At 61.6% G+C, this 46,267-nt stretch carries 41 protein-coding genes; 12 read left to right on the top strand and 29 right to left on the bottom strand.

Features of this window, described 5'->3' with window-relative positions:
- Positions 1–173 precede the first annotated feature (173 nt).
- Positions 174–446: a hypothetical protein gene (locus tag AA309_RS29960; protein ID WP_047192674.1), complete on the top strand. Its 273-nt coding sequence runs from the start codon at positions 174–176 to the stop codon at positions 444–446.
- 137 nt (positions 447–583) lie between these two features.
- Positions 584–1,468 carry an alpha/beta hydrolase gene (locus AA309_RS29955; protein WP_047192673.1) on the top strand — a complete coding sequence of 295 codons (885 nt, stop codon included), beginning with the start codon at positions 584–586 and terminating at the stop codon, positions 1,466–1,468.
- Positions 1,469–1,754: 286 nt separating this feature from the next.
- On the opposite strand, the gene AA309_RS29950 is transcribed toward AA309_RS29955, so the two are convergent.
- The 4 genes from AA309_RS29950 to AA309_RS29935 form a co-directional block, all read right to left on the bottom strand.
- Positions 1,755–2,162, bottom strand: a complete 408-nt coding sequence (locus tag AA309_RS29950) for a hypothetical protein (RefSeq protein WP_047192672.1) — start codon at positions 2,160–2,162, stop codon at positions 1,755–1,757.
- A 490-nt stretch (positions 2,163–2,652) separates the two neighbouring features.
- The gene (locus tag AA309_RS29945) at positions 2,653–3,087 is read right to left on the bottom strand and encodes a hypothetical protein (protein WP_047192671.1); all 435 of its coding nucleotides are present in this window, start codon (positions 3,085–3,087) and stop codon (positions 2,653–2,655) included.
- Between the two features lie 67 nt (positions 3,088–3,154).
- The gene (locus AA309_RS29940) at positions 3,155–6,913 is read right to left on the bottom strand and encodes a hypothetical protein (RefSeq protein ID WP_052955098.1); all 3,759 of its coding nucleotides are present in this window, start codon (positions 6,911–6,913) and stop codon (positions 3,155–3,157) included.
- A gap of 849 nt (positions 6,914–7,762) precedes the next feature.
- On the bottom strand, positions 7,763–7,990 hold the full coding sequence (locus AA309_RS29935) for a hypothetical protein (RefSeq protein WP_047192670.1): 228 nt from the start codon (positions 7,988–7,990) through the stop codon (positions 7,763–7,765).
- 580 nt (positions 7,991–8,570) lie between these two features.
- Here AA309_RS29935 and AA309_RS29925 point away from each other — a divergent pair.
- The 3 genes from AA309_RS29925 to hmpA all read left to right on the top strand — a co-directional run bounded on the left by AA309_RS29925 (position 8,571) and on the right by hmpA (position 11,852).
- Positions 8,571–8,828 (top strand): hypothetical protein, encoded by a 258-nt coding sequence (locus tag AA309_RS29925; protein WP_047192668.1) that lies wholly within the window; start codon positions 8,571–8,573, stop codon positions 8,826–8,828.
- A 24-nt stretch (positions 8,829–8,852) separates the two neighbouring features.
- The gene (locus AA309_RS29920; protein ID WP_052955097.1) at positions 8,853–9,692 is read left to right on the top strand and encodes an AAA family ATPase; all 840 of its coding nucleotides are present in this window, start codon (positions 8,853–8,855) and stop codon (positions 9,690–9,692) included.
- Between the two features lie 942 nt (positions 9,693–10,634).
- Positions 10,635–11,852 carry an NO-inducible flavohemoprotein gene (gene hmpA, locus AA309_RS29910; RefSeq protein ID WP_047192666.1) on the top strand — a complete coding sequence of 406 codons (1,218 nt, stop codon included), beginning with the start codon at positions 10,635–10,637 and terminating at the stop codon, positions 11,850–11,852.
- Positions 11,853–12,221: 369 nt separating this feature from the next.
- Here the strand turns inward: hmpA and AA309_RS29905 are convergent, their stop codons facing one another.
- The 3 genes from AA309_RS29905 to AA309_RS29895 all read right to left on the bottom strand — a co-directional run bounded on the left by AA309_RS29905 (position 12,222) and on the right by AA309_RS29895 (position 15,709).
- Positions 12,222–13,178 carry an ornithine cyclodeaminase family protein gene (locus tag AA309_RS29905; RefSeq protein ID WP_047192665.1) on the bottom strand — a complete coding sequence of 319 codons (957 nt, stop codon included), beginning with the start codon at positions 13,176–13,178 and terminating at the stop codon, positions 12,222–12,224.
- Positions 13,175–14,719, bottom strand: coding sequence for a M81 family metallopeptidase (locus tag AA309_RS29900; protein WP_047192664.1), 1,545 nt, complete (start codon positions 14,717–14,719; stop codon positions 13,175–13,177). Before AA309_RS29900 ends, AA309_RS29905 begins: the two co-directional genes overlap by 4 nt.
- Positions 14,720–14,863: 144 nt before the next feature.
- The gene (locus tag AA309_RS29895) at positions 14,864–15,709 is read right to left on the bottom strand and encodes a transporter substrate-binding domain-containing protein (RefSeq protein WP_047192663.1); all 846 of its coding nucleotides are present in this window, start codon (positions 15,707–15,709) and stop codon (positions 14,864–14,866) included.
- A 139-nt stretch (positions 15,710–15,848) separates the two neighbouring features.
- Between AA309_RS29895 and AA309_RS29890 the strand changes: the two genes are divergently transcribed.
- The gene (locus tag AA309_RS29890; protein ID WP_084731822.1) at positions 15,849–16,742 is read left to right on the top strand and encodes a LysR substrate-binding domain-containing protein; all 894 of its coding nucleotides are present in this window, start codon (positions 15,849–15,851) and stop codon (positions 16,740–16,742) included.
- A 235-nt stretch (positions 16,743–16,977) separates the two neighbouring features.
- Here the strand turns inward: AA309_RS29890 and AA309_RS29880 are convergent, their stop codons facing one another.
- The 8 genes from AA309_RS29880 to hutI all read right to left on the bottom strand — a co-directional run bounded on the left by AA309_RS29880 (position 16,978) and on the right by hutI (position 25,622).
- The gene (locus AA309_RS29880; protein WP_047192661.1) at positions 16,978–17,769 is read right to left on the bottom strand and encodes an ABC transporter ATP-binding protein; all 792 of its coding nucleotides are present in this window, start codon (positions 17,767–17,769) and stop codon (positions 16,978–16,980) included.
- Positions 17,766–18,542, bottom strand: a complete 777-nt coding sequence (locus tag AA309_RS29875; RefSeq protein ID WP_047192660.1) for an ABC transporter permease — start codon at positions 18,540–18,542, stop codon at positions 17,766–17,768. The genes AA309_RS29880 and AA309_RS29875 overlap by 4 nt, the downstream gene beginning before the upstream one ends.
- 112 nt (positions 18,543–18,654) lie before the next feature.
- Positions 18,655–19,596, bottom strand: a complete 942-nt coding sequence (locus AA309_RS29870) for an ABC transporter substrate-binding protein (RefSeq protein WP_047192659.1) — start codon at positions 19,594–19,596, stop codon at positions 18,655–18,657.
- Positions 19,597–19,781: 185 nt separating this feature from the next.
- Positions 19,782–20,363, bottom strand: a complete 582-nt coding sequence (locus tag AA309_RS29865; protein WP_047192658.1) for a HutD/Ves family protein — start codon at positions 20,361–20,363, stop codon at positions 19,782–19,784.
- A complete protein-coding gene (gene hutU / locus AA309_RS29860; protein ID WP_047192657.1) occupies positions 20,363–22,027 on the bottom strand; it encodes a urocanate hydratase in 1,665 nt (554 codons plus the stop codon). Before hutU ends, AA309_RS29865 begins: the two co-directional genes overlap by 1 nt.
- Before the next feature lie 15 nt (positions 22,028–22,042).
- The gene (gene hutG / locus AA309_RS29855) at positions 22,043–22,876 is read right to left on the bottom strand and encodes an N-formylglutamate deformylase (RefSeq protein ID WP_047192656.1); all 834 of its coding nucleotides are present in this window, start codon (positions 22,874–22,876) and stop codon (positions 22,043–22,045) included.
- On the bottom strand, positions 22,873–24,408 hold the full coding sequence (gene hutH, locus AA309_RS29850; RefSeq protein ID WP_047192655.1) for a histidine ammonia-lyase: 1,536 nt from the start codon (positions 24,406–24,408) through the stop codon (positions 22,873–22,875). The genes hutG and hutH overlap by 4 nt, the downstream gene beginning before the upstream one ends.
- An 11-nt stretch (positions 24,409–24,419) precedes the next feature.
- The gene (hutI, locus tag AA309_RS29845; RefSeq protein ID WP_047192654.1) at positions 24,420–25,622 is read right to left on the bottom strand and encodes an imidazolonepropionase; all 1,203 of its coding nucleotides are present in this window, start codon (positions 25,620–25,622) and stop codon (positions 24,420–24,422) included.
- A gap of 163 nt (positions 25,623–25,785) precedes the next feature.
- On the opposite strand from hutI, the gene AA309_RS29840 reads away from it, so the two are divergent.
- Both AA309_RS29840 and hutC read left to right on the top strand, forming a co-directional pair.
- Positions 25,786–27,144, top strand: coding sequence for a formimidoylglutamate deiminase (locus AA309_RS29840; RefSeq protein ID WP_047192653.1), 1,359 nt, complete (start codon positions 25,786–25,788; stop codon positions 27,142–27,144).
- A gap of 17 nt (positions 27,145–27,161) precedes the next feature.
- The gene (hutC, locus tag AA309_RS29835; protein ID WP_047192652.1) at positions 27,162–27,896 is read left to right on the top strand and encodes a histidine utilization repressor; all 735 of its coding nucleotides are present in this window, start codon (positions 27,162–27,164) and stop codon (positions 27,894–27,896) included.
- A gap of 114 nt (positions 27,897–28,010) precedes the next feature.
- On the opposite strand, the gene AA309_RS29830 is transcribed toward hutC, so the two are convergent.
- The 8 genes from AA309_RS29830 to aldA all read right to left on the bottom strand — a co-directional run bounded on the left by AA309_RS29830 (position 28,011) and on the right by aldA (position 37,693).
- Entirely contained in the window at positions 28,011–28,274 is a 264-nt protein-coding gene (locus tag AA309_RS29830; protein WP_047192651.1) for a hypothetical protein, read from the bottom strand.
- Between the two features lie 432 nt (positions 28,275–28,706).
- Positions 28,707–30,395 (bottom strand): GMC family oxidoreductase, encoded by a 1,689-nt coding sequence (locus tag AA309_RS29820; RefSeq protein WP_047192649.1) that lies wholly within the window; start codon positions 30,393–30,395, stop codon positions 28,707–28,709.
- 57 nt (positions 30,396–30,452) lie between these two features.
- Entirely contained in the window at positions 30,453–31,541 is a 1,089-nt protein-coding gene (locus AA309_RS29815) for a mandelate racemase/muconate lactonizing enzyme family protein (RefSeq protein ID WP_047192648.1), read from the bottom strand.
- A 35-nt stretch (positions 31,542–31,576) separates the two neighbouring features.
- A complete protein-coding gene (locus AA309_RS29810) occupies positions 31,577–32,554 on the bottom strand; it encodes an ABC transporter permease (RefSeq protein WP_047192647.1) in 978 nt (325 codons plus the stop codon).
- A gap of 8 nt (positions 32,555–32,562) precedes the next feature.
- Positions 32,563–33,570, bottom strand: a complete 1,008-nt coding sequence (locus tag AA309_RS29805) for an ABC transporter permease (RefSeq protein WP_047192646.1) — start codon at positions 33,568–33,570, stop codon at positions 32,563–32,565.
- The gene (locus tag AA309_RS29800) at positions 33,563–35,089 is read right to left on the bottom strand and encodes a sugar ABC transporter ATP-binding protein (protein WP_047192679.1); all 1,527 of its coding nucleotides are present in this window, start codon (positions 35,087–35,089) and stop codon (positions 33,563–33,565) included. The genes AA309_RS29805 and AA309_RS29800 overlap by 8 nt, the downstream gene beginning before the upstream one ends.
- A gap of 71 nt (positions 35,090–35,160) precedes the next feature.
- Positions 35,161–36,141, bottom strand: coding sequence for an ABC transporter substrate-binding protein (locus AA309_RS29795; protein ID WP_047192645.1), 981 nt, complete (start codon positions 36,139–36,141; stop codon positions 35,161–35,163).
- A 79-nt stretch (positions 36,142–36,220) separates the two neighbouring features.
- A complete protein-coding gene (gene aldA, locus AA309_RS29790) occupies positions 36,221–37,693 on the bottom strand; it encodes an aldehyde dehydrogenase (RefSeq protein WP_047192644.1) in 1,473 nt (490 codons plus the stop codon).
- A gap of 118 nt (positions 37,694–37,811) precedes the next feature.
- On the opposite strand from aldA, the gene AA309_RS29785 reads away from it, so the two are divergent.
- A complete protein-coding gene (locus AA309_RS29785) occupies positions 37,812–38,807 on the top strand; it encodes an FCD domain-containing protein (protein WP_244470540.1) in 996 nt (331 codons plus the stop codon).
- A gap of 315 nt (positions 38,808–39,122) precedes the next feature.
- Positions 39,123–39,803: a transglutaminase-like cysteine peptidase gene (locus tag AA309_RS29780; protein ID WP_244470539.1), complete on the top strand. Its 681-nt coding sequence runs from the start codon at positions 39,123–39,125 to the stop codon at positions 39,801–39,803.
- A 458-nt stretch (positions 39,804–40,261) separates the two neighbouring features.
- Here AA309_RS29780 and AA309_RS35570 read toward each other — a convergent pair whose 3' ends face one another.
- On the bottom strand, positions 40,262–40,498 hold the full coding sequence (locus tag AA309_RS35570; RefSeq protein ID WP_047192642.1) for a hypothetical protein: 237 nt from the start codon (positions 40,496–40,498) through the stop codon (positions 40,262–40,264).
- A gap of 72 nt (positions 40,499–40,570) precedes the next feature.
- Between AA309_RS35570 and AA309_RS37975 the strand changes: the two genes are divergently transcribed.
- The gene (locus tag AA309_RS37975) at positions 40,571–40,909 is read left to right on the top strand and encodes a response regulator transcription factor (protein ID WP_425286916.1); all 339 of its coding nucleotides are present in this window, start codon (positions 40,571–40,573) and stop codon (positions 40,907–40,909) included.
- Positions 40,902–41,336, top strand: a complete 435-nt coding sequence (locus AA309_RS29765) for a hypothetical protein (protein WP_160310578.1) — start codon at positions 40,902–40,904, stop codon at positions 41,334–41,336. The genes AA309_RS37975 and AA309_RS29765 overlap by 8 nt, the downstream gene beginning before the upstream one ends.
- 244 nt (positions 41,337–41,580) lie before the next feature.
- Here the strand turns inward: AA309_RS29765 and AA309_RS29760 are convergent, their stop codons facing one another.
- The 5 genes from AA309_RS29760 to AA309_RS36160 form a co-directional block, all read right to left on the bottom strand.
- On the bottom strand, positions 41,581–42,972 hold the full coding sequence (locus AA309_RS29760; RefSeq protein ID WP_047192640.1) for a fused MFS/spermidine synthase: 1,392 nt from the start codon (positions 42,970–42,972) through the stop codon (positions 41,581–41,583).
- Between the two features lie 243 nt (positions 42,973–43,215).
- Positions 43,216–43,806 carry a hypothetical protein gene (locus tag AA309_RS29755; RefSeq protein ID WP_047192676.1) on the bottom strand — a complete coding sequence of 197 codons (591 nt, stop codon included), beginning with the start codon at positions 43,804–43,806 and terminating at the stop codon, positions 43,216–43,218.
- 442 nt (positions 43,807–44,248) lie between these two features.
- On the bottom strand, positions 44,249–44,410 hold the full coding sequence (locus AA309_RS37970; protein WP_425286917.1) for a LuxR C-terminal-related transcriptional regulator: 162 nt from the start codon (positions 44,408–44,410) through the stop codon (positions 44,249–44,251).
- Between the two features lie 259 nt (positions 44,411–44,669).
- On the bottom strand, positions 44,670–45,680 hold the full coding sequence (locus AA309_RS29745; RefSeq protein WP_052955095.1) for a helix-turn-helix domain-containing protein: 1,011 nt from the start codon (positions 45,678–45,680) through the stop codon (positions 44,670–44,672).
- 390 nt (positions 45,681–46,070) lie between these two features.
- The coding region (locus AA309_RS36160; RefSeq protein WP_210166526.1) for a hypothetical protein at positions 46,071–46,267 on the bottom strand (197 nt) is incomplete at its 5' end.

The raw sequence follows: 46,267 nt of genomic DNA, 5'->3' as shown, positions 1-46,267 counted from the left end.
TTGACACAACCAAGACCCAGAGCAGCCCTTGCGCGATTGCGGTCCAGTGAGGCTGCGCTAATTGCGCCGACGGCCTCAACCGATTGCTCAGCGCTGCCGGAAGATTACGTCCACACGGCACGCTATAGATCCAGAGTGCATCAGTGGCTGGGGGTCCACTGGGAGGAGCGTCGATGACCGTCGCGATTGACCCCCTGATCGCCCTCGGCGTGGTGCTGGCCACCGCCACGACTGATGCGGCTTACGTGTTCTTCAACGCCGCCGTGGTGGCCCGGCACCGGGTCCGAGCAGCGAACTGGAGCGCCATCTGGTACCTGCTCTCCGCCTTTGCGGTCATCAGCTACACGGAGCATGCGGTCTACGTCGCCTTCGCAGCTCTCGGTTCCTGGATTGGTGCGTTTGTGTCGATCACCTGGTTGGTGCGGGTTCCCCGCCCAAAGGCGTGACGGGATCAGCCAGGATGCTGCTTCTAGGATGTTACAAGAAATGGCATGATGATCATCGGCCCTCACGGGTGCCTGGACTACCAGTCTCGACAATAAAAGGCGTACAGAACACGTCGTGTTGAACGGAGGCGGAGCCTATGGACCAGAGTGAGATCGAGGCTGTTCGAACCCTGCTCAGCTCCAAACCGCGGCCGGTCGGATGGACCGAACGCCGCCAGCGTCTCAACGAGGTGGGGTCGGTCTGGCCGGTTGCCGACGACATCACGCTTGAGCCGGTTGATGTGGACGATGTGCCCGGCGAGTGGTCGATCGCTCCCGGAAGCGACGCCTTACGTATTCTCATGGTCTTTCATGGGGGCGGCTACTGCTCGGGATCAATCCTCAGCCATCGCCGCTTGGTGACCGAGGCTGGCCGGGCGGCCGGGGTCCGTACGCTCGCCGTGGCCTATCGCCTCGCGCCGGAGCACCCATTTCCCGCGGCGCTGGAGGACGCCTTGACGGCTTGGCACTTTCTGCGAGGGCAGGGCGTCGAGGCAAAGCACATCGTGGTCGGCGGCGACAGTGCGGGGGGAGGGCTAACGCTGGCCTTGATGGGTCAGCTTCAGAAGGCTCGCGAGGGGCTTCCCGCCTGTGCATGGCTGCTGTCGCCGTGGACGGACCTGACCATGTCAGGTGCCACGCTCGCGACCAAGGACAGCGTCGATCCCCTGATCCATGACGGATACCTCCACGAATTGGCCGATGCCTACCTGCCGGGCAGCATGGATCGAAAGGACCCGCGTGTCTCGCCGCTGTATGCGGATCTCACGGGCTTGCCCCCGGCTCTGATCCAAGTCGGGTCGGATGAAACCTTGCTCGCGGACGCCACGCGCTTTGCGGCGGCCGCCGGAGCCGCCGATGTGGCGGTCACGCTCGAGTTGTGGCCGCACATGATCCATGCCTGGCCGCTGTGGAACGCGCATCTGGAGCCTGGGCGTCAGGCTCTCGCCAAGGCCGGGACCTTCATGCGTCAGCATCTTTGATGACATGGTCCAGGGTCGGTCTTGCAGCGGGGGGTGGCCACGCCCGCTTTCAAAAACCCTTGAGCGAAGCCCCGCGATGCATTCTCGCCGCGATCAGCCGGGATGCAGGAGACGGCGAGATGATGACAGCAATCCCAATGTTGAGGCCGCTGACGGTCTCAAGTGGACGCCCCGCGTACCTCACGAAATTCCCACTTTGCCCCAAGCGAGCATGACCCTGTGCCGCTCACCTCAATGGGAGCGGCACCGAACGCAACGAGCGTTGCAGGTCCTCCTGGCCCTTAGGTTAGCGGGTTCTGGATCGGCCAACCGGCACGAGGTCGATGTGAGCCGGATTGGGCTTGTGGTCCAACATAGCTCCGTTTGCGGCATCCAGGACCAGACCAACTGATCCGCCGGGCAGGATCGCGTTTCCAAGCACCCCTGGAGCGGCCTTGTCCGTGAGCACTGGTTTCACAACGAGGGCCCCCGACCGGTACCCTCTGGCCTCCGCATAGGCGGTGAACTCGGTTTTGCGATTGACCTTCACGACACACGGCGAGCGCGAACATTCGTGCCCGAGGGACGTCCGGATCCGCGCAGAGGCCGGGCTGGCGCTGATGGTCACCGTCTCCTCGACCCCGCGCGTCACCGTATTGCAGGCAGTCAGCAACAGAACCGCTCCCGCCGCACATTCCAGAACTCTCGTCCGCATGGGTCATCCTTCCTGCCTGGGTCGGCGGGTACGGCTCCTCCGTCACCAGCAGGTAGCGCTCACGGCTAAGTCTGCCAGGGCAATCCGTTGAGCTTGTGCTCTGATGACACAAGTACATTCTCCTCTTCCGCGCTCCTCTTCCGCGGTTTTACCGGCGGCCGGTAGCTTCCTGGGGCAGGACTGAAGGTCTGCAATTGGCACATCTGAGAAGTTAGGCGGAGGGCAGCTAACTCAGCCGAAGCAGACGTTCGCGAGCGGTCGGGGACCGGCAGAGAATGACCCGATGCAGACCTTGGCACTGGGACCCCCAATCCACGAATTTGGAAGCAACCATGTCGGGGCGCGGCTCCATGGGTTCCTAAGCGTCCATAGTCGGCTCGAGTTCAATTCGTCCAGAGTAAGGGACTGGCGGATATGACAACTCTGATGCCCAAAATAGAGTTTGGAAGGCAACCTAGCCCAGGACGCCCTCTCTATCTGCTCGTGCTTCTTATGCAATTGTTCGCAGGTAAGTTACGAGACCAGGACTTTCCGGTAAAGTGAACTCCCCTTCCTTGACAGTGCCGTCATCAACGCGCAACCCGACCTCCCATTGTCGCGCAGGCACGGCATCAGGTTGCGTGGCAATGTAGGCCTCGCGAATGCCGAGGCTGCCAGGCGTGAAGACGCGCAGTAACACTTCGATGCCATCGAAGGGTTGATCAGTCGGTTCTGTAGTCTCGATTGCTTCCGCCTCATCAGTCCGAAGGTCGAGGCCAAAGAATGCCTGGCGCGATGTCGGTGCGGAGTTCCTATGCCGTACGATTACGGCTGCCAGTATCACAAGCCCGGTGTCCTCGGGTCCGCGATTTGCGACCGTCACGCGGCCATTGCCATGGAGGAGCATGCCTAAAGCATCAGGCCCAAGCGGATTGATTGGCATCATCCCCTCTCATTACGTCTTATGACGGGCAAAGCGGATATATTCCCAGCAGCGGCTGACATTCTGAGGCCTAATCTGCAAACTTATAAGGTTTAAAGACGTCTAATGGTTGATCAACATCATAATATTTGAAGATATACTCGACTGTATTGCCGCCCGACTCGGGAGTGTTGGTCGCGGACACGTCGAAGACTACATGTCTAGAAATCCCTTTTTCCTGAAGAATGTCGTCAAAATTTATCCATCTAGGCGCAAGAGCTCGCATAGACTTGGTGGTTGCCATAATATCAACATTGTAAACGCTCGCACCTTTGACGTAATTAATTTCCCCTTTATAAATACCTTTAATATAATCTTGGTTGAATAGATCAGTATTCTCAATTTCTGCTTTATATACCGGAACTAAAAACAATTGGATGTAGATAGTATTTTTTACCGGGAAGGTAAATCGCTTTGACTGGATGAAATTACCATGACGATCACCTGACAGGCGCACCCAACCTTCGGAAGTTATGGGCAGCATGGTTCCTTCCGCATCCCTGATCCTGTAAAAAATCCAACCATCTGGTAGGTGTCCGTGTTCTCCCCGCGCCGCTCCCTGGGAAGAAACAATGAACCGTAGGCTGAAATCCTCGTGAGGAGACCCCCGCTTTCTTGGTGTCGCCGCTTGCGGCTTGCGTTTTGGCCTGAAAATCTGCGCTGCGAGATTTCCGCTACTCGAGCCATCATCCGGGGAATCGACGTCGGACAGGATCGTTCGCACGAGAGGGACCGTAAGATCGCCGCCGGGACCTTCCCGCTGGGCGCGGAAGGTGCGCTGTAACTCCGTAAGACCGTCAAATGGCTCCGCCCCGTCCGAGCCGCTCCCCAGGTCGCCCTCATCGACGCTTGAGCTCTCGCCCGCGTCAGCCGATGGTCCTCCGGCACCTAAGCCACCTGCTCCGTTCTGAGCTCCCTCTGCATCGATCGATTTCGCCATGTTCAACTCACCGCCGCGCTCGCTCACGGTGTTCCGGCCCGGAGCGGCAGCCCCGTTCCCGCCAGCAGGCATCCCCATGCTCTGCGCAGCGAGCTGCGCCGCGATGCGCATGCGCTCGGTCCTAGCATCCATGACCGTCTTCAGGTTCTGGGCTGCTTGGTCGCCGACAGCGGTGGCGCCGCGCGCGGACGCCTCCAGGGCCGCCCGCGCCAGCTCGGAGGCCTGCGCCAGCCCACTCATGTCGCGGAACATGTTGCCCTGCTGAATCGCCGAGACGATCGCACTGACACCCGTAGGCTCGGGCAGGCTGGTCGGCGCCTGGATCGAGACGATGGGTTGCGAGAGCTGCCCTGGCCTGAGGTCCTCCGGCTGCGCCCGCGAGCCAGCCTGTACCGGCGCGATCTCGGGGGCGGTGATCGGAATCGGTGAGTCCTGCCAATTCCAGAATCGAGTGAGGTCGATCTTCTCGGCGGCGTTGAAGCGTCCGAGCACGGCCTCGGCGAACACGCCGCCCGACGGCAACGGGATCAGCTCCGTTTTCGGTGCAGGCCGGTCAAGCCCGTGCTCGACCAGCCACTCCCGCCATGCAGTCTCCTCTTCGGCCCACCGCGCATCGCGGGTGTGGCCTTCGGACGACACGCTGAGCCGGAACACCAGGAAATTCGCCGTCACAGCGACCGGCTGCGGATCAATCACCTGCCCGAGCGGCAGGCCACGATAGGTGTAGGGCGCGAGGATCGCCCCAATCGAGGCGGCGTCGAGGGCGCGATAGATCGCCTGGCTGTAGTGCAGCCGGTTCGCTTCGAGGTGATCAGTCAGTTCGCGTGCGGCGCCGATGCCACCGAAGTTGACCACGTCCAGCAACGAGCCACCCCGCAGCACCACGGGCACATCGAGCGGAAACACGGTGCCAAGCACATTGAGTTGCAGCACCAGGGCCGTCGCGACGTCACGGTCCTCTGTGGTCTGAATTGCGATTGACTGCAACTCGGTGATCGGGATCGGGCCGGCGAAGGCAAAGGCCGTGGGCGAGCTGTGCCCTGGCGTGACCTCGGCGCCGTCCCGCCGCCGCACGGAAAACCGCGCCGCCTGCCCCTCCTTCAGGTTAAAGCCGAGGACCAGCGTATCGTCGGACACGAACACGGAGTCGGAGCCGCTCCGTCCCAGCAGGCGGCCGGTCGCCCAGCCGATCGCGCTGAGCTGGTCGACGTTCCAACCCTTGGCGGCGAGCACGGCCGTCGGCGTATTGACCGGCGCCGCGCGGTAATCGGGCCTGCTGCCATCGGCTGCGGTGGACCCATCCGGCGCCGGCGTCCCTTCGGCCGTGTCCGGAGTGGCGGCGCCGGCAGCGCTCGTCGAGGCTGGCGCATTGGCGGCGCGGCGCATCATCACTGACGGACGGGGTCCGGTCAGGATCAGCCGTCCCGGCGTAACGCGCGGCGTCTGTGGGATGATCTCGACCACGCCATATTCCACTGTCAGTTGACGCTGCGCGCGCTGGGTCAGGGCCGCGTTGGCGAGGACCAGACGCCAGCGGTCGATCACGGCCGGGTCGTGAAAACTGATCAGTTGCAGCGGCACGAACAGGCACTTTCGGGCGCGCTCGAGCTGCGTCGTGACGCGGAAGGCTTGCACCACCTCGTAGTATTGGATCGAGAGCGCATGCATGTGGTTGTAGTTCGTCACCACACGCGTGCTGATCTGCTCATGTTCCTCCTGCGAGACCTCACGCACGATGGAGGCCCGGCGGTTGCGGACTGCCGAGGCGTTCTGCTGGCTCAGATCATTGATTTGCTGAGCATAGCTCGCCGCGAGCTCGCGCTGACCGTAGGAGGACGAGACGCTTGTTGCCTCCGTGCTGGATGTCGCGACGGCGCCCGAACCGCCGATCGACACAAGGCCGAGATCGAGACCAAATCCAACGCCTCCCTGGCCTGTAGTTGATGTCGTGGTGACCTTCGACTTGCCGGTTTGGAATTCCCATGCGCTTGCGTCCGTCACCTCGCTGACGGCGCGACTGTGCGTCATGGTGTTTGTGAGTTGCTCGGTTTCCGAGATCGTCTCGCTGGCGGAAGCGCGCGTGCGCCGCTCCCAGTCGATCATAGCGATCAGCGTGCTTTCGCCAGGGGCCAGCGAGGTCGAATGCAGGAGTTGGCCGAGCGTCAGGCCCTGCGCAAACCAGGATTGGCTGAACGTTAGCTCCGCACCAATCGCGAGACGCTGGAAGGCCAAGGGCATCGTCAGTGCCGCCCCTAAGTCGATCGCCGCGGCGGTTTCGATCGGCTGTGGGGTTTCTCCGGGCGCGCCCACGGCATCGAGAACCAGCTTGCGATAGAACACCCGCTCGGTCGGATAGATCCCGGATTTCGGCAGGAGGTCTGCCGGGGCGTCGGGGTCGAAGTCCGGCTCCTTCTCGGGAAAGAAGGCAAGATCGAGAAGTGTCTTTGCGGCGCCGTAAGGTGGCCAGAGCGCAAGATCCCGAACTGTCACGACGTCCAGGGCACCACTCACGGCCTCGGCGTTGTCCGTTCCGATCCCGCGCAGAATCTCGATCGGGCGATCGGCCAACTCCGTCACGGGCACGCCGGGGGGAGCATCAACGGCATCGGTCGCGATCGCGTTGAGACGCACCTCGGCCATCGTCGGATCGCGCTGGAGTGCTAACAGGCGGCCTGCGGTCGTGAAGATCCGCGACGCCGCGAGATCGAAGACGCTCTGAACGCCGATGGCTTCCAGAGGTGCCTGCGCGGGTGCGGGAACGCCCAGTAGAACCGTGACAGGCTGACGCAACGCCTCGTCCGAGGACAGGCTTGCGAAGCTACTCTTGAGGAACTGCGCGCTGTCCAACATGATCGGCACTCCTGCGCGGCGTTGTGGCTTTGGCAGAATTGGACCAGTGACCGGATCGTGCGTTCCGGTTGCGTCACAGTATCGATGACTTCACTCAAAATATACCACGACAGGAATACAGGAGCAATTTTTTGAGGTTTCTGCCGTGAAATGATGTCATCTGAATAGATGCGTTACCAACGAAGTAACTCTTCTGGTCAGACCGCAGTAAAGACAGTGTGATTGTGCCTTTGATCGCGCAAGTGGTCGCTGACGGTCGGAGTTCGTCGATGGTCCGGGCGGATGCAATCCTGCCCAATGGAAACGGCCTTCATGCGGCATAGGTCGAACGGCGCGCGTCATGGCTCCTGCCATAGACGGTCAGCAAAAAGGAAGGCAACCGAAGGCTTGCTGCCTACTTAGGGCGTCGTAAGTTTCGGTCCTGCGAATGTCGCGTTCTGGCGCGAGGCGGACTTAAGAGCTTGGTCGGCTTCGGCGGTCAGAGCTGACGTTCGTTGAGCATCCGGAACGTGGAGGGAATGTGCGGCTGGACCCAGTCTGGACCTGCCTCAACAAAAGCAATGCCGTCCGCGCTGTCAGATGACGACGGCAGCATCAATTATAAAAGGAGTTTACCCGAGTTTATGGGATTTTGATGAACCGGGGTAAACTTCTTATAATTGGCATGGCCGTGTGCTGTTCGTTGCAGGAATTCGGCATGCAATGGACTCCCACGATAATCGAACCGTCGAATGCCGAAGGTCCAGACTGCGGCGGCAATCGAACCAGTCGGCATCCGCAAATCCGCTGGGGCCTATTCAGCAAGTTACATGCGCATTCCGTTATGGCACGATCCCACGGCACCATCATCTATTCACTGCGTTGCCCCGTATCCGGTACCTGTGCGGAATAACTCTCACGATAGTAGTGGGTCGCGTCACCGATCAGGATCTTGGCCAGCCCATCGATTTCCTGCACCACACGATCGACCTGGCGGTATTCCGGGCCGCCGATCGGGATATCCGCCAGCGTCCGCGTGAGGAGGTGACGGGTCGGCCGCAAGGATTCAAGCAGCCTGTCGGCGATCTCCCAGGACATGGCGCGCCGGGACCGTCTTGCGGGACCGTCTTGAATGACCGTGTCGCATGTAATCAGGCCTCAACATTCCACATTTGCTGCCCGCCACGAGCGGATGACAACGACGCTAAGCCAGGGATCCAGGCATCATGATTAGGCTGCACCACGATGGCTGGAACCGGACTGGCCCGGCGTGGCGCCGATCCGCTCCCGGACGTAGCCGACTGGGATGCCTTTCCTTGCGAACGACATCCAGCAGGACATGCAGGCCTTCGCCAAGAGGTTGATGCCCCGGCTTCGGAAGAGGGAGGGCCACGCTCATTTTGCGATGGTCTTGAACTCCATGGTCTTGAACTCCTTGGAGCAGTTCACCGTCAGTGCCGGCATGGACGAGGTCAAGGCCCTTGGTCAAGGCCCTTGCGGACATGCTCGAAGTGGCCGCGACCAGCCTCCCGGACAGCGCCCGATCCTGGCGGTTGCGATGCCGGATTTATCTTGCGCATCTCGGTGATTTGCGTGCCGCCATCGATCTCGCCCGCGAAGCGCTCACGACAGCCGTCTCACTCGAGCCATACCCGAATGAGTGGATACATGTCGTCCAATGATCACGGCGGCTCTGGGGTGGCTTTCTGTTGCGGCATCCGATCCCGCATTTCTCTACCTTGGTGATGAAACCCGAGTTTTGCGCCGAGGGACTGCTGCGCAACTGGTGACCCGCTACGGAAAGCTGCTCACTGAGGTGATCGAAATCCAGGTGCGAATTCTTCCGGCGGATGGCACGCAGGCCGCACGCGGAAAACCACTAGGTGTGAAGGCGGTACATACTCCGGCAGCTTTCATCCAGGACGCCGATACCTAAGCTGCCTCTGGACCTTCAGCAGTCGTGTTCAATCAGGTTGGGAATGCGAACACGGGGGAAGGAAAGAAGGTTGCCAAGGAACTGGACGAGCTCGCCGGAAAAGCCCTGCCGCTGGTTCCTGTTCCGGACCTCACATTGGCTAGGACGACCTTGCGAACTGAGTTCCCCTATGCAACGGACGTGATCGATCGAATCCTCGTGGACCTCGCGCCCCGCAAGCACGTCCGGGTCCGCCCGACCATCCTCGTTGGCTCGCCGGGATCCGGCAAATCCCGCTTCGCGCGCCGCCTCCTCAACGTGCTCAATGTACCTCATGATGTTGTTCCGTGCGATGGGATCTCCGATGGAGCCTTCGCGGGTACAGCCCGTCGATGGTCGACCGGTGAGCCCTCTCTGCCAGTCGCGCTCATCACGCGGTACCGGATCGCAGGGCCGGGTGCGGTTCTGGATGAGATCGAGAAGGTCGGCACTTCCCGTTACAATGGGCAGGCGCACGATGCACTCCTTGCATTCCTGGAACAGGAGACGGCATGCCGCTTCCATGATCCGTACGTCCAAGCGCCCTGCGACCTCTCCCACGTTACCTGGGTAATGACCGCCAATTCGCTGGACGGTCTGTCGGCTCCCTTGAGGGACCGCTGCAAGGTCATCAGTTTCCCTGAGCCCAAGGGCGAGCACCTGCCAGTTCTCGCTCACCAGATCATCCTCGACATTCTCGCCGAACAGGGACTGGATCGGCGTTGGGGCAGCCCGCTCGACGAGATCGAACTGGAAGCCGTCACAAAGGCGTGGCCGGGTGGTTCGTTACGCAGGCTACGGCGCATGGTTGAGGTCACCCTTGGTTCGAGGACTATCAGACACTGAAACGGGATCGGAGAACAGCAGTGGATTGGGCCGCGAGTTCAGCACTCATGCAGAACGTAGAGCCTCATGCAGAGATTCCCGGGAACTGAGTCCTGAGAACAGCTAGGCGCCGAAGACCCAATCCCTCAGGGCCTAACGAGCTTCCCCACCGGTTCCCACAGAATGGAGTTGTACACTGGCTCCCGAACCTAAGGGGATGAGGCGCAACGAATTCAATGCGCTGCGCCTCATAACGTAAGCACAATGCTCATAACGGTCTGGTTGCGGGTTTGAGTTCCGTCGGGCCCACCATCCTCTGCTTCGCGCATGAACCTTTGCACGGCGCGATAACCCCAAAATTCGCTAGGAGCCGTTGAGGTCTGAAATTCCCTTCGCCGACTGCGGTTGCCGAGAGCCCGCAGCCGGGCGAGAAGGCGAGGGAAAGGACTGCCTCTGCGTGCGCGCCGGCGCGGGGCCGGGCCAGGAGGCGGAGGCCCGCAGGATCCTCAGCAAGGATTGACAGGCAGGGAAGCGAGTACGCGCGGCATGCCGGCTGTCAGGCCACGCACCGGCGCGGGAGGTCGTGGCGGCTTCAGGCCTGCCACACGGCGGCTTCATGGCGGCCCGGCGCGAACTCGCCGCGGCCGGGCGCGTCGGGGAGGTGCACCTGACCGATCGCGGATACCGACAGGCCAGTTGCCAGACCGGCATCGGGAAGCGATCGAGGAGAGAGGATGTCCGAACCGGATGCGCCCGGCCCCCGCTCCTCTCCCTGCGCCTGGTGGTGCGTGAGGGAACAACCGAGCATGATCCGTATTTTCGATCATGTTCCGACGGAGTGCCTGTCGATCAGGGACAGGACGACGGTGCGAGATCGCGATGCGGATTGCCGTCGCGACCGCACGCGTAACGCATGCGCCGAAAGCCATCTTGTTTCATTCAACACATCTCCAGGGGTGACCCATGGCAACGAACCCGTTGAGCGACACGACCATCCATCTCGTGAAGGCCACCGTACCGGCTCTCCAGGAGCATGGGCTGGCGATCACCAAGCGCATGTACGAGCGGATGTTCCGGAACGAGGAGATCCGCGACCTCTTCAACCAGTCGCACCATGGCGAGACGGGATCCCAGCCCAAGGCGCTCGCATCCGCCATCCTCGCCTACGCGCAGAACATCGACAATCTCGGTGCTCTCGCACCCGCCGTCGAGCGGATCGCCCAGAAGCACGTCGGCTTGAACATCCTGCCCGAGCACTATCCCCATGTGGCCGAGGCGCTGCTCGGCGCCATCAAGGACGTGCTCGGCGACGCCGCGACCGACGAGATCCTGGCCGCCTGGGGCGAGGCCTACTGGTTCCTCGCCCACGTGCTGATCGGACGCGAGACGGCGATCTACACCAGCCTCGCTTCGGCTCCCGGCGGATGGAACGGCTGGCGCACCTTCCGAATCGAAAGCAAGCAGAAGGAGAGCGAGATCATCACCTCGTTCGTGCTGCGACCTGAAGACGGAAAGCCCGTCCTGCGCCATCAGCCCGGCCAGTACCTGACCTTCTGGCTCGAGGTGCCCGGCCGGCATCCGCTCAAGCGCAACTACAGCATCTCGAGCGCGCCGAATGACGAGACCTACCGGATCTCCGTGAAGAAGGAGCCGCACGGCATCGCGTCCACCTGGCTGCATGACACCGCCCAAGTTGGCCAGATCTTGAAGGTGGCTCCGCCCGCCGGCGAGTTCTTCCTCAACGAGGAATCGCCACGGCCCGCGGTGCTGTTGAGCGGCGGGGTCGGGCTGACGCCGATGATGAGCATGCTGGAGACCATTGCGGCCCGGCACCCCAACAAAGCCACCCATTACGTGCACGGCACGCTCAACGGCTCGACGCATGCCATGAAGGACCGCGTCCGGTCCCTGGCCCAGGCCCATCCCAACATCAAGGCGACCACCTTCTACGTCGAGCCACGGCCGGGGGACCGTCAGGGCGAGGACTACGATCAGCAGGGCCTGATCAGCGTGGAGTGGCTTCAGGCCAACACGCCACTGGACGAGGCGGGCTATTATCTGTGCGGCCCGCGACCGTTCCTGAGGGCATTCGTGGGCGGGCTGGCCCTGGCCGGGGTTCGGTCGAACCGCATCCACTACGAGTTCTTCGGGCCGGCCGACGAGATCCTCACGGCGGCGTAGCCGTTCTGACCGATACCGATGGCCGGCCTGTCATGAGTGGGCGTGCCCTCAACCGATGCCGTCGCTTGCCCCACTGCCAGGAGAAGCATCCTCCCGACATAAGGGATGTCCCTGCATTGGACCTAGAGCCGTTTCCAATGGCGTGGAATCGGCTCTCCTCCTTGCTCTGCCGCATTTTCTGACGGCGAACCGGATCCACTTCGCCGGAAAATGCTCTAGGCTCACGGAGGACCTGCTTTCTCCACGTCGATCGATCAGGACGCCGTCACCACCCATATGCGTCTGAAGGCACAGGGTGGATATGCTCGCGATCCGGCTCTCAGTACGATCGCATCGGTGCGGATCTCGGGATGCTGGTGTGCCATCGGCTTAAGATGTCTGCGAGTTCAACCGGTAGATCTCGAGGGCCATCTTCACATCCTCGATGCCAAGGCCCATGGACCGGAAAAAACTGGGTCGATCAGGGAGGGGGGCCTGTGCCTTGCCGCAGGCAAGGTCACCCAAATCACCTCGAATGTCGTCACGGGACCATCCGCTCTCGGCAGCCAGCACCATCTCGCCTGCAATGAGCGGCGTCGTCGATCGGTTGTCGCAATAGACATTCATCCCCTCCAGGGTTTCCGGTGGGATCTCGTGCGCACGGGCGACATTCGTGCTGATCGACGTCACGAGCATGCCGGGTTTGATATGCTCCGTAGAGATAACCGGTGTGCCGGACGAGGTGCAAAGGAGCACCACATCGGCATCCGCCACCGCGAGAGAGCAGTCGTCGACGATCTCGGGGACCGGTCGAATTTCACCAAAGCGCGCTACAAGGGCGTCCTTCTTGGCTGAGATGTTGCGTGAATGAATGCGGATTCGGGTCCAGGCACGAAGCGGTAATGCGTGGCGCAGGTGAGCCAAGGCGATTGAGCCGCTGCCGACGATCGTCAGGTTGACGGCGTCAGGTCTGGCGAGGAGATCGACCGCCAATGCCGTCGTTGCGGCGGTTCGCTCCGTCGTCAGCGCCAGCGAGTCACAGAACAGAAGCGGCTGTCCTGTTTCAACGCTCAACAGCATCGTCGTTGCCGTAACCCTGCCGCCGGACGGCGTGATGACATAGGGCGAAACCTTGACTCCGAAGACACCATCCGCCGCCAGGATGCCCGAATAGGTGATGAAGTCACCCCGGTCGTCAGGCAGCAGAGTGAGAACCTGCGGCGGCTGGACCGCGCGACCTTGCCCGTGCGCCTGAAAGAGCTCGCGCATGGCCGCAACGGCATTGATGCGCTTTGCCAGGTTTTCGACGGCTGCGGCATCGAGCCAAGCAGGATGGAGCTGTTTCATGCCGGATTTCCCAAGACAGACTTTTCTGACGATAAGTTTCGGACAAAGACTTCAGGATCGTATGGCGTGCCGGAATCGAGCGGATACACCGGCCTCGGTACATGGTGGAAGGTAAAGTTTGTCAGATCCGGAGAGGCGAGTGCGCCGCTGTCGCAAACCAGGACGCGGCTTGCGATCGGCTCGAAGGCTGCCCGGAAGTGCTGCATCGACTTGACGGCGACGATTTTCTTGGCACGAGGATCAATGCCGAATGCAAGGAATTGCTGCAGGTCGTGACACTGGTGGAGTTTTGTGACGACAACGACCTGAACACGACCAACCTGAATCACGGCGGTCGGGCCGAAGGACATGCGCATCCCTGCATACATCGGCCCGTCACAGGTGTAGCTGCCGTCGGAGACGCTCAGCAGGGTGGCGGTCAATTCGAGAGGCTCGCCGCCGAAGGAGGAGTTCACCTTGCCGCCGAGGCGGATCGAAACCCTGTCGCCGGGCGTCGCGCCCTGCAGCTGCAAGGCAGTCTCAGGATCCACGATGGGGCACAGGCAGGCATCCGAATCTGCTGCAATCAATGCTCGGAGAAGGTTCGTTGCGTCGCCATAGCCTCCGGCACCGGGATTGTCGGCATAATCGGCAATGACGACCGGCCGGTCGTCGCCTGTGAGCGCGGAAGTCACGGCTTCCTCGGGAGACAGGAAGCGGTTGACGAGGTCATGACGCATGTCCCACATGCTCTTCGCCATCTCCTCGGCAAACTGCCGGTGCGGCTCCGGATCGCCTGTATAGGTCACCGTGATCGTCGGGCCGATCTCATCGATATCGGCATAAGGAAAGGCACCGTTGACGCTGACGGCCAAGACATTGGGTTCGCTTTCATAGGCACTGGCCCGGTCCATCAGGGCGACGAGCGGGCCGACATCCGTGCGTCCGCCATTCGCGTCTTCCAGCATGGGAGGACGCACGAAGAGGGTGTGCGGCTTGATTTCTCCAGCCATGGTCCGGTGGAGCAGCTCGCCCGCATGCCGGCCAGCGATGCGCATGTCGATATGCGGATAGGTCTTGTAGGACACCAGGATGTCAGCCAGCTCGCACATGCGTCGGGTGACGTTCGCATGCAGGTCTAACGTAGCCGCAATCGGAATATCCCGACCGACGATGGTGCGAAGGCGTTCGAGAATCTCTCCTTCACCATCGTGCGAGTGAGTGGTGACCATGGCGCCATGGAACGCGAGCAGAATTCCATCGAGGCGATCCCGTTCCCTGCGGGCGGCTTCCTCGACGACTTTCGTAATCGCCTCGAAGGCGTCTTCGGTCACGCAGCCCGCCGGATTGGCGTGGGCACTGATGACATGCACAAGCTCCCAGCTCTTCTCGCGCGCAACATCCAGGAAGCCCGCGACCTCCGTGTTCGTTCCGTCGAGTGCATTGAGGGCCTCTTCGCCATGGAGCAGGATCAGATCGGCGAACTGGTCCAGGGACGTGAGGCGAACGCTGAAGGAATTCGACTCGTGCATGATCTGTGCCGAGAGAACGCGAAAGGACATAGTCCGACTCCATGTCTGGCGAAGGAGGATAGGGAGGGAACAACGCGAGAGCGTCCGTTCCATGTAGTTCGTCCGCACGGAACGATGCAGTCCGTCCCGCCCGGGTGAGCCGGGCGGGCTGCTTCAAGGGGTGTTATTCCGCCACTACTTCGCGGCGAGATCGCGCTTGAACCATTTCTGCGACAGCCGCGAGATCGTGCCGTCGGCCATGGCCGATGCGATGGCCTCGTCGAACATGGCCTTCAGGTCCTGGTCGGTCTTGCGCAGACCCACGGCAACGCCGCGGCCCATGAAGCCTCCCGTGAAGCCGGGACCGGCAATGACGAAGTTCTCGAAGCCTGGCTTGCCCAAGGTGATGTCGAGGGTCGTCGTAGCCGCCGCGATGGCATCGACACGGCCTGCCTCGAGATCGAGATCATGCTGCTCCGTGGTCTTGTACTCACGAACCTCCACACCCTGGAACAGGCGGTCCATCATGGTTGCGAGGGTGGTCGAGCCCTGGACGCCCACGACCTTGCCCTTGAGGAGTGGTTTGATCTCGTCGGCGGCTTTCTGGGCTGCTGCGACATCCGCGCCGATATCGAAGACCTTATCGTTCGGCACTTTCGCCAGGGGAGAATCTTTTGGAACGAGGAAGGCACCGGGCGTGCGGGCATATGGCTTTGAGAAGCTCATGCTTTCCAGGCGCTTTTCGGTGATCTGCATCCCGGCCATGATGGCGTCGTACTTGCCGGCGTTGAGCGCGGGAATGATGCCGTCCCAGTCCTGGGCCACAATCTCGCACTTCACCTTCATCCGCGGGCAGAGCTCTCCAATGAGATCGATCTCGAAGCCTTCGAGCTTGCCGCCAGGGCCGGTGAAGTTCCACGGGGCATAGGCGCCCTCCGTGGCAATCTTCACGGTTTCCCATTTCTTTGCCTGTGCGAAGGCGCTGCCTGTGGCCGCAAGAAGCCCCAAGGCTGCAATGCCGAATACTTGAAGACGCTTCACCGAGCCGCTCCCTTTTTGACTGATTGTGAAAGCCTTCCTGCGGTCGGTCAGAACCCCGCAAGAGATCCAAACCTTGCTCTAGACAGATGGGCTCACGCAATCGAGAATGTCTCCGGCTAAACTGTGAGAAAATCTAACAATGGCAGCACGTCGGCTCCCTCCTCTCAATGCTCTGCGGGCCTTCGAGGCAGCGGCCCGCCGTCGCTCGATCTCCCGAGCCGCGGAGGAGCTTGGGGTGACTCACGGAGCCGTCAGTCACCAAATCCGGACGCTGGAGGCCTTCATCGGGGCCGATCTGCTCGAACGGGCGGGCAATCGCTTCAAGCTGACGGTTGCAGGCGAGCAGCTTCTGGCTCCCCTGAGTTCGGGGTTCGATCTTCTGTCGGCTGCCGTCATCAGCTTGGACCGGCCAAGCGTGCGCGGCGACGTGACGGTGAGTGCGCCTCCTGCCTTGACGTGTCTGTGGTTGGTGAAGACGGTCGGAAACCTGCTGAAGCAATATCCGGACCTGCGGCTGCATCTGCGCCCCTCAAACAGTCCAAAAGAGGTCATCGCCTCCGATGTCGATCTGTGCATCCGCTATGGAGATGGAATCTGGCCCGGCCGGCGCAGCGAGCGGCTCATCAATACAGATCTCTTTCCTGTCTGCAGGCCCGACCTTTTCAAGACCGGCGACATCCATGAGCTTGCGAATACACCCTTGTTGTGTGCCGCAAACGGCCATGAGTGGGATCTCTGGCTGGCGACGGTGCCGCAGGGAAGCGTTCTATCGGGAGGACGTCATTACCTGGGAAATCATCTGGCAATGATCGAGGCGGCCGTCGGCGGCCTTGGGATCGCAATGGGAGACAACGTCACCTGCCAGCGCTACCTGGAATCCGGAACGCTCGTTCGACCGTTCGATGAGAGCATTCGTGCCCCGGCCACCTTTTTTCTGATCGATGCCAGCGATCACGAACGTCGGCCGGCGGTCACCGCGGTCCGGCAATGGATCCTCGAAAGCTTCAACCGCCAAGCAGTTCCGGTCGCATAGATTGCTCGACGGCCGCACTCTGCCATTCGACGTGTTGCTGCTCAGCCAATGAGAGGGGGCAGCAAACGAGCGGGTCTGTCGGATCATCAACACCGATGAAGGACACCAAGATCGAGATGCCGCAGTTCAAATCCGAGACGATCTCAACATTGGATAGAAACACTCGGCGAGTCATCGCATCTTCCAGGAACGAGAAGGCAGGCTTGCTGAGGCCGCCTTCATCGCTACCCCATGCCTAACGGGCGACGTCCGCCTCGATGGCCTCGTGTCGGATCTCCTCCGTCAGCTGTGCCTTCAGGCTTGAGAATTCCGGCGTGGTCTTCATGGTATAGTGCCTGGGATGGGGAAGCTCGACCGAGATATCGGCTTTGATCCTGCCGGGGCGCGCGGTCATGACGATCACGCGGGAAGCGAGGAAGATCGCCTCCTCGATGTCGTGAGTGACGAAGAGAACGGTCTTGCGTTCACGCTCCCAGATGCCGAGCAGCAGTTCCTGCATGAGACCGCGCGTTTGGTTGTCGAGCGCCCCGAAGGGTTCGTCGAGGAGCAGGATGGCGGGATCGTTGGCGAGCGCACGGGCAATGGCCGTGCGCTGCTGCATACCGCCCGAGAGTTGTTTCGGATAATGGTTCTCGAAGCCACGCAGTCCTACCTTTTCGGTATAGGAGGCCACGATATCCCGGCGCTCCGATTTCGGCACACCCTTCTCACGCAGACCGTAGGCGATGTTCTCCGCAATCGTCAGCCATGGGAACAGGGTGTAGGACTGGAACACCATGCCCCGATCGGCGCCCGGGCCTTTGATCTCGCGCCCGTTGAGCAGCACGCGTCCGCCGCTGGGGCGGTCGAGGCCGGCCACGATGCGCAACAACGTGGATTTCCCGCAGCCGGACGGTCCCAGGATGGTGATGAAATCGTTCTGCTCCACCCGCAGGCTTGTGGGCTCGAGCGCACGCACGGGAGCGCCGCCACGCACGCCGGGAAACACGCGCGAGACATTGTCGATCTGGAGGATCGCGTTCGTCATGCGAGCCTCCAAGGGAAGAGCGAGCGGTTGAGGGCCTTGAACAGGAAATCGGAGATGAGGCCGATGATGCCGATGATGATGATGCCGAAGATCATCTGACCCGTCGCCAGGAGCGCTTGGCTGTCGATGATCATGTGTCCGATGCCAGAGGAGGAACCGATGAGCTCCGCGACGATCACATAGGTCCAGGCCCAGCCGAGCACGAGGCGCAGGATCTCGGCGATCTCAGGCGCATTGGCGGGGATGAGTACGCGCTTCACCACACCCTGATCTTTGGACCCCAAGGTGTAAGCCGCCTCGACCAGATCCCGACGCGTGTTGCCGACGGCCACTGCCACCATCAGAATGATCTGGAAGACCGAGCCGATGAAGATGACGAGCAGCTTTTGCATCTCGCCGATGCCCGCCCAGAGAATGAGGAGCGGCACGAAGGCGGAGGCGGGCAAATAGCGCGCGAAGGACACGAAAGGCTCGAGAAACGCCTCGAAGGATTTGTACGCGCCCATCAGGATGCCAATCGGCACGGCGATGATCGCCGCGAGAATGAACCCGCCAACGACGCGCCAGACCGTGACGCCGATATCGCCCAAGAATCCGAAGCGCGTGAGAAGCAGCCAGCCATCCTGCATCATGGTGATCGGATCGGCGAGGAAGGTGCGTGAAACGAAGCCGCCGAGGGTTGCGAAGGCCCAGGCAGCAAAGAAGAGAATGAAGAAGGAGATGCCGAGCGTGATGCGCGTGCTCTGGCCGACGGGTTCGAGAGGACGGGGCATGAATGATCTGCTTTGCCATCCGGAACAGCAGACGGGATGGCTTCAATAGACGAGGGATCCGGCCACGGCCCGCATGGAAGGAATGAGGGCCGTGGCTGCTTGGTCGAAGCCGTTACTGGATGAAGCTTGTATCCGCCAGGGCTTCCATGTCCGGCTTTTGCTTGATGATGCCGGTCTCGAGAAGCAGATCGGCAGCCTCGGCCGAGAAGGTTTTGAACTCACTGGTGAAGAACTTCTTGTTGGCCTCGCGGTCCTGCCAGCGCAGGTACTGGGCCGATTTGCCGAAAGCCTCGCCGGTCTGCTTCACGTCTGCGCCCATGATCTCGTAGGATTTCGCCTGATCCTTGGTGATCATGTCCAGCGCCTCGAAATAGCTGTCGGCAAGAGCCTTGGCGGCCTTCGGGTTCTCGGCGAGGAATTTCGGCGTGCATCCGAAGGTATCCATCACGACCGGATAATCGAGAGTGGTCGCGATGATCTTGCCAGCCTGAGGCGCAGCGCGAACCGAGGAGAGATAGGGCTCGTAGGTCATGGCCGCATCGTTCTGTCCGGCGATGAACGCCTGGGCGGCAGGGCCCGGCTCCATGTTGACCACGGTTACGTCCTTCACCGAGAGCCCGTTCTTCTTCAGCATCCAGGACAGCACGAAGTAAGGTGACGTGCCGGGTGCGGAGGCTGCCACCGTCTTGCCCTTGATGTCCTTGATCGAGGCGATGTCGTTTCGCACCACCATGCCGTCCGCGCCATAGCTCTTGTCGAGCTGGAAGATCTGTTTGGTGGGCACGCCGTTGGCGTTCCACACAATCCAGGTCTCGACCGTGGTGGCGGCGCATTGAATGTCGCCGGACTGAATCGCGAGATGGCGGCTGGCCTGCGGAACTTTCTTGATCGTGACGTCGAGGCCGTTCTTCTTGAAGATCCCGGCCTCCTTCGCGAGCGTCAGGGGCGCGAAGCCTGTCCAGCCCGAGATGCCGACGGCCACTTTCGTCTCCTGCGCTGAAGCCGGCACGACCGCCAGCGCCAACATGGCCAAACCACCCAATACCGCCTTCATTGCGTCCTCCGTTGCAAATTTCCCTGTCTCGTTCCGCCGACCGCGCCCTCTGGAAGGTTTTGCATTCTGCGCTTCCGGTCCGTTTCTCCGAGCGCGCGAATGGCACCATGTTGGAGCGGTATTGTCAAATGTATAGACATTTGGGCCTGCCACTGTTTTGGGCAGCACGTACTGAAAATTGCGCTCTATGATGAAGCGTCGGGCGCGATCTCGACGAGGATTGCTCGTCCGGTTCCAGAGAGCAGGATGAGATCGTGCATCCCTTCCAGCACGAGGATGTCGAGGACTTGCAGCGAATGGACAGTTGAATCCAACGTCACGTCGAAGGGACCATCGAGTGCAACGAGGAAGGCGATGCATGTCTCGTCGGCGAGCAGGGCCACGCCAGCTTCCACGAACCGCGTCCGGTGCCTGAACTGCCCGCGCCGGGTCATCACGTTGAGGTCGCGGATCGGTCCCGAGAGGAGCCGTCCCATGGTCATGTCATCGCCGGAGAAGGAGAGCTTGGGGGAAGCCCCGTCGAGAGGATAGGCGATGCCCTCCACATCGAGCTCGATGCCATGACCCTCGATCACGATCAGCGTGCGATCGATGCCTGGAAAGACCGAGAAGGGACCGTCGGACGCGACATCCGCCATGCTGACGCGCCACCCGAAGGTCTCGAGGCTGGAGCCTTCCGGAAAGGCGGCGACCTCCGCAGTGGTGCCGCCGCCGTTCTTCCAGGGAACGCGGACCAGATCCTCGTTGCGGATCACGCGCGCTTTCATCACCGCAGACCCGGCAGGTTGAGGCCGAACTCGCGGGCGCAGTCGATGGCGATGTCGTAGCCCGCATCCGCGTGGCGCATCACGCCCGTCGCCGGATCGTTCCACAGCACGCGTTCGATGCGCTTGGCGGCTTCCGGGGTGCCATCGCAGGCGATCACCATGCCCGAATGTTGCGAGAAGCCCATGCCGACGCCGCCACCGTGGTGCAGCGACACCCAGGTCGCGCCGGAGGCGCAGTTGAGGAGCGCGTTGAGGAGCGGCCAGTCGGAGACTGCGTCGGAGCCGTCCTTCATGGCTTCCGTCTCGCGGTTCGGGCTCGCGACCGAACCGGAATCGAGGTGATCGCGTCCGATCACGATGGGTGCCTTCAGCTCGCCCTTGGCGACCATCTCGTTGAAGGCGAGACCGAGGCGGTGACGGTCGCCCAGGCCCACCCAGCAGATGCGGGCGGGCAGGCCCTGGAACTTGATGCGCTCCTTGGCCATGTCAAGCCAGTTGTGCAGGTGCTTGTTGTCGGGCAGCAGCTCCTTCACCTTGGCATCGGTCTTGAAGATATCCTCCGGATCGCCCGACAGCGCGGCCCAGCGGAATGGCCCGATGCCGCGGCAGAAGAGCGGGCGGATATAGGCCGGCACGAAGCCCGGGAAGTCAAAGGCGTTCTCGACGCCTTCCTCCTTGGCCATCTGACGGATGTTGTTGCCGTAATCAAGGGTCGGCACGCCCGCCTTGTAGAAGTCCAGCATGGCGCGCACGTGCTCGGCCATGGATTGTTTGGCGGCATGCTCCACGCTCTTGGGGTCGCTCTCGCGCCTGGCCTCCCATTCGGCGAGCGTCCAGCCCTTCGGCAGGTAGCCGTTGATGGGATCGTGCGCGGAGGTCTGGTCGGTCACCGCACCGGGGCGGATCCCGCGCCGGTAGATCTCGGGAAAGATCTCGGCGGCATTGCCGAGGAGGCCGACGGAGACCGGCTTCTTGTCGCGGCAGGATTGCTCGATGATGGCGAGCGCCTCGTCGAGTGTATCGGCGCGCCGGTCGAGATAGCCGGTGCGCAGGCGCATCTCGATGCGGCTCGGCTGGCACTCGACCGCAAGGCAGGAGGCACCGGCCATGATGGCGGCGAGCGGCTGCGCGCCCCCCATGCCGCCGAGGCCTCCGGTGAGGATCCAGCGGCCGGAAAGATCGCCGTTGTAATGCTGGCGGCCCACCTCCACGAAGGTCTCGTAAGTCCCCTGCACGATGCCCTGCGTGCCGATGTAGATCCAGGATCCGGCCGTCATCTGGCCGTACATCATGAGCCCCTTGCGATCGAGTTCATGGAACTTGTCCCAGGTGGCCCAGTGCGGCACGAGGTTGGAATTGGCAATCAGCACGCGCGGGGCATCTGGATGTGTGCGGAAGACGCCGACGGGCTTGCCCGATTGCACGAGCAGGGTCTCGTCCGCTTCCAGGTTCCTCAGCGCGGCCACGATGCGGTCGAAACTCTCCCAGTCGCGGGCCGCCCGCCCGATGCCGCCATAAACGACGAGTTCGCCGGGCCTCTCGGCGACGTCGGGATCAAGGTTGTTCATCAGCATGCGAAGCGGCGCCTCCGTCAGCCAGCTTTTGGCCGACAGTTCGGTGCCATGGGGCGCGCGGATCACGCGGGCGTTGTCGATGCGTGTCATGGGACGGATCCTCGATCAGGCTTTGGAATGGGCGAAGGTGAGACAGGATTGGAGAATGCGAGTCAGCGCTGCGCGCATGGGCGCCGCTTCGGCCCCGTCGTACGGCGTCGGCCACTGGCCCTCGGCGACGGAGTCCAGCGGCTCCTTCATGTAGCCGCGGCATGCAAGCTCCATCTGGACGGCATGAACGCCGGCTTCAGGCCGGCCGAGGCTGCGTGTGATGTAGCCGCCCTTGAAGCGCCCGTTCACCACATGGCTGAACCCGCTGCCCGCGCAGATTGTTTCGATCGCTTCACTCAAGGCATGCGCGCAGGTGGTGCCGCCATTGGTGCCAATGTTGAAGTGGGGCAGGGTGCCGTCGAACAGGCGCGGAATGACCGAACGGATCGAGTGACAATCGTAGACCACTACGTTGGCATGTAGTGCCCGAAGTCGCTCGATCTCGGACCGCAATGTCGTGTGATACGGATCAAAGAAGCGGGCACGGCGCTCAGCGATCTCTTCTGCTGCCGGCTCGGTCCCGGGTTCATAGAGCGGCTCACCGTCGAAGGTGGTGGTGGGGCAAAGCTCCGTGGTTGCCTGTCCCGGATAGAGCGACATGCCGGAAGGGTCGCGGTTCACGTCGATCACGGTGCGGGAGATCGTCGTGCGGATCACGGTCGCACCGAGCGAGGAGGCGAAATCATAAAGCCGCTCGATCCACCAATCCGCATCCTTGCGCGCGAGCCAGGGTGAGACGAGACCGCGCTCATATTCGGGTGGAATCTCGGTGCCCGTATGCGGCAGGCTTACCAGGAGAGGCGCGTCGCCGCGGATCATGGAGAGCCAGTCTGGACACTCTTTGCTCATGACAGGGTCTCGTCCGCCACAAGCGGGAGCACATCGCTGCCGACGGATTCGGCCAGTGCGCCGGATATGACGAGAGCCGTCGCGCGTTCCATATCGGGAGCCATGTGCCGGTCGTCATCGAGATGGGGGATCTTTGACCGCAGGAGAGTGCGGGCACGCTCCAGGCGCTCACTGGACTTCATGGGAGCATGGAAGTCGCAGCCCTGGACAGCAGCCAACAGCTCGATGCCGATGACATTGGCGGTGTTCATGGCCATGGGCAGGAGGCGCCGTGCGCCATGGGTTGCCATGGACACGTGGTCTTCCTGGTTGGCGGAGGTCGGGATCGAGTCGACGCTCGCCGGATAGGCGCGCTGCTTGTTCTCCGAAACGAGAGCGGCGGCAGTGACCTGCGGGATCATGAAGCCGGAATTAAGCCCCGGCTTTGGTGTGAGAAACGCGGGTAATCCTGAGAGGGTTGGATCGACCAGCATGGCGATCCGCCGCTCGGCGAGAGAGCCGATCTCGCAGAGTGCCATGGCGATCATGTCGGCCGCGAAGGCGACAGGCTCAGCATGGAAGTTGCCACCGGAAATGACCTCGCCGGTTTCGGAGAAGACGAGCGGGTTGTCGGAGACGCCGTTTGCTTCCGTGGCGAGCGTCTCGCCGGCCTGACGCAGCAGATCGAGCACAGCGCCCATCACCTGAGGCTGGCAGCGCAGGCAGTAGGGATCCTGCACGCGGTCGTCGTTGGTGAGATGCGAGGCGCGAATGGCGCTGCCCTGCATCAAAGCCCGCAGGGACGCGGCAACCTCGATCTGCCCGCGATGGCGCCGCAGCTTCTGGATGCGGTCGTCGAACGGTCCGTCGGAGCCCTTGGCGGCATCGGTCGCGAGCGCTCCCGTCACGAGGGCTGCGCGAAATACACGCTCGGCCTCGAACAGGCCCGCGAGCGCGAGGGCGGTCGACACTTGGGTGCCGTTGAGAAGAGCAAGGCCTTCCTTGGGGCCGAGCGTCAGCGGTGTAAGACCTGCCCGTGCGAGTGCAGCTCCCGCCGGCATGCGGGTCTCGTCGACGAAGAACTCGCCCACACCCATAAGCGCCGCGGTCATGTGGGCGAGGGGAGCAAGGTCGCCCGAGGCGCCGACCGATCCCTGGCCGGGAATGACGGGAACGAGATTCGCCTTGAGGCAGGCCGTCAGATGCTCGATGGTGGACCAGCGCACACCCGAGGCACCCTGTGCGAGGCTCGCGAGCTTGAGGGCCATCACAAGCCGCACGACCGCGATCGGCAGAGGCTCGCCGACACCCGCCGCATGCGAGAGCACGATGTTGCGCTGGAGCGTCGCAAGGTCTGCGGTGCCGATGCGCACGCTCGCGAGCTTTCCGAAGCCCGTGTTGATGCCGTAGACCGGCTCTCCCTTGGCCACGATGGCCTCGATGGTCTTGGCTCCTGCTTCGATGGAAGCGCGGCAATCCTGCGCGAGCGAAAGCTCTGCGCCGAAATAGACGCGGCGCCAGTCGGTCAGGGCGACGGAGCCTGGGTGAAGCATTACGGGTTGTGTCACTGTCCCCTCCAGATGCGGGCATGAAGCGGATTGAAGCCGATGCGGTAGACGAGCTCCGCCGGACGTTCGATGTTCCAGATTGCGAGATCGCAGGACTTGCCCGGTTCCAGCGTGCCGATGCTGTCGAGACGACCAAGGGCGCGCGCCGCCTCGCGCGTCACGCCGGCGATGCATTCCTCGACCGTCAGGCGGAACAGGGTCGCACCCATGTTCATGGTGAGCAGGAGCGAGGTCAGCGGCGAAGTACCGGGATTGCAGTCGGTTGCCAGCGCCAGACGAGTGCCGTGCCTGCGGAAGGCCTCGACCGGCGGCGCTTGCGTCTCGCGCAGCATGTAGAACGCGCCCGGCAGCAGCACCGCGACCGTGCCCGCCTTTGCCATCGCGGCGGCGCCATCCTCATCCGTGTATTCAAGATGATCGGCCGAAAGAGCTCCATAATCGGCAGCGAGCCTCGCACCGTGCAGATTGGAGAGCTGGTCGGCATGAAGCTTGATCTTCAACCCCAGCGCCTTTGCCGCATCGAAAACGCGCGCAGTCTGTTCGGGAGAAAACGCGATGCCTTCGCAGAAGGCATCGACTGCATCAGCCAATCCTTCGCGAGCAAGAACGGGCAGCATCTGCCGGCACACGGTGTCGATATATGCATCCTTGTCGCCATTCGCCTCCGGCGGCAGGGCGTGGGCGCCGAGGAAGGAGGTGGTGACGGTGATGGCGCGTTCCTCGGCCAGACGCCGCGCCGCGCGCAGGCACCGAGCTTCCGTCTCCAGGTCGAGGCCGTAGCCCGACTTGATCTCGATGGTGGTGCAGCCCTCGGCGATGAGATGATCGAGGCGGCGCAGGGCGCTTGAAACAAGCTCGTCCTCGCTCGCCGCCCGGGTCGCCTTCACGGTGGAGACGATGCCGCCGCCGGCCCGGGCGATCTCTTCGTAGCTCGCACCCTTCAGGCGCAGCTCGAACTCGTGTGCCCGGTCGCCGCCGAAGACGAGATGGGTGTGGCAATCGACGAGACCGGGGGTGATCCAGCGCCCGTCACAGTCGATCCGTTCGACCGCAGTTCTATCGGCCGGGAGATCCTGCGCCGGTCCGGCAAAGGCGATGCGGCCATCCTTGGCCGCAACGGCTCCGTTTTCGACGATGCCAAGGCCCTCGCCGACCAGCGTGGCGAGGCGAGCGTTGAACCAGACCCGGTCGAAGCGCATGTCTCTGCTCCGGTGCGTTTGCGATAATGTCTATACATAATCGCAAAAGATCGATATTGTCTAGACGTATTCGATCGGCTCTGATGGTCGGGCGTCGGCATGGCTTTTTGGCGGCTGCAGACGTCAGGCATTCAGGAGCCACTCCACAGTAAAGGTGTCAGCGATGCGCAGGCTCATCCTTGATCATGCCCTCCTTCCCGAAGGCTGGGTCCGGAATGTCGGTCTCGATGTCGAGGGCGGCGTGATTGCCGCCGTGCACCGGGATGCCCCTCGCGAGGACCGCGAGCACATCACTGGGATCGCCTTGCCTGGATTGCCGAACCTGCACAGCCACACCTTTCAGCGTGGCATGGCGGGGCTTGCCGAAACCCGAGGGCCGGAAGGGGACAGCTTCTGGACCTGGCGGCAGGTGATGTACCGCTTCCTCGGCCGGCTCACGCCGGACGATGTCGAGGCGATCGCCGCCTTCGCGATGATGGAGATGCTCGAAGGCGGGTTCACCTCTGTCGCCGAGTTTCATTACCTGCACCACGATACAGACGGCCGGCCCTATGCCGATATCGCGGAGCTCTCCGGGCGCATCGCGGCCGCCGCGCAGGAGACCGGCATGGGCCTGACCCTTCTTCCGGTCTTCTACGCACAGGGTGGATTCGGCGGTGCCGCACCTGCCGAAGGACAACGACGGTTCATCAACGATGTCGAGCGCTATGCCCGCCTTCTGGAGGGCGCTCGCAAGGCTGTGGTCAATCTCGACGATGCCGTCGTCGGTGTCGCGCCGCACAGCCTGCGCGCCGTCACTCCCGCGAGCCTGAGCGAAGTCGTCGAGAGGTCACGCGAGGGGCCGATTCACATCCACGTCGCCGAGCAGGTGAAGGAGGTCGAAGATTGCCTTGCATGGTCGGGCCACCGCCCGGTCGCGTGGCTGCTCGATCATGCGCCTGTGGATCAACGCTGGTGCCTGATCCACGCCACGCATCTTGATGCGCAGGAGATCAAGGGAATTGCCATGAGCGGTGCAGTGGCGGGCCTTTGCCCCATCACGGAAGCCAATCTGGGCGACGGAATCTTCGAAGGTATCGATTACACCGCCGCCAGAGGCTGTTTCGGTGTCGGGTCCGATTCCAACATCGAGATTTCGGCTCCGGCGGAGCTCAAGCAGTTCGAGTACAGCCAGCGCCTCAAGCACCGCGCCCGTAATGTTCTCGCCGAATGCGAGGGCCAGTCGACGGGGCGCAACCTCTACGAAAAGGCGCTGTCGGGCGGGGCCCAGGCTCTTGGGCGCCGCATCGGTGCGATTGCAGCCGGGCATCGCGCCGATCTCGTCGTGCTCGATGCAGATCACCCGGATCTTGCTGCCGTTTCTGGAGATCGTTGGATCGATTCTTACGTCTTCGTCGCAGGCAGGACAGTGATTGATACGGTGTTCGTTGCGGGCCAGGCCATGGTAATGAGAGGCCGGCATGTGAATCGCGACGCGATCCGCGCTCGCTATGTGCGCGCGATGAACCGCATCCTGGCATGAGAGAAAAGTCGTTTGACATGAAGCATCTGCATCAGCGCATCCGCGAAGATCTCGAGGCCCGGATCATGTCCGGCGAGTGGCCTCCGGGCCATCGCATTCCCTTCGAGCATGAGCTGATGGCCGAATACGGATGCTCGCGCATGACCGTGAACAAGGTGATGTCGATGCTGGCTGCCAATGGTCTCATCACCCGCCGGCGTCGGGCTGGCTCGGTCGTGGCGGAGCCGAGCAACCAGCAGGCGGTGCTGCAGATTCAGGATTTCGCTCTCGAAGCGACCCGTGCGGGCACCGAGTATCGCTTCAAGATTCTGCATCGCTCCATAGAGGCCATAGATGCCGCCGCCGCGCAGCGCACGGGACTGCCGACGGGTACCGAGATGCTCTGCCTCTCCACGCTTCACGTGATGAATGATGTGCCGCAGGCTTTCGAGCAGCGCCTCATCAATCTCGCCACTGTGCCCGAGGCCGGCGAGGAGTCTTTCAAGGACGATCCGCCCGGCACCTGGCTTCTGCGGCGCGTGCCATGGACTGAGGCGGAGCACATCGTGCGCGCGGTCAATGCCGACAGCGCGATGGCGAAGAGACTTCAGATTCAGACCGGAGCCGCGTGTCTCGTGCTGGAGCGGCGGACTTGGCAGGCAGGCGCCTTCGTGACCGAGGCGCGGATTACCTATCCGGGTGAAAGACATCACCTGATTGGACGCTTCTCCCCATCACTCAAGGGAGGCACAGCGGCTCAAGCCGTAACCTGATCAGAGAACTGGCTGCTGACACGCGAGCGAGGCGACACCGGACACCGTTATGGATGAGGGGCAGGTCGAGCAGGTTAGCGGCGGCACCTTGCTCCTTCGGGACACTTCCAAGCGTTACCGGTGGTCGATAACCGTATACTCGGCATCGATCACTTCTGCCTGAGGGCGCTGTCGTGTCCGACGCACACGACGCCGAAGGTAGAAATACGAAGCGATTCCGCCAACCAGCATCAGCGGAAGCACGACGAAGAATCCGACCAGCACCATGGTCAGCAGAATAATCCCCGCCGCCGTCATGACTGCCAGTCTGATGATAGTGGTGAGGAGCCGGCTCGCGTGGGGAGATGCGATGGTCGTCCTGAGGCCAATGAAGTCCATGGCGGGATCCTCGGTTGCTGTCGCGCCGTGAGTGCGAGGGCAAGGAAAGGTGTCCGACGTCGCGAGCGGGACCGCCCACCAGAGAAGTCTGGACCCTGACGCTCTTGCCAAGGTGGGCAATGGGCGCGCGAAATGCAAGGTCCTACAGGTATTCGGAGCTACAGCACCAGGACTTTTCGATGCGGAGCAGCGCAATGTTGCATTCGCAGACGAGGATTGGGCTCATGGAATGATATGCATGCGGAATGACTTTTAATGGCACAAAGCGGAAATAAACCAAAGGTTCGCACTTGCATGGCGAGTGCCCTTTACGCGGCCACGCCTAAGGACCGTCTTCGACCCAAAGCTGCCCTTGCATGCAGATTCCATAGAATGCCCACCGCAGTCATGGCATTCGGCGAGGTCGATCGCCGACGCTCTGGCTCTTTCTTCTCAGCTCAGGGTGGCGACGCTCATGTCTCCCTGCTCGGACAAGCGCGGGCCGAACTGCGAGGTGCTGACCGTTGGGCGACCCGTGATGAGTTCAGCGCAGCGGCTTCCAAGCATCATGGCAGGTGCGTTCGTATTGCCCGCATTGATGTTGGGCATGGCGGACAGGTCGCAAACGCGTAAGTTTTCGACTCCGCGAACGCGCAGTCTGGAATCGAGTACCGCCATGGGATCGCTGGATGTGCCCATCCGACAGGTGCCGCTCGGGTGATAATTGGTTTTCACGAACTTGCGGCAATGCTTCATGATCGCCTCGTCGCTGAGATCGTTCGGATCAGGGATTGAGATCCGTTCAATCCTTTCCGCCAGGGGAGTGGTCTGGAAGGCTCGCAGGAAGAAGCGCTGTCCGTCGATCATCGCGCGGGCATCGGCGGGATGGCTCAGCAGATTGGGCGATACCAGGGGCATGTCGTCAGGATTGGCAGAGCGCAGACGGACGAAGCCGCGTGACTTCGGTTTGATGACGACCGTGGTGATCGTCAGCCCATAGGTATCCTGAACGAGATGGAGCGTGTCACGGTCGAGATAGACGATCGGCACACAGAAAGCCTGGATGGTCGGTTCACCGTCAGGGTCTGTCGGGTTAACGAAGGCGCCGGCTTCGACTCCTGCGGACAGGATAGGGCCGGTGCCGAACAGCCTGAAATGGATGCCGTTTAGCAGCATGCGCCAGCCGACCCCCTGCTTGTAGTAGCCGTAAGGTCCATTCGCCTTCGCGATCATCGGGACCTCTGGGTGATCGATCAGGTTTTCGCCGATCCCGGGATGATCGATGATACAGGATAGGCCATGCTCCCGCAGTTGCTCGGCCGGACCGATGCCGGAGAGCATGAGGATTTGCGGGGTAACAAGCGCACCAGCCGCCATGATGATCTCGCCATCCGCATAGACCTGATGGTCCATGCCTTTCGCATCGCGATAGGTCACGCCGACGGCGCGACCGTTCTCGATCTCGATCTTGCGCACTCGTGACTGCAGTCGGATCACCAGGTTCGGGTTGTCGGCGAGCGGAGCCAGGAAGGCATAAGCCGCGCTGCTGCGCTTGCCGCGCCTGTTCATGAACTGGTAGAAGCCGACGCCGCGCTGTTTCGGGCCGTTGAAATCTGGATTGAACGGCTCGCCCAATGCCTGGATGGCCTGCACGAACCAGCGCGACATGTCGTTGATATGCCCGGGATCCGAGACTAGAAGCGGACCATCCGCCCCGTGCAGCTCGTTGAAGAACCTGTTGTTGCCTTCCATGGTGCGGAAATGCGGCAGCACATCCTTCCAGCTCCAGCCGGGATAATCGTTCTCGCCGCGCAGCATCTCGTGCCACTCGTCGTAGTCGGACGGTCTGCCGCGCATGTAGACCTGGGCATTCACCGACGAGCCGCCACCGAGAACGTTGGCCTGCGGAATGTCATGCACGCGGCCATCGAGATGCTCCTGCGGCACGGTGTGATGATACCGCATGTATTTGCTGCCATTGATCATCTTGAAGATGCCGGGCGGCATGTCCAGGAGCGGGTGGCGATGGGAATAGCCGCCCTCAAGCAGCAGCACGCGTGCGCCCTCGTTAACCAGCCGGGCCGCCGCCACTGAACCTGAAGAGCCTCCGCCGACGACGATATGGTCAAATCGTTCCTTCATTCCTGCACCCGTGGTGAAACCTATTCGTAATCAGGCGGTCCAGCCGCGTGAATGAGGTCAGGCCTTGATCCCCTCGAGTCCCTGCCAATCGAACTCGATGCCATGGCCGGGGCGGTTGGGTGCCAGGGCAAAGCCGTCCTGGATCGTGAGCGGCTCGGCGATGTAGCGATCGAGCCCGAAGCCATGAGCTTCAAGATACGAGCGGTTGGGGCAAGCGGCGAGGAGATGCACGGTCACATCGTGCGCGCCATGGCTCGTGACCGGCATGTTGAAGGCTTCCGCCAAGTGGGCGATCTTCATGAAGGGAGTCACGCCGCCGCAATTGGTGACGTCCGGCTCAGGATAGGTCACGCCGCCGCCAGCGATGTAGAGCTTGAATTCCCAGAGGGTGCGCAGGTTTTCACCTGCCGCGACAGGCAGACCGCCCTCGCTCACGATGCGAGCGTGACCGGCCGGGTCATCGGGAATGGTGGGCTCCTCAAGCCATGTCAGATCGAAGGGCTGAAGGGCGCGGGCGGCGCGGATGGCACCATCGACGCTCCACTTCATGTTGGCATCCGCCATCAGAGGGAAGTTCTCGCCGAGATGCTCGCGCATCGCCTTCACGCGTTCCACATCCTCGAAGAGGTTGGCGCGGCCCACCTTCATCTTGATCGCGCGAAAGCCTTTTTCGAGATTATCGTCAGTCTGGCGCAGGAGCTGATCGAGAGGCAGTTCGAGATCGATGCCGCCGGCATAGCAGGGCACGCGCGGATCATAGCCGCCGAGCGCCTTCCAAAGCGGAAGATTGGCCCGCTTCGCCTTCAGGTCCCACAGGGCCATGTCGAAGGCCGAGATTGCAAGAACGGTGGGTCCGCCACGTCCGCCGTAATGGAGCGCCCACCACGCCTTGTGCCAGAGGCGCTCGATCTCGTCGGCCTCCTCGCCGTCCATGATCTCCGGGAATTCTCGGGTGAGGATGGTGTCGATGGCGGCTCCATTGCGGCCGACCGTAAAGGTGTAGCCAACCCCTTCTGCTCCATCGGCATCACGAATGCGCACCGTATTGAGCTCGAAAGCGCGCATCTCGCCATGCATGGAGTCGGTCAGAATCGTCGGGAGCGGGATGCGATAGAAGCCGGGTTCGATGGAGGTAATCCGAGGCATGGTTTGTCCCGTCCGTTGTTGTGCGTTCTTGCAGATCAGACTGTCTCTTCCGTGCGGACGCTCAGGCGGGCCTGAATGGCGACTACGAGCAGCAGGAACAGGCCGCGGATGACGGATTGCCAATAAGCGGAGAGGCTGATCCAGCCGAGGCCGTTTTCGAAGTTCAGGATGTTGAAGATCAGGCCGAGCAGCAGCACACCGGCAAGCGTCGAGCCGACCGATCCGACACCGCCGGTGAGAAGCGTGCCGCCGACAACCACGGCCGCAATGGCAAACAGCTCCCAGCCTACGCCTTCGATGGGCTGGCCCGCGCCGAATTGCGCCGCGAGGATGACGCCCGCAAGGCCGGCGAGGCCACCGCTCGCCAGATAGACGATGGCTTTCACGCGGGTTGCCGGCAGGCCCATCAGCCGCGTCGCATCTTCATTGCCGCCCACCGCCAGAACCGTGCGGCCGAAGGACGTGAGATTGAGAACGAGTGAGCCGAGGAGGTAAGCGACGAGTGCGATCCAGGCAGGAACGGGAAATCCGAGGAAGTCGCCTTGCCCCAGCTCCGTGAAGCCCGATTCGTAGGAGACCGAGACGGATTGATTGCCGGCAAGGAGGAGCGCACAGCCACTCGCAGCCAGCATCGTCGCGAGCGTTGCGATGAAGGGGAGAATGTTGAGGCGCGTGATGATGAGGGCATTGCACGCGCCGATCATGAGCCCGGCACCGAGGCCCGCGAGAAGGCCCGGCACGGCACCGTAAGGTGAAGCCAGGGCTGCCACGACGCTGCCAAGGGCCGCCGTCGAGCCCACCGAGAGGTCGATGCCTCCAGTGATGATGACGAAGCACATCCCCAAGGCGACCAGCGCGAACATGCTGTTGTAGCGCAGGACCGAGAGCACGTTGTACGTGCCGAGAAAGTTGTCGTAGCGGAGCCAGCCGAACACGATGAGCGTGATGAGGGCGAGGAGCACGCCGAAACGTCCGATGGTCTGCAGCGTCTTGAAGGTCATGGTGCCGTTCATGGTCGATCTCAACGCTGCCCCTGCCGCTGAAGCCAGACGGCCAGCACGATGATACCGGCCTTCGCCACGAGGGCGGCCGCGTCCGGCACGCCATTGGCGAGAAGGGTGTAGCGGACGAGCTGGATGATGAGTGCGCCGACCAGTGTTCCGATGACCGTTGCACGCCCGCCGGTGAGAAGCGTTCCTCCCACGGCGACGGCAGCAATCGCATCGAGCTCCATGCCGAGGCCCACGAGATTGGCGTCGGCTGCGGAGTTGCGGGCGATCACGATGAGTCCTGCGATTCCGGACAGGAGTCCGCTGATGAGGTAGACGCGCTGCTTAACAGACGCCACGGGAATGCCGGCGAGCCGCGCTGCACGCTCGTTGCCGCCAACGGCCAGAATCTGCCTGCCGAACATGGTTCGCCTCAGCATCCACGCCGCGGCAGCGACGATTGCAACCATTAGAAAGGCTTGAAAGGGAATGCCGAAAATGCGCCCAAGTCCGATAAACTGGAACTCCGGCAGGTTGAACACCTGCAGATTGCCGTTGGTGAACACCTGGGCGATGCCGCGCCCCGCGATAAACAGGACGAGCGTGGCGATAATCGGCTGAATGCGCAGATGCGTGATGAGCCAGCCATTGAAAAGGCCGAGGATACCGGTGACAAGAACCGGCAACACGAAGGCAAGCGCAATGCCGACGGCAGGAGAGGGCAGGGGAAAGAGCTTGCCGAGAAAGATCAGTGGAGCGAGAGCACCCGCAATCGCCATGAGTGCGCCGACGGAGAGATCAATGCCACCGGTCGCAATCACGAGCGTCATGCCGACGCCGACGATCACAATGGCGCAGACCTGGGTCAGATTGACGTTGAGCGTCTGCCAGGTAGCGAAGTTCGGGGTGATGGCGAGATTGACCAGGATGAGGAGCGCCAGGGCGATCCACGATCCGTAACGGGTCAGAAAGCTCTTCAACTCGAACCGGGGCGCCTCTTGCGCCGGTCTCGGCGGCAGCGTTGTCGCGGTCTCAGCCATGGGCAGCCTCCCGGTTGCTCTCATGCCCATGCGCCATGGCGGCCATCACCGATTGTTCATTCACGGCGTCACCTTCGAGTTCGGCCACGGTGCGCCCGTCGCGTAGAACGAAGATGCGGCTTGCCGCCTCCACGATTTCCTCCAGCTCGGACGAGATCATCAGAACGCCGAGACCTTGCCCGGCCAGTTCCCGGATCAGACTGAGGATTTCGGCCTTGGCGCCGACGTCGATGCCGCGCGTGGGCTCGTCGAGAATGAGAAGCTTCGGGTTCATGCAAAGCCAGCGGGCGAGGAGCACTTTCTGCTGGTTGCCGCCCGACAATTCGCGAATACGCTGCTCTGGATCTGAGCAGCGTATGCCGAGGCGCTTGATGAACTGGTCGACGATCTCGCGGCTGCGCCCCTCGTCCACGATACCGCGCCTGGCGAGTTGCGGCATGAGCGCGAGCGTCAGGTTCTCGCGCACCGACATGTCCGGAATGATGCCTTCGAGCTTGCGATCTTCCGAGCAGAAACCCATGCCGGCCCGGATGGCGTCGGCAGGCTCGGTCATTGCCTTGTCGGAGCCAGCGAAACGGATCATTCCAGTATCGGGCTTGTCCGCACCGAATACAGCGCGGACGGATTCGGTGCGTCCGGCACCAAGCAGCCCTGCAAGGCCGACGATCTCACCCGGGCGAACCTCGAAATCCACGCCGCGGACCCTGCGCCCAATGGCTAGATCCTGGACCTTGAGGATTGGCTTTCGTGTATCCACAGTATCGTCAGCCTTGCGGCCTTCCTGCAGAACCTGGGTGAGCTCGCGCCCGAGCATGGTCGTCACCAGATCGAGCCGCGACAGTTCCGCCATCGGCGCAACCTGCACCGTTCGCCCATCCCGCATAATGGTGACGCGGTCGCAAACCGAATAGAGCTCGTCGAGCTTGTGGCTGACGAAGATCACGGACACGCCCGCTGCCTTGAGCTGGCGGATCACGCCGAAGAGCACTTCAACCTCGCGCTCGTCGAGGGAGGAGGTCGGCTCGTCCATGATGACGAGCTTGGCTTCGAAGCCGATCGCGCGAGCAATCGCCACCATCTGCTGCACGGCGGTCGGATAAGCCATGAGCGGGCGATGGACATCGATGTCGATGTTGAAGCGAGACAGAAGCGCGCGGGCCTCCGCGTGCATGGCCCGCCAGTCCAAAAGGCCGAAGCGCCGCTTCTCTCGTCCAAGACATATATTCTCTGTCACTGATCTGTACGGCACCAGATTGATCTCCTGGTAGATCGTGCTGATGCCGGCACCTTGCGCTTCCTGCGGCGAACTGAAGGTCACAGGCTTTCCGTCGAAGACGATCTCGCCCGAATCCTTGGCGTAATAGCCGGTCAGGATCTTGATGAGGGTCGACTTGCCGGCCCCGTTCTGGCCGATGAGCGCATGAACCTCGCCCTTTTCCACCACGAGTTCGGCGGCGCGCAAAGCCGGTATCCCGGCGAAGCGCTTGTTGATCCCGTGCATGCTGAGAAGCGGAGCCATGAGAGGTCCGGGGTCCATCCTATCGAGGAGACAAGGGATGCTGCCCGCCGTGGCGGGCAGCATTGCACCGATCAATACGCGTCGGCGATGAGCTGCGCGGCGTTCGACTTGTCGAAGAACCGGTCGGTGTTCACCACCCATGGCTCGATCTGTTCGCCCTTAGCGTAGCGGTCGAGGGTTTCGAACGCCTTCGGGCCAAACTTCGGATTGCACTCGACGGTGGCAAGCATCTTGCCGTCGATGATGGCCTGAAGCGCATCGCGCGTGCCGTCGACGGACACGACGATCACGTCCTTGCCGGGCTTCTTGCCGGCGGCTTCCAGGGCAGCAATCGCGCCGATCGCCATCTCGTCGTTGTGCGCATAGATGGCAGTGGCATCGGGATGCGCCTGCAACAGGGTCTCGGCCACTTGGCGGCCCTTGTCACGGGCGAAGTCGCCCGACTGCGAAGCCACGACCTGCATGCCGGGATGCGCCTTGATGTAATCTTCGAAGCCCTTACGGCGGTCGTTCGCAGGCGAAGAGCCGGTCGTGCCTTCGAGCTGGATGATCTTGGCCTTACCATCCATGGCCTTCGTCAGGGCCTCGGCTGCCCGCTTCCCTTCATCGACGAAGTCGGAGCCGATGAATGTCACGTAGTCACGACCTGCCTTTGCCAGACTCTGGTCCACGTTGCGATCGAGCAGGATCACCGGGATGCCGGCCTTCTTGGCGGCCATGACGGCGGGGATCAAAGGCTTCTCTTCACGAGGGGCGAGGAAGATCAGGTCGACACCCTGAGCGATCATCGAGTTGACGTCCGCCACCTGCTTGGCGGCCGAACCGGCTGCGTCCGTGTAGACGAGCTGATCGCCGCGTTTGGCGGCTTCCGCCTTCATGCTTTCCGTCTGCGCAATGCGCCACGGGTTGTTGGATTCAGTCTGGGCGAAGCCGACCTTGTAGTGATCTTTCTTCTTCAGCTTCGGCAGCTCCTGCGCCGATGCACCGCCGAGCCCCAGCCCGATGGCTGCGACGCCCGTTGCGAGCGCAAGGAAAGTCCTTCTGAGCATCATGTTCGTTTCCTCTCCAGTGGGTTCGCCCCTTATGGGGTTCTTCGCGTCTATTGCCGCAGGCGTTTGTCGCTGCAGATCGTCACCAGCGGACATAGGTGGTCTGCTTCCGCAGGTATCCGTCGAAACCGTATTTGCCGTCCTCTCCACCGAGACCCGAATGCCTCCAGCCCGTATGGAATCCTTGGACGAGTTCGCCGCATGGGCGGTTCACATAAAGTTCGCCGAAGGACAATTCCCGCGACAGGCGCATCACCCGGCGCAGATCGTTTGTGTAGACGTAAGCCGACAGGCCATAGCTCGTGTCGTTGGCAAAGCTCAGCGCCTGCTCGAAGCTGTCGACCGTCATCACGGGCGCGACCGGCCCGAAGATCTCGCGTTGCATGACGTTCGCTCGGTTGGAGTTGACCCGCAGGACCGTCGGCTCGAACCAGTGCCCGCGCGCGAACTCGCCGTCCTTCAGACGATGGCCGCCGGCGAGGACCTCCGCGCCGGATGCGATGGCTTGGTTTACCATCTCCTCGACCTTGTCGACCTCCGGCCGGTTCACCTTGGGCCCCATGTCGGGGTTCGTCATCGGGTCGGCGAGCCGCATGGCCTTCACGCGGGAGACGAACTTGTCGAGGAAGGGATCCGCGATGTTCCGGTGCAGGTACATGCGTTCATTGCAGGTGCAGATCTGCCCGCAATTGGTGAAGCGCGAGACGATCGCCGCTTCCACAGCTGCATCAAGGTCGGCGTCGTCGAGCACGATGAAAGGTGCCTTGCCGCCGAGTTCGAGGCGGACGACCTTCAATTCATGCGCGCCCGCCGCATAGATCTCTCTGCCTGCGCGCACACTGCCCGTCATGGTGATCATGTCGCTCAGCGGTGAGCGCACCAGCGCATCGCCAACGGTACGTCCGTCGCCCGTCACGACGTTCAGAACACCCTTCGGCAATCCGACTTCATGTGCGAGACGCGCGATCTCCAGAGCTGAGAGGGGTGTCGATTCATGTCCCTTCACGACGATGGTGTTGCCGGCCACGAGAGCCGGGCCAATCTTGCGGGCCGCCAGCGCTGCGGGATAGTTCCAGGCGGTGAGGCCCACGACGACGCCGAAGGGAACGCGACGGATCCAGACTTCCTCGCTCTGAAAATCGGAAGGCATGATGTCGCCTTCGATGCGCCGTGCGCTCTCGGCCGCGAAAGTCAGGAAGGTGATGGTGGCGTCGATTTCGCCTTCGGCCTGGTTCAGTGGCTTTCCTTGTTCCAGCACCACGGTCCGGGCGAGACGATCCTTGTCCCGCTTGATCGCTGAGGCGAGGTCGAACACGTAGCCGGCACGGACGATGGGCGGCAGGGCGGCCCAGGCCGGTTGCGCGCGTTTCGCCGCTTCGAGGGCTGCCACCGCGTCCTCGCCCGAGCCGGCCGGGACCGTGGCAAAGACGACTTCGTTGGCAGGATTTTCGACGTCCGAACGATCCGGGTTGCGGCCATCCGTCCAGGCTCCGTCGATATACATCTGGTAGTGGGTGGTTGCTTCGGCGCGATTGGCCGCAATAGACGTCGTCATGACCGGGCCTCGCAGCGACCTTGGCAGGGCAGGGGCGAAGCAGAGCGCGGCAGGGTCGAGCCTGGGATTGGCGTCACTGATTTCCTCCAGGATGCCCCCTGGAGCCTTGTCTAACCAAATGCCATTTCAAGGTCTATTTGGTAAGACCGAAGTCAGAATGCTGACACAAAGGTTGAGTGTCAAGTGTCGTATCACCGAACGTTATGCGCGAAATTCGCCCATAAAATCTCTGGACCTTTCCGCCGATGCGCCCAAAATAATCTGCTCCCACCAGGTGATTGGTCCTACCAAACATTGGGTGCGTACGGCTCACAGGGAGAGCGCCCGATCGCCTTTTGAGAAGGTGTTGACGCGTTTGGAGCAGCAAGGGGAGATGATGGATCAGGGCCAGAGACTTCACCGTCGGGAAACAGAGTCGGGTGCGGCGCGGCGGTCGGAGGCTGTGGTTGCGGATCTCGTGCGGATGATTCAGTCCGGCAGCCTTCAGGAGGGGGAACGCCTGCCGGCCGAACGTGACCTGATGCAACGTTATGGGGTCAGCCGGGCCGCCGTGCGCGAGGCCATCGCCTCCCTGGCGAACCGTGGCCTTGTCGAAACCCGTCTTGGTCATCGTCCCGTCGTGCGCAAACCCGGCTATGAATTCGCTGTCGATCAGGTCGGTAACTTGGTTGGTCACCTTGTCGTGGATCGAGAAGGGGTTTGGAATCTCTTCGAAACGCGCATCTTCATTGAGTGTGCACTTGCCCGATGGGCTGCAAACCATGCACGGCGCGATGATCTCGAGGAGCTGCGGGCAGCACTCGACGCCAATCGTGTGGCCATTGGCCATTCGATCGCTTTCGATGACACTGATGCTGCTTTTCATGCCGTGCTCTACCGCATTCCGGGAAACCCGATCTATCCCGCCATTCATAAAGCCTATGTGGAATGGTTGACTCAACATTGGCGCTCTATGAAGCGCGGAGCAGACATCGATCAGATGAACCATGCGGGCCACAGAGCTATCTTCGATGCCATTGCCGTGCGCGATCCGGACAACGCAGAGGAGGCCATGCGGCGCCACCTGGTCGCTGCCTGGGAGTTCGTGCGCTCTACCTTTCCGATCGAAAGTTAGATGGTGGACGATCCAGACCGCATTGCAGCTCAAGGGCGGCATCGCCTGAGCTGGCCTTTACAAGGCCGCGCTCATGGACCGAGCTTGAGCCGATGCTGACCTTCGTACGCCCGGCAGGATCTTCATTGGAAAGCGATGACGTTTGAAGAGCGACAACAGGATGGATCCTTGATGGGCTGCTCCTCGTGACGATGCCAAGCTCGATGCCGTAAAACCGAGACCAAGGATCTGTGTAATGGTTCCCTACCCAGGCTGCGTTAAGAGGTCGTTTACCACAATTGCCCATCGTAATGGCTCCAGACCGGAGCCTTGGCCGTGGAAGATGCTGCTGATCCGATCCTCAACCATCCCACTTTTCGTAACGCGGCCCACCGCATCGGTGTGGGAGCATGGGGGATTGCTTTTGCCGTCATTGCCTTCTTCAGTTCTTCAGCTCCGGCTATTGCCGAGAGTTCGTTCCCGGCAAAACAAGCCGATCGCCTCCATGCGTTAGGACGTGCTGCGCCAACATGGGCATGGATCAGGTTCTGCCAGAAACAACCGCAAGAATGTCGGATTGATCGCTCGCAGCCGGAGCGGATTGCGCTCACTCCGAGCGCTTGGGCCATCCTCCAAAAAGTCAACGAGCACGTTAACGCAACGGTCTTGGCGGTTACCGACCAGGACCACTGGGGTGTGTTTGATCGCTGGGACTATCCTGACGATGGTCTAGGCGATTGCGAGGACATCCAGCTTCTGAAACGGAGGCTGCTCGTCCAGGCTGGTCTGCCCCAGCGGGCCTTGCGGATCGCGGCCGTGATCGACGAGCAGGGGCAGGGGCATGCCGTGCTCATGGTCCTCACAGACCAGGGCGACTTTATCCTCGACAATAAGCGAGACGCCGTCCTGCCTTGGCGACAAACAGGATATTCCTATATCAAGCGGGAGAGCACGAACGCCAGAACCTGGGTTGCCCTTGGAGATCAAGCTACACCTGCTTTCACGGCCAATCGTTAGATCGGACGAGTTTTCACAGCATTGCCACCACATATGGGTGTGCAGCGGAAAGTCCGTTCTCGGCTGAGGCACCGGCCTTGGTGAGTACGACAGCTCAACGAATAAACATCAGTGGGAACGACCCGACGTCGCCTAACAGCTGAGCCTGCTCCAAGCTGGCGTGCTGGCTCGCCGCAGCGATGAGGGCGGCGCCAGTCTACGGTCGATATTGCTGAGCTTGGCAGATAGAGGATCGTGCCGGCTTAATATTGCGACCATTGGTTCCTCTACATTGTCAGAATCCAGACAGACCAACCTCCAGCTGCCTGTCTACCTTTGCTTCAAGAGGAAAGTTGAACAGGGAACTGCGGATGACTCTTCTGACGACTGAACACAGACGCTTGTCCGGTTCCGGCGGGTGCGACAGTCTCGCTGCAGCAGTCCCAACAGCACTGATCTGTGACGGCTCCCTTCTTCGCTCAGACCTTCAGCGCATCCTGCAGGGAACATCGTTCGCGCTCGCCGAGACGGTTTCTGTCGCCAGTCCAGGACGGCTTCAGCGTCTGGCGCAGAAGCCCGCGCTGGTCCTCATCCAAGCCAACCGGAACACCGGTCACGTGCTTGAGGTGGTAAGGCGAGTGCGAGAGCAGGCTCCAGAAGCCCGGATCGTGATCCTGGCGGATCAGTTCGACCTTCATCTTGTGCGATTGGGCCATGAGGCAGGCGTGAATGGCTTTTGTCTCGCAACAAGTACTCCTGACGTTCTGATCACATCTCTTGAATTAGTTATGCTCGGGGGAGCTGTTGTGCCTTCTGGAGTGCTCCGCTCCATCCTCGATGGGCGTCCCCAGGACCGGAGGCCGCCGCTTCATGACCATAGAGCAGAGCCAATCCCATTTGATCCGAAAACGTGCCAGCTCTCGGCGCGGGAGGCGGAGGTCCTGAGTTGCTTACGGCAAGGAGTGTCTAACAAGGTGATCGCGCGGCAGCTTGACGTGACCGAAGCGACCATCAAAGTCCATGTCAAAACGATCCTGCGCAAGATCGGGGCGTCCAATCGCACCCAGGCTGCGATGTGGGCTTCTCAGCACCTGCCCCAACGAGGCGGAGCGCTTGTGAATGTCTGAGCTGGAGGCAAGGAACATTGCGGTCGGGGATAGGGTTCGTGTCCACTTCCATCCTCCAGGGCCGATGGAAAGCTTCTTCGAAGGCGCGGTCACTCGGGTGGATGTGCCGACTTCGGAAGGGCGCGTGTTCGTGGTCGAGCTCACGCATGAGGTCATTCTTGATAGCGAGCGCCATATCCGACCCGGTGTTCAGGATTACGTCCGCTATGAATGCCGGAACGACTTCCCTGGTCGGATTGAGGTGCTCTCCGAGGACAAACAGGCCGAGGAGCCACCTGTCGTTGAACCAGGGCTTCGCGGCATGTCCGAGACCGAGCCATCCGCAGAAGCAGAGCTTTCTTCCGAGCGGCTTCAGGTCGAGATCGAGCGGCGGCCAGCGCGCAAGCAATTGCGTCTGGTAGCTGCGCTGTTCAGGCGTGCCAAATAGCAGCTACGGGCTCGGGACGTGAGCGGGAGTCAGACGCGATCGGTGCGACTCTAACTGCTCCGCGCGGCCCGATACTAGATAGGTGTGTTGCCTTACCGAGAGTCTGCAAATGACGCTGAGCGGAAGCAAGCCGGATGTCTGCTCAAGCAGGGAACACCGGACGTTCGTGAAGGGCACGGGATTTCCTGGTTTGATCCGAAGGTGAATTGATCCTCGGCCAGGATGACCGACGTCTTCGCGGAAGCTAGTAATCCAAGAACGAGCGGTTCCGGTCGTCCGTGTAGATGTCGTGCGGTCTGTTCTCGGACCGGCCCGCAAGGTAAAGCACACTTGCGACACTGCCGGTCATGGTCTCGGACAGAATCTGGCGAGAGACGAAAGGAAACACGCTACGGATCGTGGCATCGATGCTGCGGCTGAACCGATCGGCAAAGCTTGGTGAGGTGATGATGTTCATGACCACCTGACCGCCTGGTGCGACTGCCTGCCTTACGGCAGCAAAGGCCTCGCGGGTGATCAGGTCCGGCGGGAGACTGATCCGGTTCGTGAAGGCATCGAGCACGACGACATCATAAGTCTGAGTGTTGCGGCGCAGGAAGGCGCGGGCGGACTCAGGCACGAAGGTCTTGTTGGGAGCCAAGGGCTGGCGCAGGAAGTGCTCCTCGCTCACCTGCCGCAGGGCAGGGTCGATATCGACATAGGTGTAGGCGTGGAAGCGATCCTCAAGGCCAATGGTGAACCCTCCAGCCCCGATTACCAGAATGCGGTGCGGACGATCCGTACCGAGCCTCCTGAGAACTTCCTTCTCGATGAACTTCAGGTAAGCAAAGCGGTGCTCCGGATGAACCGCGATCTTGGAGGACGGGCTGTTGTTGATGACCAGGAGGCGGCTGTCCTCAGCCGGGTTGAGGACGATCCGGACCTCGCTGTAGAGATTGTTGCTGACGATGCCGTATGCCCGCACTGCGGCGGGGCTGTTGATGGCGACAATGTAGAGCCCAAGTGCACCGGCTGCGAGAGCCAGCTTGTTCCGGTCCTCTATCTGCCAGCCGATGATTGCGGCGAGCACCACCAGGAGCCCTAGGGTGACAGCCACCGTGATGTGGACGCCGAAAAAAGTCATGAACACGAGGGTCGACACCACCGAGCCCAGGAATGACCCAAGGGTGGACAGGAACAGCATCAATCCCGTGGATCGCGGGAGGCTCACGCCGGAGGAGCAATAGGCGACCAGCGGAAGGGTCTGGCCCAGCAGGTAGACCGGGTAGACCAGGAACAGGGACGTATGAACGGCTGCCTGGACTAGACGATGGGTAATCCCAAAGCCATCGAGAATCTGAAAGAAAGCCGCCAGAAAGGGATGGGACAGCCCAAAGCTGAGGATGAGGGCGGCAATGAGCAGGTTTCGGGTGAGTTGCCGGCGCACGCCTGCCTCATCTCCGGGGGTAAGACTGGCTCGGCCACCAGCCTCGTACCCGAGCGCCAGAGGAAGCAGAACCGCGGCAATGACGATGGCAACAGTGTCGGTCGCGTTGCCCACGTAAGGAGTGAGTTGACGGATCGCCAGGAGCTCCACCGCGAGAACAGTGTAGCCCTCGATGACAATGGCGCTGAGGAACAATGGGGAGGAGAGCATGTTCGTCACCTGCCTTGGGCCGCCAACAATATGCGAGATGTGCGGCTGACAATCTCACATAGCCGTGAGAGGTATTGGAGAGATCGCGGACAGCTTCCGGCACTCAGCTGAAGAGCCCCTGGGTTCGGCTCACCCAGCCTTCCGTGAAGAGAAGAGGATCGTCAGAGCCCGACCCAATAGAGGCTTTCGTCTGCGGCCCAGAGAGCGTCTCAGTCAGGTAGAGAGCGGACGCCGCGGGTCGACCTACGGCGCTGCGCCTGCGGGAGTTTGCTCCCGCGCCGCCTTTCGGAACAGCCAGGCCGATATGAGCCACAGCGCGGCGAAGAACCCATTCAGGCCCAAGATCTCGGGCGCGGGGTTGATCGGAGACTGGTGCCTCACCGTGACCAGCACAATCACGGCGGCCAACATCTGAGCGAGCGCCGTTGCGGATAACGCGCGAGCCATTCCATCCGGCTGGAAGCGCGCGATGGTGGCGCCGACGATCCCGACGACGAGCACTCCGCCAAACATCAGATTGGCGGGGTTGTCCTCAGTCCCGATAATGCCGACGGCAAGGTTCATCCAAACGAGGATGAATGCTGCCGCGACCGCAATGCCGACGGCAGCCCGGTAGGCGCTATTGCCCGTCATTCTCGCCGCCAGCTCGTAGGTGCCGCAAGCGACGGCGAGCATGGCGCCGAAAACAATGAAATCGGTCTCATCCCAGTTCACTTCATTGGTGAACTGCATCGCGATCAAGGGCAGCAGCAACAGAAACGCGGCGGTGGCCCACATCGCTATCCTCCAGCGGCCCCCGCGCAGTCCGCCACTGTGTTCCGAGCTTCCTGCCATCGCCTTGCCTCCCTGCATGAGCGAGGCCTTCAATCTAGCATGGGCGACCGGTGCGCGGCTGGGCAAGTTCCGAAGGCTCTTCTGAGCAATGGCATCTGGCGAACGATCAGGCTTGTTGCCAATGTCCGCAACGGATCGCAAGCAGCGGGTTGTGATCCGCTCCTGCGACATCCGCTCTTGGCGCTAAGCGGAAGTCGCGCTTTGGTCTGCTCGCCCGGCCTAAGCAGACCTTCGGGAGGCGCAGGGGGGCTTCACGGCCTGACCCGGCACAGACATACACTTTTTGGATCATCCATCAGGGAAGTTCGCAGCGCGGGATCGCTGAAGGATTTCCGAACAGATCACGCCGCTCCTCATTGCCATTCGGATTTGCGGCCTATCGTGATGGTCGCTCTGCTTTCGGAGGATCTGCTCGGCTCGGCGTCGAGCGAGGTTTACTTGCTCATGGGCCATCAGACGGTGACAGAGGTGTTCTTGTCTTCAGCTTGTGAAGGACGGATTTGATGTGCTCCTTGATGGCGGCCTCATCGATCTCCAGTTGGTCCGCGATGTCGACCGCTCTTTTTCCTGTGGCCAAAAGCGCAATGACCTCAGCTTCTCCCATCGATAGGCTGGAGGAGGCAGAGTGCCGATCCTCGTTCGCCGCCTCGGGACATGAGAACTGAGACGGACTGTATACGGCTTCGATGATGCTGCCGGCTGGTTCACTCCGGCGCCGAATGATCTTCGCGGTCATCTCGGCTGCCCCCTGCAACGGATTAACTCGGGAGTGTTTTAGCTGAATAGCATCCGGAACACTTTGCTGTTTGGCTCAAATTCTGTGCGGTTCGCTTCAGGCGAAGGATCAAAGGGAGTAGGAGCCATCACACCCCAAGATACTGGATCCATTCTGCCAGGATTGGTCGTCCAGATCCATCGGAGCCAGGCTGGAGATGCTTGATCGTCCGATGAGCCAAGGCGCCCTCAGCGCGGGCTTCCCGAGGCGATATGTCGAACATGCGCCGGAATGTCCGGCTGAAGGCGGCTTCGTTGTTGAAGCCGCAGGAGTAGGCGATCTCCGCAATGGAGCGGTGGCCATAGGCTGGCGACGTGATTTCATTGAAGCAACGGAGCATTCGCCGCGCCCGAATGTATCCCGCCAATCCGCCCAACGGCTCGAACATGCGGACTAAAGTCGCCCGTGACAGGCGAAACTCACGGGCAATGGTATCGATCGTAAGCGACGGTTCTGCCAGATTGTTGTCTATATAGCGCTTGATCGTCAGGATCAGTGCAGCGCGTTTGGCGACCGTCGTTGTCTCATGAGCATCGGCAGCAGGGCCGAAGCAGCCAGCGATGAGACTGGCTGTCGCATTGGAGATACGAGCCCCGTCTTCGGAGTTGAATGAACCAGCGGCCCCATAGATCGTGCTCAAGTAAGTGGCCAGCAGATGGCCTAGAGCCGACTCACCCGAGAGCACAAGGCCATGAAGTCCATCGGGGTTCCTCACCAGAGGCTCCAGCACTGGCCGCGGGACGACAAGACTGAGGTTTTGAAACGTCTCGGCCCGCGTATGGAGAGTCCGGGACATATCAAGGATGCTGAGGTCGCCGGGACGTACATGCACAGTCCGGCCCTCGGCGTCTCCCGCGTAGCCGCCCACGGGATAAAGCTGCACCAGGTAATGATCGACACCACTACGCGCGATGGTCGCCTGAGAGCGGCGGAACTCCTGAGCGCTGGATGCCACGCTTCCGAGCAGAAGCGGGCCCAGGTGATAACTATCGATTTTGACCTTGAACGAACCGACGGCCTGTTTATCAGCGACCGCTACGTCAAACAGCGGCGATACGATATTGCGCCATGTCCAGTATGCCTCCTCCGGCGCAGCCACCGAAGTTCCTTCAAAATAAAAGGATGGCAGATTTGGCATCGATGTTTATAGCCCCAAGGCTTCGTGTTGATTGCACTATGAGCCCGAGAGAAGACTACCAGTCTGAAGTGAAAAGACGAGGCTTTATTTCGAGTTCGGAATGAACACGCTTCATTCTGTTGCCTGAACTTGCCTCTCAGCCTCCTCCACGGTGTCAGATGCCCTGAACTATCGTAACCGCTCGCTCTCCTCCCGGTTCGCTTGGCCCGAGTAGAGAAGGAAACGTTCTGACTTCTGCACAGGAGCTCTGACTCAGTCGCATGAGGGGAAGGTAAAGCGCGTGCTCCCGGTGAGTGGCTGAAATGCTGAGGCGCCGGCAATCACTGGTTTGGTTCTGTGTCTTGCGCCCCATTAACCATTATTACAACGACTGAGCTCAAAAAATGGCTCGGGCGTTTCCAGTTCGTACCCATCTGTCGTACAAGAAGGTGTTAGGCGTTGAAGTTCAATCGTTGATTTCGCCGCCCTAACTGCACTTTGATAGGCTTTCTTCCAGAAGCCAGGCATGATGCCGAAAACAAAGTTCCGGTTGAGCCCGGATGTCATGT

It is taken from the genome of Microvirga vignae (assembly GCF_001017175.1).
Classification (GTDB): domain Bacteria; phylum Pseudomonadota; class Alphaproteobacteria; order Rhizobiales; family Beijerinckiaceae; genus Microvirga; species Microvirga vignae.
This window is presented reverse-complemented; position numbering and strand designations above follow the sequence as displayed.

Bases quoted from the DNA above. Each gene is read 5' to 3' on its own strand.
- AA309_RS29960 (WP_047192674.1), top strand. From the start codon at position 174: ATGACCGTCGCGATTGACCCCCTGATCGCCCTCGGCGTGGTGCTGGCC.
- AA309_RS29955 (WP_047192673.1), top strand. From the start codon at position 584: ATGGACCAGAGTGAGATCGAGGCTGTTCGAACCCTGCTCAGCTCCAAA.
- AA309_RS29950 (WP_047192672.1), bottom strand. From the start codon at position 2,162: ATGCGGACGAGAGTTCTGGAATGTGCGGCGGGAGCGGTTCTGTTGCTG.
- AA309_RS29945 (WP_047192671.1), bottom strand. From the start codon at position 3,087: ATGATGCCAATCAATCCGCTTGGGCCTGATGCTTTAGGCATGCTCCTC.
- AA309_RS29940 (WP_052955098.1), bottom strand. From the start codon at position 6,913: ATGTTGGACAGCGCGCAGTTCCTCAAGAGTAGCTTCGCAAGCCTGTCC.
- AA309_RS29935 (WP_047192670.1), bottom strand. From the start codon at position 7,990: ATGTCCTGGGAGATCGCCGACAGGCTGCTTGAATCCTTGCGGCCGACC.
- AA309_RS29925 (WP_047192668.1), top strand. From the start codon at position 8,571: ATGATCACGGCGGCTCTGGGGTGGCTTTCTGTTGCGGCATCCGATCCC.
- hmpA (WP_047192666.1), top strand. From the start codon at position 10,635: ATGGCAACGAACCCGTTGAGCGACACGACCATCCATCTCGTGAAGGCC.
- AA309_RS29905 (WP_047192665.1), bottom strand. From the start codon at position 13,178: ATGAAACAGCTCCATCCTGCTTGGCTCGATGCCGCAGCCGTCGAAAAC.
- AA309_RS29900 (WP_047192664.1), bottom strand. From the start codon at position 14,719: ATGTCCTTTCGCGTTCTCTCGGCACAGATCATGCACGAGTCGAATTCC.
- AA309_RS29890 (WP_084731822.1), top strand. From the start codon at position 15,849: ATGGCAGCACGTCGGCTCCCTCCTCTCAATGCTCTGCGGGCCTTCGAG.
- AA309_RS29880 (WP_047192661.1), bottom strand. From the start codon at position 17,769: ATGACGAACGCGATCCTCCAGATCGACAATGTCTCGCGCGTGTTTCCC.
- AA309_RS29875 (WP_047192660.1), bottom strand. From the start codon at position 18,542: ATGCCCCGTCCTCTCGAACCCGTCGGCCAGAGCACGCGCATCACGCTC.
- AA309_RS29870 (WP_047192659.1), bottom strand. From the start codon at position 19,596: ATGAAGGCGGTATTGGGTGGTTTGGCCATGTTGGCGCTGGCGGTCGTG.
- AA309_RS29865 (WP_047192658.1), bottom strand. From the start codon at position 20,363: ATGAAAGCGCGCGTGATCCGCAACGAGGATCTGGTCCGCGTTCCCTGG.
- hutU (WP_047192657.1), bottom strand. From the start codon at position 22,027: ATGACACGCATCGACAACGCCCGCGTGATCCGCGCGCCCCATGGCACC.
- hutG (WP_047192656.1), bottom strand. From the start codon at position 22,876: ATGAGCAAAGAGTGTCCAGACTGGCTCTCCATGATCCGCGGCGACGCG.
- hutH (WP_047192655.1), bottom strand. From the start codon at position 24,408: ATGCTTCACCCAGGCTCCGTCGCCCTGACCGACTGGCGCCGCGTCTAT.
- hutI (WP_047192654.1), bottom strand. From the start codon at position 25,622: ATGCGCTTCGACCGGGTCTGGTTCAACGCTCGCCTCGCCACGCTGGTC.
- AA309_RS29840 (WP_047192653.1), top strand. From the start codon at position 25,786: ATGCGCAGGCTCATCCTTGATCATGCCCTCCTTCCCGAAGGCTGGGTC.
- hutC (WP_047192652.1), top strand. From the start codon at position 27,162: ATGAAGCATCTGCATCAGCGCATCCGCGAAGATCTCGAGGCCCGGATC.
- AA309_RS29830 (WP_047192651.1), bottom strand. From the start codon at position 28,274: ATGGACTTCATTGGCCTCAGGACGACCATCGCATCTCCCCACGCGAGC.
- AA309_RS29820 (WP_047192649.1), bottom strand. From the start codon at position 30,395: ATGAAGGAACGATTTGACCATATCGTCGTCGGCGGAGGCTCTTCAGGT.
- AA309_RS29815 (WP_047192648.1), bottom strand. From the start codon at position 31,541: ATGCCTCGGATTACCTCCATCGAACCCGGCTTCTATCGCATCCCGCTC.
- AA309_RS29810 (WP_047192647.1), bottom strand. From the start codon at position 32,554: ATGAACGGCACCATGACCTTCAAGACGCTGCAGACCATCGGACGTTTC.
- AA309_RS29805 (WP_047192646.1), bottom strand. From the start codon at position 33,570: ATGGCTGAGACCGCGACAACGCTGCCGCCGAGACCGGCGCAAGAGGCG.
- AA309_RS29800 (WP_047192679.1), bottom strand. From the start codon at position 35,089: ATGGCTCCGCTTCTCAGCATGCACGGGATCAACAAGCGCTTCGCCGGG.
- AA309_RS29795 (WP_047192645.1), bottom strand. From the start codon at position 36,141: ATGATGCTCAGAAGGACTTTCCTTGCGCTCGCAACGGGCGTCGCAGCC.
- aldA (WP_047192644.1), bottom strand. From the start codon at position 37,693: ATGACGACGTCTATTGCGGCCAATCGCGCCGAAGCAACCACCCACTAC.
- AA309_RS29785 (WP_244470540.1), top strand. From the start codon at position 37,812: ATGCCATTTCAAGGTCTATTTGGTAAGACCGAAGTCAGAATGCTGACA.
- AA309_RS35570 (WP_047192642.1), bottom strand. From the start codon at position 40,498: ATGGCCCAATCGCACAAGATGAAGGTCGAACTGATCCGCCAGGATCAC.
- AA309_RS37975 (WP_425286916.1), top strand. From the start codon at position 40,571: ATGCTCGGGGGAGCTGTTGTGCCTTCTGGAGTGCTCCGCTCCATCCTC.
- AA309_RS29765 (WP_160310578.1), top strand. From the start codon at position 40,902: ATGTCTGAGCTGGAGGCAAGGAACATTGCGGTCGGGGATAGGGTTCGT.
- AA309_RS29760 (WP_047192640.1), bottom strand. From the start codon at position 42,972: ATGCTCTCCTCCCCATTGTTCCTCAGCGCCATTGTCATCGAGGGCTAC.
- AA309_RS29755 (WP_047192676.1), bottom strand. From the start codon at position 43,806: ATGGCAGGAAGCTCGGAACACAGTGGCGGACTGCGCGGGGGCCGCTGG.
- AA309_RS37970 (WP_425286917.1), bottom strand. From the start codon at position 44,410: ATGGGAGAAGCTGAGGTCATTGCGCTTTTGGCCACAGGAAAAAGAGCG.